The 42506-nt window shown below is 73.1% G+C and carries 37 protein-coding genes (1 of these 37 only partly in view); 16 read left to right on the top strand and 21 right to left on the bottom strand.

The features are described from left to right. A protein-coding gene (locus H9641_RS15010) for a glycoside hydrolase family 6 protein (protein ID WP_191805162.1) crosses the window boundary here: on the top strand, positions 1 to 1041 show its 3' portion. It extends 318 nt beyond the left edge of the window; only the last 1041 of its 1359 coding nucleotides appear in the window; its start codon lies beyond the left edge, outside the window; the stop codon is at positions 1039 to 1041. Between the two features lie 114 nt (positions 1042 to 1155). On the opposite strand, the gene H9641_RS15015 is transcribed toward H9641_RS15010, so the two are convergent. Both H9641_RS15015 and H9641_RS15020 read right to left on the bottom strand, forming a co-directional pair. Beyond that, positions 1156 to 2265 (bottom strand): hypothetical protein, encoded by a 1110-nt coding sequence (locus tag H9641_RS15015; protein WP_191805163.1) that lies wholly within the window; start codon positions 2263 to 2265, stop codon positions 1156 to 1158. After that, positions 2262 to 2660 carry a PadR family transcriptional regulator gene (locus H9641_RS15020; RefSeq protein ID WP_191805165.1) on the bottom strand — a complete coding sequence of 133 codons (399 nt, stop codon included), beginning with the start codon at positions 2658 to 2660 and terminating at the stop codon, positions 2262 to 2264. The genes H9641_RS15015 and H9641_RS15020 overlap by 4 nt, the downstream gene beginning before the upstream one ends. Positions 2661 to 2884: 224 nt before the next feature. Between H9641_RS15020 and H9641_RS15025 the strand changes: the two genes are divergently transcribed. From H9641_RS15025 to H9641_RS15035, 3 genes are all read left to right on the top strand, one after another. Further along, positions 2885 to 4588 (top strand): glycoside hydrolase family 10 protein, encoded by a 1704-nt coding sequence (locus H9641_RS15025; protein WP_225220547.1) that lies wholly within the window; start codon positions 2885 to 2887, stop codon positions 4586 to 4588. 185 nt (positions 4589 to 4773) lie between these two features. Next, complete coding sequence (locus tag H9641_RS15030; protein ID WP_191805167.1) at positions 4774 to 6573, top strand: hypothetical protein; 1800 nt, start codon at positions 4774 to 4776, stop codon at positions 6571 to 6573. A 107-nt stretch (positions 6574 to 6680) separates the two neighbouring features. Further along, a complete protein-coding gene (locus H9641_RS15035; protein ID WP_191805169.1) occupies positions 6681 to 8495 on the top strand; it encodes a hypothetical protein in 1815 nt (604 codons plus the stop codon). A gap of 111 nt (positions 8496 to 8606) precedes the next feature. Here H9641_RS15035 and H9641_RS15040 read toward each other — a convergent pair whose 3' ends face one another. Further along, complete coding sequence (locus tag H9641_RS15040; RefSeq protein ID WP_191805171.1) at positions 8607 to 9974, bottom strand: FAD-binding oxidoreductase; 1368 nt, start codon at positions 9972 to 9974, stop codon at positions 8607 to 8609. A gap of 205 nt (positions 9975 to 10179) precedes the next feature. On the opposite strand from H9641_RS15040, the gene H9641_RS15045 reads away from it, so the two are divergent. Next, on the top strand, positions 10180 to 11619 hold the full coding sequence (locus H9641_RS15045; RefSeq protein WP_191805173.1) for a DUF2252 domain-containing protein: 1440 nt from the start codon (positions 10180 to 10182) through the stop codon (positions 11617 to 11619). Between the two features lie 172 nt (positions 11620 to 11791). Here H9641_RS15045 and H9641_RS15050 read toward each other — a convergent pair whose 3' ends face one another. From H9641_RS15050 to H9641_RS15065, 4 genes are all read right to left on the bottom strand, one after another. Then, positions 11792 to 12715, bottom strand: a complete 924-nt coding sequence (locus tag H9641_RS15050; RefSeq protein WP_191805175.1) for a Ppx/GppA phosphatase family protein — start codon at positions 12713 to 12715, stop codon at positions 11792 to 11794. A gap of 118 nt (positions 12716 to 12833) precedes the next feature. Next, positions 12834 to 13109, bottom strand: coding sequence for a hypothetical protein (locus tag H9641_RS15055; RefSeq protein ID WP_191805177.1), 276 nt, complete (start codon positions 13107 to 13109; stop codon positions 12834 to 12836). Then, positions 13109 to 14389: a TFIIB-type zinc ribbon-containing protein gene (locus tag H9641_RS15060; protein ID WP_191805179.1), complete on the bottom strand. Its 1281-nt coding sequence runs from the start codon at positions 14387 to 14389 to the stop codon at positions 13109 to 13111. Before H9641_RS15060 ends, H9641_RS15055 begins: the two co-directional genes overlap by 1 nt. A gap of 10 nt (positions 14390 to 14399) precedes the next feature. Further along, positions 14400 to 15620, bottom strand: a complete 1221-nt coding sequence (locus H9641_RS15065; RefSeq protein ID WP_191805181.1) for an SHOCT domain-containing protein — start codon at positions 15618 to 15620, stop codon at positions 14400 to 14402. Positions 15621 to 15833: 213 nt separating this feature from the next. On the opposite strand from H9641_RS15065, the gene H9641_RS15070 reads away from it, so the two are divergent. Beyond that, on the top strand, positions 15834 to 16262 hold the full coding sequence (locus H9641_RS15070) for an NUDIX hydrolase (protein ID WP_191805183.1): 429 nt from the start codon (positions 15834 to 15836) through the stop codon (positions 16260 to 16262). Positions 16263 to 16374: 112 nt separating this feature from the next. Here H9641_RS15070 and H9641_RS15075 read toward each other — a convergent pair whose 3' ends face one another. Next, on the bottom strand, positions 16375 to 17841 hold the full coding sequence (locus H9641_RS15075; RefSeq protein ID WP_191805185.1) for a glutamyl-tRNA reductase: 1467 nt from the start codon (positions 17839 to 17841) through the stop codon (positions 16375 to 16377). Between the two features lie 49 nt (positions 17842 to 17890). Here H9641_RS15075 and hemE point away from each other — a divergent pair, with 49 nt between their 5' ends. The 6 genes from hemE to hemL all read left to right on the top strand — a co-directional run bounded on the left by hemE (position 17891) and on the right by hemL (position 25294). Further along, positions 17891 to 19000 carry a uroporphyrinogen decarboxylase gene (gene hemE, locus H9641_RS15080; RefSeq protein ID WP_191805187.1) on the top strand — a complete coding sequence of 370 codons (1110 nt, stop codon included), beginning with the start codon at positions 17891 to 17893 and terminating at the stop codon, positions 18998 to 19000. Between the two features lie 54 nt (positions 19001 to 19054). Then, positions 19055 to 20551, top strand: coding sequence for a protoporphyrinogen/coproporphyrinogen oxidase (locus tag H9641_RS15085; protein WP_191805189.1), 1497 nt, complete (start codon positions 19055 to 19057; stop codon positions 20549 to 20551). A gap of 183 nt (positions 20552 to 20734) precedes the next feature. Next, positions 20735 to 21910 carry a hydroxymethylbilane synthase gene (gene hemC, locus H9641_RS15090; protein WP_191805190.1) on the top strand — a complete coding sequence of 392 codons (1176 nt, stop codon included), beginning with the start codon at positions 20735 to 20737 and terminating at the stop codon, positions 21908 to 21910. Continuing rightward, positions 21910 to 22923: a uroporphyrinogen-III synthase gene (locus tag H9641_RS15095; protein WP_191805192.1), complete on the top strand. Its 1014-nt coding sequence runs from the start codon at positions 21910 to 21912 to the stop codon at positions 22921 to 22923. The genes hemC and H9641_RS15095 overlap by 1 nt, the downstream gene beginning before the upstream one ends. A gap of 32 nt (positions 22924 to 22955) precedes the next feature. After that, entirely contained in the window at positions 22956 to 23918 is a 963-nt protein-coding gene (gene hemB / locus H9641_RS15100; protein WP_404821955.1) for a porphobilinogen synthase, read from the top strand. A 5-nt stretch (positions 23919 to 23923) separates the two neighbouring features. Further along, a complete protein-coding gene (hemL, locus tag H9641_RS15105; RefSeq protein ID WP_191805244.1) occupies positions 23924 to 25294 on the top strand; it encodes a glutamate-1-semialdehyde 2,1-aminomutase in 1371 nt (456 codons plus the stop codon). Positions 25295 to 25389: 95 nt separating this feature from the next. On the opposite strand, the gene H9641_RS15110 is transcribed toward hemL, so the two are convergent. Next, positions 25390 to 25977 carry an HdeD family acid-resistance protein gene (locus H9641_RS15110; protein WP_191805196.1) on the bottom strand — a complete coding sequence of 196 codons (588 nt, stop codon included), beginning with the start codon at positions 25975 to 25977 and terminating at the stop codon, positions 25390 to 25392. Positions 25978 to 26247: 270 nt separating this feature from the next. Between H9641_RS15110 and H9641_RS15115 the strand changes: the two genes are divergently transcribed. From H9641_RS15115 to H9641_RS15125, 3 genes are all read left to right on the top strand, one after another. Next, positions 26248 to 26589, top strand: a complete 342-nt coding sequence (locus H9641_RS15115) for a metal-sensitive transcriptional regulator (protein WP_191805198.1) — start codon at positions 26248 to 26250, stop codon at positions 26587 to 26589. A 26-nt stretch (positions 26590 to 26615) separates the two neighbouring features. Further along, positions 26616 to 26984, top strand: a complete 369-nt coding sequence (locus tag H9641_RS15120; RefSeq protein ID WP_191805200.1) for a heavy-metal-associated domain-containing protein — start codon at positions 26616 to 26618, stop codon at positions 26982 to 26984. Between the two features lie 256 nt (positions 26985 to 27240). Next, positions 27241 to 30045: a heavy metal translocating P-type ATPase gene (locus H9641_RS15125; protein WP_191805202.1), complete on the top strand. Its 2805-nt coding sequence runs from the start codon at positions 27241 to 27243 to the stop codon at positions 30043 to 30045. Positions 30046 to 30283: 238 nt separating this feature from the next. Here the strand turns inward: H9641_RS15125 and H9641_RS15130 are convergent, their stop codons facing one another. The 9 genes from H9641_RS15130 to H9641_RS15170 all read right to left on the bottom strand — a co-directional run bounded on the left by H9641_RS15130 (position 30284) and on the right by H9641_RS15170 (position 37329). Next, complete coding sequence (locus tag H9641_RS15130; RefSeq protein WP_191805204.1) at positions 30284 to 30823, bottom strand: hypothetical protein; 540 nt, start codon at positions 30821 to 30823, stop codon at positions 30284 to 30286. Positions 30824 to 31377: 554 nt separating this feature from the next. Further along, entirely contained in the window at positions 31378 to 31782 is a 405-nt protein-coding gene (locus H9641_RS20265; protein ID WP_225220551.1) for a hypothetical protein, read from the bottom strand. After that, positions 31779 to 32729 (bottom strand): SPFH domain-containing protein, encoded by a 951-nt coding sequence (locus H9641_RS15140; protein WP_191805206.1) that lies wholly within the window; start codon positions 32727 to 32729, stop codon positions 31779 to 31781. The genes H9641_RS20265 and H9641_RS15140 overlap by 4 nt, the downstream gene beginning before the upstream one ends. Before the next feature lie 221 nt (positions 32730 to 32950). Continuing rightward, on the bottom strand, positions 32951 to 33754 hold the full coding sequence (locus tag H9641_RS15145) for an ABC transporter permease (protein WP_191805208.1): 804 nt from the start codon (positions 33752 to 33754) through the stop codon (positions 32951 to 32953). After that, positions 33751 to 34974, bottom strand: a complete 1224-nt coding sequence (locus H9641_RS15150) for an ABC transporter ATP-binding protein (RefSeq protein ID WP_404821954.1) — start codon at positions 34972 to 34974, stop codon at positions 33751 to 33753. Before H9641_RS15150 ends, H9641_RS15145 begins: the two co-directional genes overlap by 4 nt. Further along, positions 34971 to 35276 (bottom strand): transcriptional regulator, encoded by a 306-nt coding sequence (locus tag H9641_RS15155; protein WP_191805210.1) that lies wholly within the window; start codon positions 35274 to 35276, stop codon positions 34971 to 34973. The genes H9641_RS15150 and H9641_RS15155 overlap by 4 nt, the downstream gene beginning before the upstream one ends. Beyond that, positions 35269 to 35433, bottom strand: a complete 165-nt coding sequence (locus H9641_RS15160; protein WP_191805212.1) for a hypothetical protein — start codon at positions 35431 to 35433, stop codon at positions 35269 to 35271. Before H9641_RS15160 ends, H9641_RS15155 begins: the two co-directional genes overlap by 8 nt. 2 nt (positions 35434 to 35435) lie before the next feature. Beyond that, the gene (locus H9641_RS15165; RefSeq protein ID WP_191805214.1) at positions 35436 to 36002 is read right to left on the bottom strand and encodes a hypothetical protein; all 567 of its coding nucleotides are present in this window, start codon (positions 36000 to 36002) and stop codon (positions 35436 to 35438) included. A 169-nt stretch (positions 36003 to 36171) separates the two neighbouring features. Continuing rightward, positions 36172 to 37329 carry a hypothetical protein gene (locus tag H9641_RS15170; protein WP_191805216.1) on the bottom strand — a complete coding sequence of 386 codons (1158 nt, stop codon included), beginning with the start codon at positions 37327 to 37329 and terminating at the stop codon, positions 36172 to 36174. Between the two features lie 116 nt (positions 37330 to 37445). Here H9641_RS15170 and H9641_RS15175 point away from each other — a divergent pair, with 116 nt between their 5' ends. After that, positions 37446 to 38372 carry a CPBP family intramembrane glutamic endopeptidase gene (locus H9641_RS15175; RefSeq protein ID WP_318244621.1) on the top strand — a complete coding sequence of 309 codons (927 nt, stop codon included), beginning with the start codon at positions 37446 to 37448 and terminating at the stop codon, positions 38370 to 38372. A 76-nt stretch (positions 38373 to 38448) separates the two neighbouring features. On the opposite strand, the gene H9641_RS15180 is transcribed toward H9641_RS15175, so the two are convergent. From H9641_RS15180 to H9641_RS15190, 3 genes are read right to left on the bottom strand one after another with little or no spacing between them, the layout of a single operon-like run. Continuing rightward, on the bottom strand, positions 38449 to 40179 hold the full coding sequence (locus tag H9641_RS15180; protein WP_191805218.1) for a dipeptide ABC transporter ATP-binding protein: 1731 nt from the start codon (positions 40177 to 40179) through the stop codon (positions 38449 to 38451). Next, the gene (locus H9641_RS15185; RefSeq protein WP_191805220.1) at positions 40176 to 41225 is read right to left on the bottom strand and encodes an ABC transporter permease; all 1050 of its coding nucleotides are present in this window, start codon (positions 41223 to 41225) and stop codon (positions 40176 to 40178) included. Before H9641_RS15185 ends, H9641_RS15180 begins: the two co-directional genes overlap by 4 nt. A gap of 1 nt (position 41226) precedes the next feature. Next, entirely contained in the window at positions 41227 to 42339 is a 1113-nt protein-coding gene (locus H9641_RS15190; protein ID WP_191805222.1) for an ABC transporter permease, read from the bottom strand. Positions 42340 to 42506 lie beyond the last annotated feature (167 nt).

Here is a 42506-nt window from a genome sequence, read left to right on the forward strand (position 1 = left end):
GCGACCGGGGCCAGCGCGTCGTTCGGCTTCATCGGGTCATGGCACGGCGCCAACTCGGTCCCGGTGTCGTTCTCGCTCGGGGGCACGGTGTGCACGGGGAAGGTCACGCCGACGACGGAACCGACGCAGGAGCCCACGCCCACCCCGACGCCCACGCCGACGCCGACGCCGACCGATGAGCCCACGTCCGGGCCGTCGACGCCGTCCGCCCTCTATGTCGACACCACGACCCAGGCGTACACCGCCTGGAGCACGTCCTCCGGCACCACGCGGACCCTGCTGGAGAAGATCGCCCTGACCCCTCAGTCGTACTGGGTGGGGAACTGGGACGACGCCGCGCACGCCCGCGACGAGGTCGCGGACTACACGGGTCGCGCCGTGGCTGCGGGCCGCACACCCCTGCTGACGGTCTACGCGATCCCCGGACGCGACTGCGGCAACCACTCCGCAGGGGGTGTGGGCACGAGCGAGTACGCGCGCTGGATCGACACCGTCGCGGCGGGGATCCAGGGCGAGCCCTGGGTGGTCCTCGAGCCCGACGCCCTCGCTCAGCTCGGCGACTGCTCCGGGCAGGGAGACAGGGTCGGCTACCTGCGCTATGCGGCGCAGGCGCTCAGCGAGGCCGGCGCGCACGTCTACATCGATGCCGGGCACTCAGCCTGGTTGAGTGCCGGCGAGGTGGCTTCCCGGCTCCAGCAGGTCGGCTTCGATCATGCCGAGGGGTTCGCGCTCAACACCTCGAACTACCGGACCACGGCCGAGTCGCGCGCCTACGGCGAGCAGGTGTCGGCGCTGGTCGGTGGCAAGCCGTTCGTGATCGACACGTCGCGCAACGGCAACGGGTCGAACGGCGAGTGGTGCAACCCGCGTGGCCGTGCCCTCGGCGAGCGACCACGACTCGTCGACGACGGCACGCACCTGGCCGCGCTCCTGTGGGTCAAGCTGCCCGGCGAGAGCGACGGTGCCTGCAACGGCGGCCCCGCCGCCGGGGCGTGGTGGCAGGACGTGGCGCTGGAGCTCGCGGCCAACGCGCAGTGGTGACGATCGGCGCAACCGAGAAGTGAGTAGATGCCCCTGATTCGATCGGATCAGGGGCATCTACTCACTTCTCGGCACGACGTGGGCAATCCGACACGACTCAGACGCGGGGACGCTTCAGGACGGTGTCAGGTCGCCGCGTGCCCCAGAGACCCCGGTCGTGGCGCCCAGGAGCTCGTGGTGCGCCGCCCGCGCCCCGGCGAGCTCGTCGAGTCGGTTCGCGAACCATCGAGCAGCGATCATCGCAGCGAGAGAGCATGCGAGGAGCGCAAGGATGTTGCCGAGGTCCTCCGTCCCGATGTTCCGGTTCCCTGACCAGAAGATGTCCGACCGTCCAAGCCCGACACCGACTGCGACCCCCAGGAGCACAGGCATCGACTGCCGGGTGCGCGACCACAGAGCCCCAACCCCCAGCACGACGGCGACGGCCAGGGCGACAGTCGCATCGCCCAACGTGCTCGGCCCCGCGCTGGACCACCAGGGGGTCCCGAACCTCATGTCCCCGGACATCACCGTGACGTAGCCACCGAGGGCGAGCGCCATGCACCAAGCCGTGCCGACGGCGCGGCGCCAGCCGTGCCCAGGGGTCCGACAACGGGCGTGCTCCGCGACGACCACCACGTGCGCGACCAGTCCGAGCACCCATCCGAGCTCGAGGTAGGCGGTGTGCTCGCTGCCGGCCAAGACGAGCGCTGAGACCGTGGCGATCCCCGCCAGGGCCGCGGCCCCGACCAGGACGCGACCCGTGCGAGCCAGCCCGCCGAGCAAGGCGACCATGCCTGCGCACCAGATCACCCACATCGCCACGGTCGGGACGGACGACAAGGTGTACGCGAGCAACGTGTCCTCGTCACCCACGACGGCGCCGCCACCGAGGAGCAACGACGCATAGGCGATCGCCCTGGCCGCGGGGATCACGAGAACTGCAGGAAGCAGCACGAACAGCAAGCCTGTCGCAGCGCGCCGTTCCCGAGCCGTCGCGCCCAGCGGGGCGAGCAGCCACTCCCTCGCCGCAGCGCGCAGCAGGTCGCGACGCTCGGCCGACGTCGGGCGAGACTGCCCCGGGCGGGCTCCGTCGAGCAGGTGGCCGAGCATCTCGGCCTCGTGCTCGCGCCGGTACGTGAAGGGGAAGAGGCGCACGAGCCGCCGGTAGTCGCGGACGAGCACGGGCGCGACAGGCAGCGGCTCGTCGGCGTGGCCCGCGGTGTCGGGGGCGGCGGCGCTCACGCGGGCACCGGCCCGGCGCCCAGGCCCGACGGCGCAGCTCCCGTCGCGCGTCCGGGTGCGCTCGCTCGGGACTTCCCGCGGGCGCCCAGCCGTTCCAGGGCACGGCGCGCCTGGGCCTCGGCTCGGAGCGCCTCGGCCTCGAGCCGTGCCCCGCCCTCGGCCGTGAGCCGGTAGTACCGGCGCAGCCGCGAGTCGACGACCTCCTCGTGGTCGACCTCGACGAGCCCGGCCGCGGCGAGCCGGTCGATCGCGCCGTAGAGCGTCCCGACGCGCAGCGTGATGCGGCCGTCCGAGCTGGCCTCGACGTCCTTGGCGATGCCGTAGCCGTGCAGCGGTCCCGCGGCGAGCGCGGACAGGATGAGGAACGCGGGTTCCTGGAGCGGTCTGGATGCCATGTCGAGGAACATACTCTCGTCACGAATACATAGAGCGGCGACACTCCGGCGGCGGACTCCTCGATCGCCAGCAGGCACGGGCGGCCTCGAGAACGAGGTTGCGGTCGCTCTCGGTCCCCTGGTGACCGCAACCTCGTTCTCGGCCGAGCAGATGCCGCCGCGCGACACGTCTCCACGGATGGCGTAATCCTTCACAATCAATAAGAACTGTGAAATTCTCTTCCATGCATCTGACCCGTACCAACGGAGGCATGGACATGACGCACCACCCGAGCGACCCCACGGCGGTCGCCCCCGCTCCCACCACCCCCTCGACCGAGGACACCGGCCTCGGGCGCCGCGGCTTCCTCACGCTCGCGACCGCGGGCATCGCGGCCAGCACGCTGAGCGTGACGATCGGCTCCTTCTCCCCCGCCGCGGCCGCGGCCGCACCGGACCCGACGACGGGAGCGGCGCCGTCGGGCCCGGTGCCGCGCAAGCGTGAGCTGCGCGCCATGTGGATCTCGAGCGTCGTCAACATCGACTGGCCCTCGGCCGCGGGCCTGAGCGCGGAACAGCAGAAGGCCGAGTACCTGCACTGGCTCGACGTCGCCGAGCAGTACCGGCTCAACGCCGTGTTCGTGCAGGTCAGGCCCACGGCCGACGCGTTCTGGCCCAGCCCCTACGAGCCGTGGTCGCAGTACCTGACGGGGACCCAGGGCAAGGACCCCGGCTACGACCCGCTCGCGTTCGTCGTCGAGGAGTCGCACAAGCGCAACATCGAGATCCACGCCTGGTACAACCCGTACCGCGTCTCGATGCAGGCCGACCCCGCCCAGCTCGTCCCCGAGCACCCTGCCCGCCAGCACCCCGAGTGGGTGTGGGCCTACGGCGGCAAGCTCTACTTCGACCCGGGCCTGCCCGAGGCCCAGGAGCACATCCAGCGCGCGATCCTGCACTCGGTCGAGAACTACGACCTCGACGGCGTGCACTTCGACGACTACTTCTACCCCTACGCGGTCGCGGGGCAGACCATCCCCGACGCCCAGACCTACGCGACGCACGGCGCGGGCTTCGCGACCGTCGAGGACTGGCGCCGCCACAACGTCGACACGTTCGTGCAGTCGATCTCGCAGCGCATCAAGGCGACCAAGCCGTGGGTCAAGTTCGGGATCAGCCCGTTCGGGATCTGGCGGAACGTCTCGACCGACCCTCGCGGCTCGGCCACGAGCGGCTCGCAGTCCTACGACATGCAGTTCGCCGACACGCGCAGATGGGTCACCGAGGGCTGGCTCGACTACATCAACCCGCAGATCTACTGGCAGATCGGGCTCGCCGTCGCGGACTACGCGCAGCTCGTGCCGTGGTGGGCCGAGGTCGCGGCGCAGTCCGGCACGCAGCTCTTCGTGGGCGAGGCGCTCTACAAGGTCACGTCGGGCGTCTTCACCGACCCGGCCGAGATGTCGAACCACCTGACCTTCACGCAGCAGGTCGACGCCGAGGTCGCGCCCGTGCTGGGCAACGTCTACTTCTCGGCCAAGCACGTCCCCGCCGACCCGCAGGGCTCCATGACCCGGGTGCTCGAGGAGCACTACCGTCACCCCGCGCTCGTGCCCGCGATGCCCCGGCTCGGGGTCTCACCGCTGCGCGTCCCGGTCCTCGCCAACGCCCGGCGGGTCCCCGAGGGCGTCCGGCTGCACTGGAACGACACCGGGCCGCAGCGGACCCGGGCCACGGCCTTCGCGATCTACCGGGTCGAGGGCGAGGCCCGCCGCATCGACATCGAGGACGCGGCCAACCTCGTCGCGACCGTCCGCACCTCCGGGCACGTCGTGCAGGACTGGGTGGACGAGACCGCGCTCACCGGACGCCGCTACACCTACGTGGTCACCGCGCTCGACCGGCTCTGGAACGAGTCGCGGCCGAGCCAGGTCCGCCGGGTCGTCTGACCTGACGCTCAGGGCTCAGGCCCGCCGAGAAGTGAGTAGATGCCCCCGATCCCGCCGGATCAGGGGCATCTACTCACTTCTCGGCACGGCACCGGTCGCGAGGCAGTGCTCCCGGGGCAGCGATGCCCGGGCCCCTAGGATGATGCCCGCTGCGCGGTGCAGCGATCTCGACCAGGGGGAAGATCTTGACGTTCTACGGCGCAGATGTCGCTGCACTCCGTGACCTAGCCACCACGTTCGACGCCGGAGCCGAGGAGCTCGACGGTTCGAGGACGGGCATCCGCGGCAAGCTGGGGTCGGTCCCGTGGCACGGCCCTGGGGCCGAGCGGTACCGGGCCGACTGGCAGCACCAGCTCGAACCCGCCCTCACCAGGACCTCGGCCTCGCTCCGCGAGGCAGCGCGGCGCCTGCGCGCCAACGCCGCCGACCAGGAGCGCACGAGCAGCGCCGACGGCGGTGGCACCTCGAGCGGGTCCCCGCGTCCCGGGCCCTCGACCACCCCGCCGACCGGGCCCGCGCAGGGGCCCGCGCAAGGGGCTACGCCGAGCCGGCCCGGCTTCTCGTTCTCCTTGGAGGGCGAGAACACGCAGGACGACGCCGTCCGCAACCCCGACGGCTCGATCAGGACTCCGGCCACGATCACCAACACCACGAGCGGCTCGTTCGACGCGTCGCACGACCCCGAGACTGGCACGACGACCGTCGGCGCCGGGGGCGGTCTCTCGTCGGCCCTCGCGGTCAAGGGGGCGACCCTCGAGTTCGGCGCGTCAGGCGCCGCCGAGATCACCCGCACCACGCACTCCGAGGACGGCTTCACGACCTACGCGGGCTCCCAGAAGGGGTCGCTCACGGTCTCCGGCGGGGCCGAGATCAAGGAGGTCGGCGCCTCGGTCGCGTACGGGAACGGCTACGAGATGGCGTTCGAGACCACGGTCCCCGACGCCGTCGCCGGCGATCCCACGTTCGATCCGCGCGGCATCTCACCGACCGACCCCCGGAGCATCCCGGTCGGCGGCAGCGTGACGCTCGACAGCAAGAACTTCAAGAGCTCGGACTTCGCCGGCTCGTTCGAGATCTTCGCCTACGAGGAGTCGATCGGGACGTCGGAGGGCATGAGCAAGGCGGTCGAGCGGCTCGACGAGAACCACGTCCGCGTCACGACGGGCCCGACGAGCAGCCTCGACCGCTCGGGAGCCGTGGGCCTCGACCTCGACGTCATCAAGGCCATGGTGGGCACCACCGGCTCCCACGAGACCGGCGCGATGCAGACCGCGGTGCTCGACGTCTCGACGCCCGAGGGGTCCGCTGCCTACGCGCGCTACCTCGCGGGCGGGGAGCTGCCGTCGCAGGACGGTCCGGGCGTCTCCGAGTCGGCACTGGTCTCGCGCTGGAGCGGGACGAGCGGGTCGAGCGCGGACCTCACCCTGTTCGGTCACGAGATGTCGAAGGAGCACGTCGCGTCGGTCGGCGACAGCGTCGCGGTGACCCGACCCGACGGTTCCGTCTCGTGGTCCGGGCAGGTGGCGTTCGACGACGACTCACGACGCATGGAGTACGAGCGCGCGATGGACGCGAACGGGGTCGAGGACCCGTCGGCCTCACGCCTCACCGTCTCGATCGACCTCGACAAGAACACCGCGGGGATCATCAACAACGGCTACCTCGACGCCGCGGGAGGCCGTGCGGAAGCGGGCCAGACGCTGCAGATCACGCTCGACGGTCACGACGAACGCGCCCTGGCCGACCAGGCGTTCGGCAAGCTCATGACGGGCTTCAACGGTGCCACCGAGGTCGTCGACATGAACGACCCGCTCGCCTCGATCGTCATGGACGGGGACTTCGGCCAGGACCCGACCCGCAAGCCCTACGACTCCGTGGTCGGCGGTCTCCTGGGGCAGACGACCGACAACAGCGTGGTCCTCGACCACCTGGCACGGATCAGCGACGACGGGAAGCTCCCCGGGACCGTGCGCGTCGTCGGCTGACCTGCGCCGCGAGCTCCACCTGGGGACTCCTCCCCATGTCGCGATCCGGCACCGTCACGTAGCGTGTCCTCGTCCAGGACTCCCTGCCGGTTGAAAGAGGTTCGCCCGTGGTCATGTACGGCGCCGACGTCGCAGCACTGCGCGACCTCGCCACGAGCCTCGACGGCGGGGCCGGCGTCCTCGACCAGGCGCGCTCGAAGGTCCGGGGGTCGTTCCACTCGGTGCCCTGGTACGGGCCCGACGCGGACCAGGAACGCGGACAGTGGGACGGCCGGCTGGAGCCGCTCCTGACGCAGACCGCCCAGTCCTTGCGGGACGCGGCGACGACCCTGCGGCGCAACGCCGACGACCAGGAGAGCACGAGCGCCGCGGACACCGGGTCGTCGGGCGCGGCAGGCGGCGCCGGCGGTTCCGGCGGCCCAGGGGGTTCCGGCGGCGGAGCCGGATCCGGTGGACCCGGCGGCGGTTCCGGCGGGGGCGCAGGCTCCTCCTCAGGGGTCGACGACGCCGAGTCCCCCGGTGGCCCGACCGTGACCGTCAAGGGGACCCAGGAGTCGGGCACGGACAACGGCTCGCTCGGGTCGCCCGCGACCGAGGGCAGCGGCGGGTCCGTCTCGGGGGGCGTGACGTACGACCCGACCACGGGCGAGACCACGGTCTCCGGCTCGGGCACGCTCGAGAACTGGTTCCAGACCACCAACGGCTCCAAGGTCACGTTCGGCCTGACCGGCGGTGCCGAGCTCACGTCGGGCGAGAAGAGCGAGGACGGGTTCACCACCTGGACGACCAAGTCCGACGTCTCGGTGGGCGTCGAGGGCGGGTTCGACAAGGGTGGCAACGGCGTGAGCGGCAGCTACACCACGGGCGTGACCTCCGAGTACGCGGTCAAGGTGCCCGACGGCGCCAAGATCACCGACCCGGGTGCCGTCAACCCGTTCGACCCCTCGACCATGCCGACCGGCTCGACCGTCACCATGGACAGCGGGAGCTACACGGGCACCGAGCTCGAGGCCTCGTTCCGCCACATCGCCATGAAGTCGGGCATCGAGGAGTCGGCCGGGGTGAGCAGCGTGATCGAGAAGACGGGCGACGACACCGTGCGCATCACGTCCGGTCCCACGGACGCACTGAGCAACTACGGCGGGCTCGGCGTCGACTTCGAGGCCGTCAAGGTCCTGCTCGGCAACACGACCTCGCTCGACGGCGCGTCGCTGCGCAGCGCCGAGCTGGACCTCTCGACGCCCGAGGGCAAGGCCGCGTACGACACCTACCTCCTCACGGGCGAGATCCCGCAGGACGCGTCGACGGGCATCTCGGGGCTCACGACGATCGAGAAGATCGACTACAAGTCCACGACGTCGCTCGACGTCGAGACGCCCGTGGGCGGCGCGTCGTGGGACCTCGGCGAGAACTCGGGCTCGGCCGTCGTCACGACCTACCCGGACGGGTCGGCGGACCAGCAGACCAAGCTCAGCTACGGGGGGCGCAGCGACACGTTCTTCTCGCAGGCCTTCAACCCGGACGGGACCGAGAACACCGCGGGCCGCACCTACACGTACACCGTCGAGGCCGACCAGATGTCGACCCAGCTCTTCAACCAGAGCGAGTTCTCGGGTCTCGACGCGGGCGGCACGGTCAAGGAGGGGGACGTGCTCCGGCTCACGCTCACCGAGCGTCAGATGGCGACGCTCCACGCCAACGCGGTCGAGTACAGCAAGGACAGCATCGGGGTCAACCAGGTCTCGGCCCTGGCGCTCGACTACGACGGCAAGCCGGTGAGCACGTTCGACTACGCCGCGAGCCTGGCCCGTGGTCCGCGCAGCGACGGTTCGCTCGTCGAGATGCTGTTCTCCATCAACCAGGGCTCTGCCGGCGGCGGGGACCTCAAGCAGTTCCCCGGGACCATCACGCCGGCCAAGTAGGCACGAGGCACCGCAGGAGGGCCCGTCGTGGCCGGGCATCACGGCCCGACGGCGCCGCGTCCTCTCCCGTCGTCCCGCCGGGGAGGCGGGGCGGACGGGAGCACCGGCCGCTCACCGCGGCATGACGAACCGGCCCTCGGGGTCGAGGTCGCGGCGCACCGTCGCGAGGTGCGCCTGGTCGGCGGGCGACCACAGGTCGATCATGGCGGCCTCGCTCACCGCCCCGGCGAAGTTCGCCTGGGTCCGTCCGAGGGACCACGGCTGCACGGCCTCGAGGAGCCCGTTGATCGCGGCCGGCACGGCCGTCTCGAAGAGCTCGGGGACCGGGAGGCCGATCACGAAGAGCGAGAACGCCGCGTCGCGGCCCGTCACGGAGTCCGGCCCGTGCTCGCCGTCGCCGAGCGCCCCACCGAGGTGACGGATCTCGGCCATCATGAGGGGCGCGGTCGACTGCGGCCCGGCGATGCCCAGCAGCACCTCGGCGGTCTGCGGCTCGAACGTGTGCAGCAGGGTCGAACCGTCGAGCACGGGCATGGGGTCGGTCGGGTCCTGGTGGACCGCTCCGATCGCGGCGTAGGGCATCTCGCCGATCGAGTCCAGGATGATCGGGGCGGCCTCGCGCAGCGGTGCGATGGCCTCGGCCACCTCGGCGAGCGGACGGGTCGAGGCGACCCGGACGTTCGCGACGTACTGGCCCCGCAGGGGCTCGGGCAGGAACTCGAGCGGCGGCAGGCGCAGCAGCGCGACGGAGGTCGTGATGTCCGAGGGGGCGGTCGCGACCCAGTCGGCGTAGGCGCGGAACATGGTCGCCGCGTCGTCGCCGACCGCGAAGAAGCTCCCTCCGGTGATGGTCGCGAGGGGCAGGAGCCTGATCGTCACCGACGTGACGACCCCCAGGCCCCACTTCCCGCCACGCAGCGCGCGCAGCACCTCGGGGTGGTGGTCGGCGTCGACGTGCAGCAGGTCGCCGTCGCCCGTCACGACGTCTGCCGCGAGCAGGTAGTTCGACCCGAAGCCCACCTCGCGGGCCAGCGGGCTCATGCCGCCGCCCAGGAGGAAGCCGACGACCCCCACGTCGGGCGACGACCCGGTGACCGCGGCGAGCCCCAGGGGCGTGACGGCGTCGAGCACGTCTCTCCAGCGCGAGCCCGCGGCCACGCGCGCCGTGCGGGCGGGCTCGTCGACCTCGACGCCCGTCAGGCCCGCGGTCGTGAGTGCGATGCCGCCGTCGATCCCGCGCGCGAAGCCGTGGCCCGTGCTGAAGACCGCGACGGGCAGACCGAACCGCTTGGCGACCCGCACGGTCGCCTGGACGTCGGCCGGGGACGTGGCGTCGACGACGTAGTCGGGACGGTGCTCGACGGCGATGTTCATGCCCGAGAGCCGGGCCTCGGCAGCGTTGCCGGGAAGGACGCGTCCGGTCACGGCCTGCGTGAGCGCGTCGAGGACGACATCCTGCGTGATCTCGTGGGTGGTCATGGGTGTTCCCTCTCAAAAGGTGGTGGCGCCGGACAGCGCAGAGCGGCGCTACCCCAGAAAGAGAGCTGCGGGCGCTTCCGGTGACAGGTCGGCACGAGGTGCCGGGAATGTCCGCCGAGGGGGACGCCCCGCCGCGCCCACGACGACCGCGCGCGCCATGATGAGCGTGGGCGCGCCCTCACGCCCACGGACCCGAGGAGCGACGATGCCTCACACCGCCACGGACCAGCACCCCGACCGCGCACCGTTGCGCGGGACCCCCTCGCCCGAGCACCGCAAGGAGCAGGGGCGCGCCGCACGCTCGCTCCTCCCCCGTCGTTCGACCGCCGCCTGGACACCGCCGACCGACCGCCGCGACCCCGTCGCGATCCTCCAGGCCCAGAACGCGAGCCGCGTGCCCGAGCTCGTCCCGCTGCGCATGGGACGCATGGCCGCGACGCCCTTCTCGTTCTACCGGGGGGCGGCGGCCGTCATGGCGGCAGACCTCGGCACGGGGCCGCGCACCGACCTGACCGTCCAGCTGTGCGGCGACGCGCACCTCGCGAACTTCGGCGGGTTCGCATCCCCCGAGCGTTCGCTGGTGTTCGACATCAACGACTTCGACGAGACGCACCGCGGCCCGTTCGAGTGGGACCTCCAGCGCCTCGTCGCGAGCCTCGAGATCGCAGGCCGCCACCGCGGCATGGCGCCCCAGGAGCGCGAGCGGGTCGCCCTCGCGGCGGCGAGGGGGTACCGCCAGACGCTCCGCACGTTCGCCGACCTGGGCCACCTCGACCTGTGGCACGTGCAGCTCCGCGGCGACGAGATCGTCGACCGGTGGCGTGGGTCGGTCCCGCCCGTCGTCATGGAGAACCTCCGCAAGGCGCTGCGCAAGGCGCGGACCAAGGACCGGCAGAAGGCCCGCCGCCGGCTCACGGCGCTCCATGACGACGGCGAGCTGCGGTTCGTGAGCGACCCGCCCCTGCTCGTGCCGGTGCGCGACCTGTACGACGCGGACGAGCAGGCCCGTTACCTCGGCGTCGTGGCTGCGGCGCTCGCGACGTACGGCGACTCGCTCACGGGGGCGCGCCGCATCCTGCTCGAGCGCTACCGGCTGGTCGACCTGGCCCGGCGCGTGGTCGGGGTCGGGAGCGTCGGGACGCGCTGCTGGGTCGCGCTGCTCGTGGGCCGGGACAACGACGACCCGTTGTTCCTGCAGGTCAAGGAGGCCGAGCCGTCCGTCCTGGAGCCCTACACGTCGGCCAGTCCGTACCCGGAGAACGGGCGGCGCGTGGTCGAGGGGCAACGCCTCCTGCAGGCCACGAGCGACGCGCTGCTCGGCTGGAACACCGTGCACGGCGCCGACGACCGACGCCACGACTACTACTTCCGCCAGCTCTGGGACTGGAAGGTCTCGGCGGACCTCGAGACCATGCTCCCGGTCGCGATGGCCGCGTACGCGCAGATGTGCGCGTGGGTCCTCGCGCGAGGGCACGCCCGCTCGGGCGACGCCCTCGCGATCAGCGCGTACCTCGGCAAGGGCGACGTCGCCGACCACTCGTTCACCGAGTTCGCCCGCCGCTACGCCGACCAGAACGCCCTGGACCACCAGGCGCTCCTCGACGCGATCGCCGCGGGCGACGTGGAGGCGGTCCAGGGCGTCTGACGCCGGGGCAGGCGCGGCGTCGGCCCCGTGCCGGTGCGGGCGTCACAGTGCCCGACGGCGCAGCCCACCTCGCGCGGACGCGTCCCGTCGGGTCGCGTCCGTGGCGGGGCGGGCCAGGACTGCTCAGGCCTCGGCGGTCCGGTCCAGGGTGACGTGCCCCCGGCTCAGGCCGTCAGATCTGGTCGAGACGACGCAGGATCGCACCCTCGCGCAAGGCCCACGGGCAGATCTCGACCTCCGCGACGCGCAGAGCCTTCATGGTCTCCTCCGCGACAACCCCGCCCGCGACGATCTGGTACGTCCGCTCGGCCGTGATCCCCGGCAGCTCGGTCCGACCCGTGGCGGGGATGCGCGCGAGGCGCGGCACCCAGTCGGACAGCTGCGAGCGCTCCATGCGCCAGCGCTCCTCCGGGCCCACGACCGCGACCTTCATGCCTGCGAGCCGGGCGAGCGACCGGAACGTCTTGGAGGTCGCGACCACGTGGTCGGGGCGTGGCAACGCCTTGATCTCACCGAGCGCCTCGGCGAGCACCCCGCGCACGTGAGTGCGCAGCGCCGCGACCTGGTGCGCCGTGGGCGGGTCGTCCGGGAGGTGCTCGATCGTCATCCGGCCGGCCCCCAGAGGGACCGAGACCGCGACGTCGGGCTCCTCGTCCAGACCCGACGCGATCTCGAGCGAGCCGCCACCGATGTCCAGGACCATGAGGCGGCCCGACGCCCACCCGTGCCAGCGCCTCGCCGCGAGGAACGTCAGCCGCGCCTCCTCGGGGCCCGAGAGGACCTCGATCGGGACCCCGACGCGCTCCTCGATCGCCGCGAGCACCTCGGGGCCGTTGGTCGCCTCGCGCAGCGCGGACGTCGCGAGCGCGAGCGACTCGTCGACCTCGTACTCGCGGGCCAGGGCCGCCGCCTTGTCCGCCGCCTCGAGCAGGGCCTCGACGCCCTCGGCCGAGATCGAGCCGTCGGGCTGGAGGTAGCGCATGAGACGGACGACCGAGCGGCCCGACGCCGCCGGGTCCGGGCGGGCGCCGCGCACCGCGTCCACGACGAGCATGTGGACGGTGTTGGAACCGATGTCGAGCACTCCGAGTCGCATCTGCCCACGGTAGCGGGAGGCGCCGAGGCTGCCCCCGACGGCCCGCCGGAGGCGGCCTGCTGAGGCCGTCGGGGGTGAGGTGCTCGGGGCGTCGACGCCGTGCGCGGCGCCGGCGGCCCTACGACCGGTGGTTCGCGCCCGACATCCTGCTGTTCGTCCGGCCGATCAGCCGACGCACGTGGACGTCCGACGCGCGCACGTCGCGCACCTCGGACCGGGTGTCCCTCCGGTGGTCGTGACGCTCGCCGGCGTTGCGGTACCGACGCCAGGTCAGCCAGTAGAAGAGCGGCCCGGCGAGCAGCAGCAGACCGACGACGACGAGCTTCAGCGCCCCCTCCTCACCGGACGAGGACTCGGCGGCCACGGTGAGCGCGTCCAGGGCGAGCACGTGCATCAGGTCCCGATCATGACGAGGAGGGCCGCCACGGCCGCGACGGCCTCGACGACGAGCGACACCGCGAACAGGCGTCGGCGGTTGACCGGGACGGATCCCATGGTCTCGCCCGTCCGCCCGTTGACCGCGACGTAGTGCAGGAGCGAGCTCCCGTTCTTGCGGACCTCGTGGTACGAGTACAGCCACACCGGCAGGTAGGCGGCGACCCAGCGCTGGCCCACGACCTCGAGCTGCTGGTGGTCCCAGCGAAGCCCACGGTCGTAGGCCCCGATCATGTCGAGCGCCCGGAACCGGGCGATCTCCTTGGCCTGCGCGAACGCGGGCTCGCGCACGTCGTCGATGTCGGTGTCGCGCCGCTCCGCGGTGAATCCCGAGAGGTAGTTGGAGTCGTAGCGCACCGCGTTCTCGACGTCGAACGGGAGGATCGTGTTGATGATGTTGTTCGTCCGAGCGCTCGCCCCGTGGTCGCGCCGGTCCGCCGAGGACTCGATCGTCAGGTCGTCGACGTGCAGGTCGAACTCGCGCACGACGTCGTAGACGTCCGCGTCGTAGCGCCGCTCGTCGCGCTCCTCGCCGTCCGCGCCCCTGACCTTGACGGTGTAGGACCGCACGAGGCGCTCACCCTGGCCCGACAACCGGGCCTTCGTGTTGAGGTCCGCGACGAGGTACGGCATGTAGACCCCGACGACGCTCTCCGGGACGAACTCGGCCCGGAACGTCGGGTGGGCGTAGAAGCGACGCTTGCCGACGAACTCCCGGATGCGCGTGATCGCCTCGTCCTTGGGCAGGCGGAACGGCAGCACGACGTCGGGCACCGCACCGTTGGGCACCTGCTGGTTGACCGACAACGTGTTGCGGCACCAGTGGCAGCGCGCCTGGGTGCCGTGCGCGGTGTCGACGACGACGTCCGCGCCGCACGCCGAGCACCGGAACGTGAGGACCTCGTCGGTCCCCGGGACGATCGCGGCGGTGCCGGACCCGACGACGACCCCACGCAGCGCGCCGATGTCGCCGTCGAGGCCGAGGTCGGCGATGGTCCCCGCGCTCGCCCACTCGTAGCGGCAGAACCCGCACCGCAGGTTCCCCGTCGCGACGTTGAGCGAGATCTCGGTCGCCCCGCACCGCGAGCACTTGACCAGGCCGTCGCTGGCGCCGGCGTCCGTACGGACGACCGCCGGCCCGTCCGGCCGGGGGCCGGCGGACGGCTGAGCCTCGGTAGGTAGGACGGCAGGCTGCGGGGCCGACGGCGGAACGGCCGCCTCGGGCTCGTGGACGGTCATCGCCGGTCCCTCAGAACCCGAGGACCTTGGCCTTGGCGGCGTCGTAGTCCGCCTGCGTGATGAGCCCCTGGTCGAGCATGGCCTTGAGCTGCGTGAGCTTCGCGACCGGGTCCTCGGCCGCCGGCGCGGCGACGGGCGCAGCGGTGGCGACCGGCGCAGCCTGCGCGGGAACCTGCTGGAGCGGGACGACGGGCTGCTGGAGCCCGGCCATCGCGCCGCCCGCAGCGTTCATCCCCATGCCGAGGATCGCCATGTTCGCACCGCCCCCCGCACCGCCCGGGTTCTCCCCTGCGGCCTGGATGCCGCGCGCGGCAGCCTGCTGGAGGAACGAGTTGCCCCGAGCGCCGGCGAGCGCGTCGGCCTTCTTGACGTCGCTCAGCAGCGCCCTGGTGTCCTCGTCGTACTCGATCGCGGCGAGCGCGACCTTGACGATCGACAGGCCGCGGTAGGACGTCCACTGGTAGCCCTCCTCGACCGCGCCCGCCAACGACTGCGCGAACCCGACCGAGTCGCTCTGGATCCGGGTGATCCGGTTCCCCTTGTCCGCGTCGTTGGTGTAGCTCGAGAAGGCGGCCGCGAGCGATCCGACGACCTCGGTGAAGAGCTGGCTCGCGGCGTCGTTGTCGAGGTCGGAGAAGTCGAAGACCTTCGCGCTCGCACCGAGGTAGGTCAGCGGCACGAACTGCTTGACGAACAGGATGGGGTCGACGATGCGCAGCGTGTAGGTGCCGCGAGTCACGGCCCCGACCTGGGCGCCGAGGTAGGCGTCGTCCCAGTAGATCTCCGACTGGGTGCCGAACCGGTTGTTCGGCAGCTCCTTGAGGTTCACGTAGAAGCCGAGCTGCTGGGACCCGGGCTGACCGCCGAACTTGAACCGCTCCCACGTGGTCTTGACCAACGGGCTCAGGAAGCCGTTGTCGGCGAAGATCGACTGGGAGTTCTGGTCGTCGGACGTGAACAGGTACCCGCCCGGCTCGGCTACGAAACCCGTGAGCGCGCCGTCCTGGAACGTGAGGAGCCCGTACCCCTCGGGGACGACGAACCGGCTCCCGTTGGTGATGATGTTCGCCGAGCCCTTGGTGTTGGAGCCACGACCAGCGTTCTGTCCCTGCGCGACCGCCGGGAAGAGCGCTGCGGTCGGCGCGAGGTTCGTGGGTGGCGCGAGGAAGTCCTTCCACTGGTCCGCGAGCGTGCCTCCGAGGGCACCAGCAAAGGCCTTGATGAATCCCATCGAGCTCTCCGTCCGATCGGGCGGGCGGTGCCGCGCGTGACCTGTCGTCGTCGCGGGCGGGCACCGTGGGGCCCGTCCGCGATCGGCACAGTATCGACTTTCGTTCTGAAACGGAACTATCGGCGGGTTCCCGGCGACCTGGGTCTCGGCCTCCGGACGACGGCGTCGCGACCGGCCGCCGACGGCGACGCACCGGGTGGAAGGATGTCGACCGTGACCTCCCTCGACACCCCCACGACCCCCCTGAAGACCGTCGGCTGGATCCACGTCCGCGACGGGCGGCTGCTGGTCGTCCGCAGCCGCGACAACGAGCTGTTCTTCATGCCGGGCGGCAAGCTCGATCCCGGCGAGAGCGACACCGAGGCGCTGGTCCGCGAGATCGAGGAGGAGCTCGGCGTCCTGCTCGACCCGGCGACGGTCCGCTCGGGACTCGTCGCCGAGGCGCCCGGTCACGGGCTCGACGGGCGGCTCGTGCGGATGCACTGCTTCTACGCCGAACCGCTGCCGGGGTCGCCCGAGCCTGCCCCGCGCGCCGAGGTCGGTGAGCTCACGTGGGTCACGGGGAGCGAGGCCCACCGCGTCCCGCCCGCGGGCCGGATCGTCCTGGAGCACCTGGTCGACGCGGGCGTGCTCGCGGCCTGACGGGGCACTTCCCTCGGTCGAGCACGGGGTTGCGATCAGTCGAGCACGGGGTTGCGGTCGAGAACCGCCCGAGAACGACCGCAACCTCGTGCTCGGCACACCGAGTAGGGGCTCAGCGCCCCGCGCACACCTCGACGTCGGACCCGCTCGTCCCGGCGCCGCGCAGAGCCGCCTCGGCATCGGCCACCACGGCCTCGGCCTCGGCCTGAGCCACCGCGAGCGCCGACGCCCGAGCCGCCACGATCGCGTCGTGCAGGTCGGCGTGCACACGACGACGGACCGAGCGGGTGAGCGCCTCGGCCTCGGCCTCGTCGACCTCGGTCCCCGCGGCCCGGCGTCCGGCCACGCGCTCGGCGACCTCGGCGGCGATCCGTCGGTCGGCGTCGTCGAGCAGCTCGACGACGGCCGTGTCGGCCGCCCGCCCCAGGCGCGTCTCCTCGAAGTCCTGCGTCGCACGGTCCACGATCCGCCGCGCCTGACCGACGACGAGGGACCCCAGCGCGGGTGAGTGCGCCTTGAGGGAGGCCAGGTCGTAGAGCAGGACACCGTCGAGGTCCGCGACGCGCGGGTCGACGTCACGGTGCAGCGCCAGGTCGAGGACCACCATGGGCCGGTGCGGGGCCTCGTCGCCCGCGGCCTCCGCGGCGCGCGACCGGGCGCGGACGACGGCCGCGGCGTCGAGCACGTGGCCCAGCGCGTCGCCGCCGCCCAGGAGCGCGTCACGGTCGGCAGGGAGCTCGTCCCCCTCGGCGGGCACCTGGTCTCCTCCGGCACCCGGCTCGGTCACCCTCGGAGCGCCACCGGCCAGCACCCGCCCCCGTGCCCCGCTGCACGAGACCACGAGGTCCGCGTCCTCGAGAGCCGTCACGAGGTCCGTCACGGCGACCGCGCCGCGGTCGGCCGCGAACTGCTCGGCACGCCCCGACCCCGAGTACACGCGCACGTCCTCGCAGCCCCGCGCCCGCAGCGCTGCGAGCGACGCACCGGCGTACGAGCCCGTGCCGATGAGCACGGTCCGGACCTGGCGCCACGGCGGGAGCTCGGCGCTCGCGAGGTCGAGCCCCAGGGACACGACCGACCGGCCGTTGCCACCGAGCGTCGTCTCGTTGCTGATCCGCTTGGAGGTCCGGGACGCGGTCTGGAACAGGAGCTCGAGCGTGGACGACGTCGCGCCGCCCTCGCGTGCTTCCTCGAGCGCGCGCTTGACCTGACCGGCGATCTCGCGCTCGCCCACGACCATGGAGTCCAGGCCCGCGGCGACCTCGAAGAGGTGAGCGGCGACGTCGGGCCCGGTACGGGTCGAGAACGCACCCACGGCGACGTCCTCGGAGACTCCCGACGCTGCGGCGACGAGCCGCGCGACCTCGTGCGACGCGTGCTGCACGCCCCGCCCGTCCACGGGCGAGTCGACGTCCAGGTACACCTCGAACCGGTTGCACGTCGCGACGACGACGGCACCGGTGATCGCTTCGCAGGTCTCGACGGCTGCCCGTCCGACCGACGCGGCTCCGGTGGAGAGGAGCTCGAGGGTGGACATGTCCAGCTCGTGGTGACTTGCAGTCATCGACAGGAGAACCACAGTGCTCCGATTGAATCATTCCTCTGCGCGCACGGCAGAATCGGTTCTTGTGACGTTCACCGCGCTTTCAGACAACCACCCTCTCGTCGACGGCCGGACGACGAATTCGCCCCTCGTGCGCGCTTTGCGCGGCGACCGCCCGGAAACCACACCCGTGTGGTTCATGCGGCAGGCCGGCCGGTCCCTGCCCGAGTACCGCGAGCTGCGCCAGGGCGTCGGGATGCTCGACTCGTGCCTGCGCCCGGACCTGGCGAGCGAGATCACGCTCCAGCCGGTCCGCCGCCACGGCGTGGACGCGGGCATCTTCTTCTCGGACATCGTCATCCCGCTCAAGCTCGCGGGGGTCGACGTGGACATCGTGCCGGGCGTCGGCCCGGTCATGGGGCAGGCGTACCGGACGCCCGACGACGTCGCTCGCCTCGTCGAGCACGAGCTCACCCCGGAGTCGCTCGCGCCCGTGACGGAGGCCGTCGCGCTCACGGTCGCGGCACTCGGGTCGACGCCCCTCATCGGCTTCGCGGGGGCGCCGTTCACGCTCGCGGCGTACCTGGTCGAGGGGCGCCCGTCGCGCGACCACCTCGCGGCGCGCACGCTCATGCACGCGGACCCCGAGTCGTGGGCCCGCCTGACGGCGTGGACCGCGCAGATCACGGGCGCGTTCCTGCGCGCACAGGTCCTGGCCGGGGCCAGCGCGGCCCAGCTGTTCGACTCGTGGGCCGGCAGCCTGTCGCTCGAGGACTACCTCGCGGGCGCCAAGCCGGGCAGCACGGTCGCCCTGTCGCAGGTCAGCGACCTGGGCGTCCCGGCGATCCACTTCGGGACGGGCACCGGGCACCTGCTGGGGGCCATGCGCGACTCGCTCACCGAGGCGGGAGTGACGCACCCGACCGTGGGCGTGGACTACCGCACGCCGCTCGACGAGGCCGCGGCGACCCTCGGGGGGTACGTGCCGGTCCAGGGCAACATCGACCCGGCCCTGCTGGCCGCGCCGTGGCCCGTGCTCGAGGCGCACGTCCTCGACGTCCTGCGCCGTGGGAGCGCTGCGCCGGGCCACGTGGTGAACCTCGGGCACGGCGTGCCGCCCGAGACCGACCCGACGGTCCTGACCCGGGTCGTCGAGCTCGTCCATTCCGTCCGGAACGTGTCGGACCAGGCGTGACCCCGGTGCGACGCCTGGTCTGACACACCCTCGCGGCGGGGGCACACTGGACGTGTGCACCCCGCTGCTGATGGATCGACCGGCAACTCCCCCACCACGTTCGACGCTGTCGTCGTCGGCGCCGGCGTGGCCGGCCTGACCGCCGCGCGCACGCTGCGCCGCCGAGGCCTGCGGGTCCTCGTCCTGGAGGCGGCCGACCGCCCGGGCGGGCCGGTGCACGGCGACAAGCTGGGCTCGACGGGACTGTCGGTCGACGTGGGCGCCGAGTCCTTCGCGGCGCGCGGGTCGGCCGTGGGCGACCTGGTGTCCGCCCTGGGCCTGACGGTCGTCGAGCCTGCCCCGATCAGCGCGTGGGGCTACGCCGCGAGCCGTGCGTTCCCGCTGCCGAAGGCGGGGATCATGGGCATCCCGGCCCACCCGTTCGCAGCCGACGTGCGCCGCGCGGTCGGCTGGCCGGGCGCGCTGCGCGCGGGCATGGACCGCATCAAGCCGCGGCGATGGGTCGACGAGGAGAACCTCGAGACGTTCACCCGTTCGCGCGTGGGCCGGCGCGTCGCGGAGCGCCTCGTCGCCCCGGTCGCCGCGGGCGTCCACTCGGCACCGCTCGAACGGCTCGACGTCGACGCCGTGGCCCCGGGCCTGCGCGAGGCCTACGCCCGCGAGGGCTCGCTGACCCGTGCGGTCGCGGCTCTGCGCGCCCAGGCGCCGGCGGGCTCGGCGGTCCGCGGCATCGAGGGCGGCATGCACCGCCTCGTCGAGGAGCTCACGCTCGCGGTCACGGACGACGCGCCCGACGCCGCTTCTCCCGCCGGGAGCGCGGGCCCGGCCGGGGTGCTGCTCGTGCGCCACGAGGTGGTCGGGCTGGACCGCGACGGCGACCAGGGGTGGAGCGTCCAGGCCGAGGGCCCCGGCGGCCCCACGACCTTCCGGGCCCCGCGGCTCCTGGTCACGACCCCCGCGGTCGTGGACCTGGTGTCCCCGCTCGCGGGCCGCACGGCCGACCCGGTGCCGGACCCCGAGCCCGGTGCCGACATCCGTCTCGTGACGCTCCTGGTCGAGGCCCCCGAGCTCGACGCCGCCCCGCGGGGCAGCGGCCTGCTGGTCGCGCCGAAGCCCCGCACGTGGTCGACGCGCGACGAGAACCACCGGGCAGGCGCGCACGACCCGGTCCAGGCCAAGGCCCTGACCCACTCGACCGCGAAGTGGCCGTGGCTGGCTGCCCGGGTGGCGGGCGCCGTCGGGCCGGGGAACCACGTGGTGCGACTGAGCTACGGGCGCATCGGCGAGACGGTCGAACCGACCGTGAACCAGGTCGTGCGCGACGCCTCGGTGCTGCTCGGGGTCGACCTCGACGGCAAGGTGCGCGAGCACCTGTCGACGCGCTGGAACGGGTCCCTCCCCCCGCCCACGCCCGTGTACCGGCGCGAGGTCGCGGCGTTCGTCGAGCGGGTCTCGCACGTCGACGGGCTCGGGGTCACGGGTGGCTGGATCGCGGGCACGGGGCTCGCGGCGATCGTCGGGCACGCGCAGGACTGCGCCGAGCAGCTCTGATCTCCGGGAATTGCACGGCACGTGATGCCGACTGCATTCCTTCGCCGAACGTCCTGACAATTCGTCTTCTCGTTCTGACCTCCTGTCAGGTCGATGTCACTCGCGCCGCCTTTCCGCAGAATGTCGCGCCGAACGCATTCGCACGCATTTCGACAATGCCGCCGCGCAGAGGAGACTAGGAGCGTGAGCATTCGTGTCGGAACCCGTGGCAGCGCCCTCGCGACGACCCAGACGGGACTCGTCGCACGACGCATCGAGCAGCTGACCGGGCACCCGGTCGAGATCGTGCGCATCCGCACCGAGGGCGACGTCCGCTCGGGATCGCTCGCCTCCATGGGCGGCACCGGGGTGTTCGTGACCGCGCTGCGCGAGGCGCTGCTCGACGGCCGCTGCGACGTCGCCGTCCACTCCCTCAAGGACCTGCCGACCGGCGCTGCCGAGGGGCTGACCCTCGTGACCCCCGAGCGCGAGAACCCGCGCGACGTCCTGTGCGCCCGGAACGGCTGGACGCTCGAGACCCTGCCGCGCGGCGCCAGGGTCGGCACCGGGTCGCCGCGACGGGCGGCCCAGCTCCTCGCGGTCCGCCCCGACCTCGACGTGCTCGACATCCGCGGCAACGTCGACACGCGCCTCGCGCGCGCCCTCGGCCCCGACGCGGACCTCGACGCGGTCGTCCTCGCGTACGCGGGGCTCTCGCGCCTGGGCCGCCTCGACGCGGTCTCCGAGGTCATCGACGTGCGCGTCATGGCCCCGGCGCCCGGGCAGGGCGCACTGGGCGTCGAGGTCCGCACCGCCGACCTCTCGCCCCTGTCCTCGTTCGACCTCCTGCCCGACGGCGGCACACGCCAGCCCCTCGACCTCGCCGAGGTCGTCGCGGGCCTCGACCACCTCCCGACCCGCCTCGCGGTCCTCGCCGAGCGTGCGCTGCTCGCCCGGCTCGAGGCCGGGTGCGCGGCCCCCGTCGGCGCTCACGCGGTGGTCGAGGACGACCAGCTCCGCCTCTCCGCGGTCGTGGCCCGGCTCGACGGCGGGCAGGTCCTCACGCACTCGGCCCGGGTCGCGCTGCCCGCGGTCGTCGGCGGCGGCCACACCGCCGGCGGGGCCGGTGCTCCCCGGACGGCCGGCGCCGACGACGCGTCGGACGCGCTCGCCCGCGCCCTGGGCGTCGAGGTCGCGGACGCCCTGCTGGCCGGAGGGGCCGCCGAGCTCGCGCCCCTGCGTGCGACCGGTCCCGGCGGCGGCTCGCTCCCCGGTGCCGAGGCGTCGGCGCTCTGGGCCCCCGGCACCGCACCCACCGACGCTGCCGACGAGCTCACGGTCGGCGGCACCGACGCCCCCGTGAACCCGGAGCAGCGCTGATGCCAGGCAGGCTGCGCGACCCCCAGCGCGGGCGCGAGCTGCCGCCGGTGCAGTCGTCGCCGCAGCACTCCGGCGCCGCCGGACCGCTGACGGGGACCACCGTCCTGGTGCCGCGCTCGCCCGAGCGGGCCGAGCCCCTCGCGGTGCGGCTGCGCACGCAGGGCGCGACCGTGCTCGTGAGCCCCGCGATCGAACGCGCACCCATCGAGGACACCGCGGCCATGGACGCCGCCGTCGCGGACCTCGCGCGCGGGGCCTTCGCCTGGGTCGTGGTGACGAGCGTCAACGCGATCGACGAGCTGACCGCGAGCGCCGCGCGCCGCGGACGGTCCCTCGCCGAGGTGTCGGGTCGTGACGGGGCCGCCGGCACCGCCGGCACCGCGGGACCTGGCACGCGGTGGGCTGCGGTCGGGCCCGCGACACGACGCGCGCTCGAGGCCGCGGGGGTCCAGGTGGACCTCGAGGCGACCGTGAACTCGGCGCGCGGTCTGCTCGCGGCGTTCGACCGGCTGCCGGACGCACGCGGGGCGGACGTCCGGTCCGCCTCGGACGAGGGGCCCACCGGTGCGAGGGGCCGCGTGCTCGTGCCGCAGGGCGACCTCGCGAAGCCCACCATGGCCGACGGCCTGCGCGAGCGCGCCTGGGACGTCCAGGTCGTGACCGCCTACCGGACGGTGTCGCACGCGCTCTCTCCTGAGGTCGTCGAGGCGTGGCGGGCGGGTGCGGTCGACGTGGTCGTGCTGACGTCGGGCAGCGTGGCGCGCGAGGTCGCGGCCCAACTCGGCGCGGACCCGCGCGTCGCGGGCGTCGCGATCGGGGAGCCGACGGCGGAGGCCGCGCACGCGGTCGGGCTGCGGGTCGACGCCGTGGCCGACAGGGCGACCGACGAGGCGCTGGCCGCAGCGGTGCTCCGCGTCGCTGCCGACCCGTCCGCACGGCCCCGCGACACTCCCCCCGCTCCCCTGCTCGACTCCGACTCCCCCTCCCCCACAGAAGGCAGGAACCTCCCGTGATCCGTCCCCGCCGCCTGCGCTCGACCCCGCAGATGCGCCGGCTCGTCGCCGAGACCCGGCTGCACGCCGCCGACCTCGTGCTCCCCCTGTTCATCAAGGAGGGCCTGACCGAGCCCAAGCCCCTCGGCTCCATGCCGGGGATCGTGCAGCACACCGAGGCGAGCCTCGCCGAGGCCGTCGCCCAGGCCGCCGCGGCCGGGGTCGGCGGCGTCATGCTGTTCGGCATCCCCGAGCACCGCGACGCGACAGGCTCGCAGGCCGACGCCCCCGACGGGATCCTCAACCGGGCGATCCGCATCGCGCGCGACGCGGCCCGGGACGCCACCGCGGGCACAGGCCGGCCGGGCCCCGTCGTCATGGCCGACCTGTGCCTCGACGAGTTCACCGACCACGGCCACTGCGGGGTCCTGACGGCCGGCCCGGACGGCGACCTGGTCGTCGACAACGACGAGACCCTGGTCCGCTACGCCTCGATGGCCCTGACCCAGGCCGAGGCCGGCGCGGAGGTCGTGGCGCCGTCGGGCATGATGGACGGCCAGGTGGCCGTGATCCGCGAGGCCCTCGACGACGCCGGGCACACGGACGTGAGCATCCTGGCGTACAGCGCCAAGTACGCGAGCGCGTTCTACGGGCCGTTCCGCGAGGCCGTCGACTCGACGCTCCAGGGCGACCGCCGCACCTACCAGATGGACTCCGCGAACTTCCGCGAGGGCCTGCGCGAGGCCGACCTCGACCTGGCCGAGGGCGCCGACATGGTCATGGTCAAGCCCGCAGGCTCGTACCTCGACGTGCTCGCGGCCGTGGCCGAACGCAGCGACGTCCCCGTCGCCGCCTACCAGGTCTCGGGCGAGTACGCGATGATCGAGGCGGCGGCCGCGAACGGCTGGATCGACCGGCGCGGCGCCGTCCTGGAGTCCGTGCTCGGCATCAAGCGGGCGGGCGCCGACATCATCCTGACCTACTGGGCCCTCGAGATCGCAGAATGGATTCGGTGACACCGATGACGATCCACCCGGCCGGCTCTCCGGCGCACGCGACCACCCTCCACGACAACCACGAGGCGTTCGTGCGCGCCCAGGGCGCGATCCCCGGCGGCGTGAACTCGCCCGTGCGGGCCTACGGCTCGGTCGGCGGCGACCCGCGCTTCATCGCGAGCGCGCGCGGCGCGTACGTCACGGACGTCGCGGGCCGCGAGTACGTCGACCTCGTGTGCTCGTGGGGCCCCGCGCTCCTGGGCCACGCGCACCCCGCGGTCGTCGCGGCCGTGCAGGACGCCGCGGCACGCGGCCTGTCGTTCGGCGCCCCGACGCTGGGCGAGGTCGACCTCGCGGAGGAGGTCCGCCGCCGGGTGCCCGCCGCCGAGCGCGTGCGCCTGGTCTCGACGGGCACCGAGGCGACCATGACCGCGGTGCGCCTCGCGCGCGGCTTCACGGGCCGCAACCTGGTCGTCAAGTTCGCAGGCTGCTACCACGGGCACGTCGACTCGTTGCTCGCCGAGGCCGGCTCGGGCGTCGCGACGCTCGCGCTGCCCGGCTCGGCCGGCGTGACCGAGGCCAGCGCGGCCGAGACCCTCGTGCTGCCCTACAACGACCTCGAGGCCGTCGAGCGCGCGTTCACCGAGCGCGGCTCGGAGATCGCCGCAGTCATCACGGAGGCCGCTCCGGCGAACATGGGGATCGTGCCTCCCGCGCCCGGTTTCAACGAGGGACTGCGCCGCATCACGTCCGCGCACGGCGCGCTGCTGATCCTCGACGAGGTCCTCACGGGCTTCCGGGTGGGCCCGAGCGGCTGGTGGGGCCTGGAATCGGGCGCGGCCTCGGGCGCCGTCCCCGAGTACACGCCCGACCTCTTCACGTTCGGCAAGGTCGTCGGCGGCGGCATGCCCGTCGCCGCGCTGGGCGGACCGGCGTCGATCATGGACCAGCTCGCGCCGCTCGGCCCGGTCTACCAGGCGGGCACGCTCTCGGGGAACCCGGTCGCGGTCGCGGCGGGCCTCGCGACGCTGCGCCTGGCCGACGACGCCGTCTACGCGCGCGTCGACCACGTCGCCCAGGTCGTGGGTGACGCCGCGAGCGCGGCGCTGGCCGCCGAGGGCGTCGCGCACCGCCTGCAGCGCTCGGGCAACCTGTTCTCGATCATGTTCGGCGACTTCGCGGCCTCGGCCGGGGTCCGCAACTACGCCCAGGCGCAGGCGCAGGAGGCGTTCCGCTACAAGGCGTTCTTCCACGCGATGCTCGACGCCGGGGTCAACCTGCCGCCGTCGGTCTTCGAGGCGTGGTTCGTGTCGTCGGCGCACGACGACGCCGCGGTCGAGCGCATCCTCGCAGCGCTCCCGGACGGAGCGAAGGCCGCGGCGCGAGCCACGGCCTGAGCCCTGCACGCCCTGCCCGGGCGCGGGGTGAGGTGTCCTGGCGGGTGAGCGGCGCCGTCGGGCACCTTCCTCCGTGCCCGACCGACGGGGGCCGGTCAGTAGCTGATCTGGCCGGCCTTCTTCCCGAGGCTGCGGATCTGGAAGCCGAACGCGATGAGCGAGACGCCCCACACGAGGGCCACGATCGCGAGGATCCAGACGATCGACACGACGCCCGCGCCGACGTTGAAGAGCACGAGCAGACCGAACACGAGCGACAGCAGGCCCGCGAAGACTCCCCAGCCCCAGCCGCTGCCGGGGACCTTGCGCAGCTCGATGCTCGCGATCGCCTGGAAGATCCCGAGGACCACGGCCCACAGACCGACGATCCACACCAGGACCTCGGCGGTCTTGCCGGGCCACACGAGCAGCACGACGCCGACCGCGACGCTCACGAGCCCCACCGTGACGAGCGCGGCGGTGCCGCCGGTCCCCCGGCGCCGGATGCCCTCGACGATCTCGAACAGCCCGTCGACGAGCGTGAAGATGGCGACGATCCAGATGAAGACGACGGCCGTGATCTCCGGCCACGCGAGCGCGACGATGCCGAAGAGGATCGCGATCACGCCGCGGATCACGGGCCAGTACCAGACCTGCTTGGCGGCGGAGGAGAAGGCGGTGAGGATCGGGTCCTGCGTTGTCATGGTGGGCTCCTGACGTCGGGTCGAGTCCCGCCAGGAACGCTGGAGCACCGTCCGTGCGGGCTGTTCGGTTCTCATCGAACACCCGAAACGGCCCCGTGTCGTGGCGAACGGCGCATTCGTCGCAGCGAGCGGGCCGGGCGAGCGGGGAGAGAGGCGGGTCCGTGGCCCGGAGGGACCTTCGACCCCTTGACAACCTGATACCCCTCAGGGGTATCTTTGAAGAGCGGTACCCCACAGGGGTATCCGAGCGAGCGATCACGGAGGCCCAGCATGAGCGACACGACCACCCAGCACCCGGTCGAGCCGGGCGCTGCCCCTGCCCACACCGGCCCGCACGGGTACGCCTCCGACAAGGAGGCCTACCTCAAGCGCATGCGCCGCATCGAGGGGCAGGTCCGCGGGATCGCCCGCATGATCGACGAGGACGTCTACTGCATCGACATCCTCACCCAGGTCTCCGCAGTGACCAAGGCCCTCCAGGCGGTGTCCATCGGACTCGTCGAGGACCACCTCGGCCACTGCGTCGTCGACGCCGCCCGGTCCTCCGAGGCCGAGGGCGCCGCCAAGGTCCGCGAGGCGTCCGAGGCCATCGCACGCCTCGTCCGCAGCTGACAACCCACCCCTCCCAAGGAGCACCCATGAGCACCGTCACCACCCTCGGCGTCACCGGCATGACCTGTGGCAACTGCGTCTCGCACGTCACCAAGGACGTCGGCGCGGTCGCCGGCGTCGAGAACATCAGCGTCGACCTGAACGTCGGCGGGGCCTCCGAGGTCACCGTGTTCTCCGACGAGCCGCTCGACGAGGCCGCGCTGCGCGAGGCCGTGGACGAGGCCGGCTACGAGGTCGCCAGCTACGAGGTCCAGCTGAACGCCCAGGCCGCGCAGTCGGCCGAGCAGGCGGCGGACCGCAAGGCGCACAACTGCGGCTGCGGCTGCGGCACGGACTCCGCGGCGGACGCCACCCCGGCCGAGAAGACGTACGACCTCCAGGTCCCGAAGGCCTGACGCCTCCGACGACCCGTCCGACGACGGAGCACCGGCCGGACTCCCGGCCCACGCTCCGTCGTCGGGCACCGCTCCACCCGCAGGCCGCTTGCCGACACCTCAGCCGCGCCCCTCCCGCCGCTGACCCAGGCCGCCCGCGCCGCGCACCCCCACCCCGGCGTGCGCCCACCGCCCCCGCCCGCGCACAGCGGACCGCTGCGGAGACCCCACCCGGCGCAACCCGCCGGACGCACCACCGGACTCTCGAGGAGCACCCATGACCACCCCCACCGGCCTGACCGCCGGCCCCACGTTCGTCGAGGTCGACCTCGCGATCGAGGGCATGACGTGCGCGTCGTGCGTCGCACGCGTCGAGAAGCGGCTCAACCGCGTCGACGGCGTCGAGGCCACCGTGAACCTGCCGCTCGAGAGCGCGCACGTCGTGCTGCCCGACGGCGTGACCGACGCCGAGCTCGTCGCGGCCGTCGAGAAGGCCGGCTACCAGGCGCGGGTCACGGGCCGCCGGGCGGCCGCGCCCGCGGTCGCCGCGAAGGCGGCGGCCGCGTCGCCCGTCGCGGCGCCGGTCACGGCGACGGTCACAGCGCCCGCCGCGGTGAGCGGCGCGGTGAGCGGCGCGGTGAGCGGCGCGGTGAGCGGCGCGACGTCGACGGCCGTCGGCACCTCGGGGACCGCTCCCGCCGGCGGGACCCCGACGACGACCACGGCCGCGCCCCGGACGGTGACCCCGGCCCCCACGACGCCCCCGTCGACCGACACCTCGGCCCCCACGCGCGACCGTGGCGCCGACCTCGGCCGCCGCCTCAAGGTCGCCGCGGTCCTCACGCTCCCGGTCGTCGCGCTGTCGATGATCCCGGCGCTCCAGTTCCCGGGGTGGCAGTGGGTCGTCACGGCGCTGGCCCTGCCGGTCGTGACGTGGGGCGCGTGGCCCTTCCACACCGCGGCCTTCCGCGCGGCCCGCCACGGCGCGTCGACCATGGACACGCTCGTGTCGATCGGCGTGATCGCCGCGACCCTGTGGTCGCTGTGGGCGCTCCTGCTCGGCGGTGCGGGCGAGATCGGCATGCGCATGTCGGTCTCGCTGCTGCCCTCGCGCGAGCACGCAGCGATGCCCGAGCTCTACTTCGAGGTCGCCGCCGTCGTCACGACGTTCCTCCTCGCGGGCCGCTGGTCCGAGCACCGCTCGCGCCGCAAGGCCGGCGACGCGCTGCGCTCGCTCCTCGCGATGGGCGCCAAGGACGCCGAGCGCGTCACGACCGGCCCCGACGGCCGGCGCGTGACCGAGCGCGTGCCCGTCTCGGCCCTGCGCGAGGGCGACCTGTTCACGGTCCGCCCGGGCGAGAAGGTCGCGACCGACGGCGTCGTGGTCGAGGGCAGCTCCGCCGTCGACACCTCGCTCCTGACGGGCGAGCCCGTGCCCGTCGACGTGACGCCGGGCGACGACGTCACGGGCGCGACCGTCAACACCTCGGGCCACCTGCTCGTCCGCGCGACGCGCGTGGGCGAGGAGACGACGCTCGCCCAGATCGGGCGCCTCGTGAGCCAGGCGCAGACGGGCAAGGCTCCCGTGCAGCGCCTCGCGGACCGCATCTCGGCCGTGTTCGTGCCGATCGTGCTGGTCCTGGCCGTGCTCACCCTCGGCGGGTGGCTGCTCGCGGGGGCGAGCACGCAGTTCGCCTTCACGGCGGCCGTGGCCGTGCTGATCATCGCGTGCCCGTGCGCGCTGGGGCTCGCGACGCCGACCGCCCTGCTCGTCGGGACGGGCCGGGGCGCGCAGCTCGGCATCCTCATCAAGGGACCCGAGGTCCTCGAGTCCACGCGCCGCGTCGACACGATCGTGCTCGACAAGACCGGCACCGTGACGCAGGGCCGCATGGCGCTCGAGCGCGTGGTCACGCGCGAGGGCTCGCTCGACCTGGGGTCGGAGGCGGCGCGGGCTGCTGCCGGCTCACCGAGCGAGGGGCCCGACGGCGCCGCTCACCACGCCCTGCGCCTCGCCGGCGCGGTGGAAGGGCTGAGCGAGCACCCGATCGCGCAGGCCGTCGCGGCCGCTGCGGCGCAGGTCGCGGGAGCCGGGTCGGCTGCTGCTCGTGAGGTGCCGGCAGGTGCTGGCGGTACCGGTGCGGGCCAGGCCGGAACAGCGGCTCTCGCGGCTTCCCCCGACCGGTCGTCGTCCGCGGCCGCTGGCGGTACCGGCGCCGACGGAGTCGTGATCGGCTCCGCGCAGGTCTTCGACTTCGTGAGCTCGCCCGGTGGCGGGGTCAGCGGCCTGGTCCGCACCGCGCACTCGGGCCTGTCCCCCGCCGGGGCGCTCAACGCGCAGCGGGTCATGGTGGGTCGCCCGTCGTGGCTCGCCGAGCAGGGCATCGCGTTCGAGGCGGCGGAGCCGGCGAACCCCGGGGACGACGCTCGCCCCGACGCCGCAGGGACCGACCTGCGCCGGGCGTTCGACGAGGCCGAGTCCACGGGCGCGACCGCCGTCGTCGTCGCCTGGAACGGCACGGCCCAGGGCGTCCTCGTCCTGCGCGACCCCGTCAAGGAGACCTCGGCCCAGGCCGTGGCCGAGCTCCGCGAGCTGGGCCTGCGGCCGATCCTCCTCACGGGCGACAACGCCGGCGCGGCGCGGGTCGCCGCGCGGCAGGTCGGCATCGCGGAGGAGGACGTGATCGCGCAGGTCCTGCCGCAGGACAAGGTCGACGTCGTCGCGCGGCTGCGCGCCGAGGGCCGGGTCGTCGCGATGGTCGGGGACGGCGTGAACGACGCCGCAGCCCTCGCCGGGGCGGACCTGGGCCTGGCCATGGGCACGGGCACCGACGTCGCGATCGAGGCGAGCGACATCACGCTCGTCCGGGGCGACCTGCGCTCGACCGCGACGGCGATCCGGCTCTCGCGCCGGACCCTGCGCATCATCAAGCAGAACCTGTTCTGGGCGTTCGCCTACAACGTGGCGGCGATCCCGCTCGCGGCGGCCGGCCTGCTCAACCCGATGATCGCGGGCGCGGCGATGGCCATGAGCTCGGTGCTCGTCGTCGGGAACTCGCTGCGGCTGCGCTCGGCGGGCTGAGCGCGGGGCCCTGCGCGGGGGCGGGGTTCTGCTGGGGTGCTCGTGCTGAGGTCTACGGGGCGTCGGGCGTCTGCCGGGTGCCGGGTGCCGGGTGCCGGGTGCCGAGCACGAGGTTCCGCGCCCCGGTCGGTGCCGAGCACGAGGTTCCGCGCAGTCGAGAACGGGGTTGCGGTCGTTATCCACCGGATAGCGACCGCAACCTCGTTCTCGGCACCGGGAGAGAGCTCGGGCGTGCCGGTCAGGACCGCGAGGCCCAGCCCGCCACGATCGTCGCGACCGCTCCCACCATGAAGACCGCGGTGCAGGAGCCTCCGACGATCCGGGCGACGCGCATCGCCGGGGGCGTCGGACCCTCCCCGGGGTCCAGGAGGCCCAGCCGCGCCGGCCCTGCGAACGAGGGGCGGACGGGGACGTGGAACTGGCGGACGTCGTCGTCGGTCAGGGCCGGCACCGACTCGTGCGCGAGCGCCGCCGCGGTGCGCCGGTCACGCAGCCGACCGACCTGCAGCGCGTAGAACGCCAGGACCCCGTACTGGCTCAGGTAGAACAGCCCGAGCGCCAGCACCGTCACGCCGAGACAGACCGTCACGGCCGACTGCGAGGACCAGAGGACGGCGCCGCCCACGACCGTGATCGCGGTCCCGAGCAGCAGCCACAGCGGCAGGCTCCCCCAGCTGCGGGAATGGTCGGTCGTGTAGCGCGAGGCCGACCTCGTCGGTCTGCTCGAGTCCGCGAGCTGGTCGGCCAGGCTCGGCTTCTCGTCCTCCCACCACGCCACGGGTCCACCTCTCGTCGTGGTGGTCCGACGACCACCGCCTCGGAACAGTAACGGCCGGGGACCCCCGGCTCAACGGGGAGGACTGCCCATCGGTCGGCACCGGAGCGTGCCTGCTCGGGCGAGCCGAACAGTGTGATCGGGTGGAGCGTGACGGCGCTCGGAGGACCGAGACACGACAGCACTCGGTGGACGGGCGCTCGCCGGACGGAGGAGGTTCGGGCCCCGCCCGGTCGGGGTCGCTCGTCCTGTCGAGCTCGAGGTTCCGCGCAGTCGAGAACGAGGTTCCGCGCAGTCGAGAACGAGGTTCCGCGCAGTCGAGAACGAGGTTGCAGTCGTCAACCTGTGGATAGACGACCGCAACCTCGTGCTCGGCACAGAGGGGCGACCTGCTCAGCCCCCGACGTCGAGTCTCACGACTCCGGACCCCGAACGCCCCGACTCACCCGCCGAGCATGCGGTTGTCGTTCGATCCCGGCCGATTCTCGACAGCAACCGCATGCTCGTCGGACGACAACCGCATGCTCGGCACCTCGGGGCGTCGCAGCACGAGTCGGTCACTCTGCGGGCGGCCGCCCCGGACGGCGTGGCGGGCGCACGTCGCGCGGCATCCGCCCCTCGGCGTCGAGGGCCCGCCTCAGCACCATGTCGATCTGTGCGTTGACGCTCCGCAGCTCGTCCGACGCCCAGCGCGCGAGCGCGTCGTGGACCGCCGGGTCGAGGCGCAGCAGGACCTGCTTCCGCTCGGCCCGGGGCCTCCGTGGCGCCCCCTCACGCCCGACGTCCGCTCCGCCGTCGGGCACCCCCGCACCCGGCGCACCCTCATGCCCGACGTCCGCTCCGCCGTCGGGCACCCCCGCACCCGGCGCACCCTCATACCCGGCGCCTGCTCCGCCGTCGGGCCCCGGCTCTCCCGCCCCCGGCGACCCGCCGGGAGCGGGCGCCGGGACCTCCGGCGTCACGAGTAGAGCGACCCGGCGTTGACGACGGGGGTCGCGCGGCTGTCGCTGCACAGCACGACGAGGAGGTTCGACACCATGGCGGCGCGGCGCTCGTCGTCGAGCGTGACGATCGACTCGGCCTCGAGGCGCTGGAGCGCGTCCTCGACCATCGACACGGCCCCCTCGACGATCCTCGACCGGGCCGCGATGATCGCGCCGGCCTGCTGGCGCTGGAGCATGGCCTGCGCGATCTCCGGGGCGTACGCGAGGTTGGAGATGCGGGCCTCGACGACCTCGATGCCCGCGATGACGACACGCGCCGCGACCTCCTGCGCGATCTCGGCCGACACGAGCTCGGTCGCGCCGCGCAGGCTCTCCTCGCCCTCGTCGGCCTGGTCGTACGGGTGGGACATCGCGACGTGGCGCAGCGCGGACTCGGACTGGACGCGGACGAAGTCCTCGTAGTCCTGGACGGCGAACGTGGCCTTCGCGGTGTCGGCGACCTGCCAGACGACGATCGCGGCGATGTTGATGGGGTTGCCGTCGGCGTCGTTGACCTTGAGCTCGCTCGTCTCGAAGTTGCGCACGCGCACCGAGACCCGCTTGTGGGTCGTGAGGGGGACCGTGAAGACGAGGCCCGTGCGGCGGATCGTGCCGAGGTAACGACCGAAGAGCTGGACCACGAGCGTCTGGCCGGGGTTGACGACCCCGAGCCCGGTCAGGAGCAGGATCGCGACCACCGACACCACCACGCCGCCGAGGACCGCGGGCCCCTCCCCCTGGGCGAACAGCACGACAGCGCCGACCGCGAGCAGGGCGAACACGATCAGGGCGACCAGGGCGCCGCCCGCGCCGGTCGACCAGGCGGGGCGCTCGGTCACGTCGACGCGCGTGCCGTCGTGCCCGACGGGTCGGCCGCTCGGCTCGCCGCCCACGGACTCCTGCGGTGGGGCCGTCGTCTCGGTCATGGCTGTTCCTCTCGTCGGGCTACGGCGCCTCGCGCTCCGCATCTATCAAAGTGATATCACATTAATCGCCGCGGACGGAAGCGGGACGGGCGGGCGTGCCCGCCGAGCACGAGGTTCCGCGCTGCCGAGAACGAGGTTGTGGTCGCTTTCCAGCAGGAAGCGACAGCGACCACAACCTCGTTCTCGGCACGACGTCGGCACCATGTCGGCACCAAGGAGCCCTACTTGAACCGGCGCCCCTCGTCCCGCCGGTACGCCCACACCGCCAGGACCGCGAACACCACGGTCCACCCCAGCAGCACGACCCACGCGAGCGCATACGCCGGCTCGCCCGTGAGCGCCTGGACCAGCAGGTCGCGACCGGCACGCGTCGGCGTCGCCATCGAGATCGCGTCGAGCCACGGCGGGAACAGGAACGGCGGCAGGAACAGACCGCCCGCGAACGCGAGCGGGAACAGGATGACCTGCACCACGGGCAGCGCAGCCTTGGCCGAGAGCGAGTACCCGATCGCGATGCCCAGCAGCACGAACGGCACCGACACGAGCAGCACGGTCCCCACGCCCGCGAGCAGCTGCGACCACGTCACGGAGGCCGCGGTCAGGAGCCACCCGATGAGGATGAGCGGCACGAGCCCGAACAGCGAAAAGATCCCGCCGTTGAGGATGCGCGCGATCATGCGCGGCGCGGGGCCCGCGGGCAGCGAGCGCAGGAACGGGTCGAACGGCAGCGCCCGGTCCTCCGCGACGCCCAGCCCGTAGGTGAACAGGCTCGCGGAGCAGATCGCGAACAGCCCGAGCGACGCGACGGCCGTGGTCGCCGCGACGGGGTCGCCCGCGACCTCCTTCTGCGGCACGACGAAGAAGAACATCGCGAGCGCCGGGAACAGGAGGTTCCCGAGGACCGCGATGGGCACGCGCACGGTCTCGAGGAACTGGTACTTGAGGTGGATCCAGGTGAGGGTCGCGGCGCCGGGCGGGCGTCCGCTCACGCCGGGGGTCGTGGTGACTGCATCGGGGGTGCTCATCGCGCGCTCTCCTCCTCGGAGGTCTGCTGGTCGGCAGCGCCCGACGGCGCCACGTCCGTCGGGGTTCGGGCGCCACCACGGGAGGTCGTCGCGTCGGCACCGTCGGACCCGCTGCCCGTCGGGCGCGACCCGCCCGGCGGCCGGTCGGCCCCGGGGCCGCCGCCCGGAGACGCGGTCCCCGCGGGACCGCTCGCGACCATCTGCTCGAACGCCTCCTCGAGGCTCGCGCCCCGGATCTCGAGCCCGTGGAACGGCAGGCCCGAGGTCACGAGCGTGCGGACCAGCTCGTCGGCGTCGGCCGTGTAGAGCTCGTAGCGCCAGCCCGCGGCGGTCCGGGGCCCGGACTCGACCCCGCTCCCGTCGGTCTGACCGGCCCCACCGAGCCCCCCGGCCCCACCGTCAGCGGTCCGCTCCGAGCGCACCACGCCCGGCAGGTCGGTCCCCAGGTCCGCGGTGCTGCGCACGACGACACGACGCAGCCCGACACGACGCAGGATCGCGTCGAGCGTGTCGTCGGCCTTGACCACGCCCTGGTCGATCACGACGACGCGCTGCGCGAGCGCCTGCACCTCCTCGAGGTAGTGGCTCGTGAGCAGCACGGTCCCGCCGGCCGCGTGGTACTCGCGGATCGCGGCCCACAGCGCCTGGCGCGCTCCGACGTCGAGACCCGTGGTGGGCTCGTCGAGCAGCACGACGCGAGGCCGCCCGACGAGCGACAACGCGACCGCGAGCCGCCGCTTCTGCCCGCCGGACATGGCCCCTGTCTGGCGTCCCGCGAGCTCCGACAGCCCGAACTGCTCGAGCAGCTGGCCCGTGGGCACGGGGTTCGCGTAGTGCTTGCCGACGAAGTCGACGACCTCGCGCACCTTGAGCGTCGCGGGCAGCCCGGTCTCCTGCGGCGTCAGGCCCAGCCCCTGCCGGGACGAGGCGTCGCGCGGGTTGCCGCCGAACAGGCGCACGACGCCCGAGTCCGGCTTGCGCTGCCCGCTCACGAGCGAGAGCAGAGTCGACTTCCCGGCGCCGTTGGGGCCCAGGAGGCCCACGAGCTCACCGGCCCCGACCTCGAGGGTCACGTCGTCGAGCGCGACGACCTCGCCGAAGCGGCGGGTCACGTGCTGCGCGGAGACGAGGGAGCCGTCGGGCGCGGGGCCTCCACGTGCTGCGGTACGGACGGTGGCCGACGGGGCCTCCCGTCCGGTCGATGGGTGCTCGGTGGTCACGATCCGGCTCCTCTCAGGAGCGTGCTCAGGGACTCGGTGTAGACCTCGAAGGCGCGGCGCCCGCGAGGGGTCAGGCAGATGTAGGTGGTCGGCGTGCGACCTTCGTGGGTCTTGGTGACGGTCACGTACTCGGCGTCCTCGAGCTTGCGCAGGTGCGTCGAGAGGTTGCCCGCGGTCATGTCGAGGAGCTTCTGGAGCTTGGGGAACGCGATCTGGTCGCCGGTACCGAGCGTCGCGAGCGTCGCGACGACGCGCAGCCGCGACTGGGCGTGGATGACCGGGTCGAGCTCGACGTCAGGCACGGGCGCCTCCCGCGATCCGGCGGCGGGTCCGCACGCGCAGGACCTGCTCGACGAGCGTCATGAGCAGGAACCCGCCTCCCCCAGCGGTGGCCATGACGAGGTAGAGGCCCGGGAGGCCCACGATCGTCGCGGCTCCGGCGACGACCAGGATCCACACGCCTAGGACGTACAGACGGCTCTCCTGCCACATGGCCCCGCCCGCGAGGTACATGATCCCGACGACCAGGCACGACAGGGAGTTGCTCGCGAGCGCCATGACCTCGGGGGTCGCGCCCGGCCGAGGCCGCCGAGGACCATGCTCATGGCCGCGAACGAGATGAACCAGGCCCAGCCGTAGAGCGCGCCCGAGCGGGCGCTCGTGCCGCGCAGGCCGCTCGTGCGGGTCATGATGTGCACGATCGTGATCGCCACCGCCGAGACGATGAGGAAGGTGAAGGCGAGGAACGCCCAGGGCTCGGGCTGCCCGACGGCGCCACCCGCCCCGGTCGCTCCGGTCGCCGTCGCTGCGGCGTCGGCCGTGCGCAGCGAGCTCGCGTAGAGCGTCGTGTAGCCCAGCAGCCAGGCCAGCCCCCAGACGCCGTAGAGGACGCGGCCGTCGGGCTCGACGTCCTTGGCCCTCTCCTGCTGGGCCGCGATGAGGCGCAGGCTCTCGGCAGGGTCGAGCGGCAGGTCGTCGTCGGGTCCCTGGGCGGGTCCGGCGGTCTGGTCGGGCGTCTGGGCGGGCACGGCGGCTCCTCCTGAGGTTTGTACTGCAAACTACTTTGTAGCCTGCCAGGAGGTGCGGGGTGCGCGCAAGGGGTCGACCGGGATCGATCTCGGACGCCGAGAAGTGAGTAGATGCCCCTGATCCGCGTGGATCAGGGGCATCTACTCACTTCTCGGCAGCGGAGAGCCGTCAGGACGTCGCGGAACCCGAGGCGCCCGCGCCCGGGACGCCCTCCGCGCCTGTGCCGCTCCCCGCACCGCTACCGGTTCCCGTGCCGGGCAGCTGTTCGAGGTCGGTACCTCCCGAGCCGGAGCCCGCGCCCGAGCCGCCGGTGTCCCCGCCCGTCCCCGGGGTCGGGTCCGGGGCCGGCGTGACCGGCGTCGTCGGCTCGGGGTCCGGGACCGTCGTCGGAGGATCGGTCGGCGTGGGCGTCGACGTGGTCTCGCTCGGCGCCGGGCTGGGCGTGGTGCCCGAGCTCGGCACGTCGGTCGTGGTGTCGGTCGTGCCGCCCGTCGTCCCGTCTGTTGCTGCAGGCTCGCGCGAGACGACGTGGCTGATGGTCGTCCCCGAGCCCTCCTCGCCGCGCAGGATCTCGCTCAGGGGCCGCCCGGCGATCACCTCGACCAGGGTCACGCCCACGAGGAGCACGACGAACACCGCGACGGTCGACAGGATCAGGGTCCGTCGGCTCGGCCGGCTCGAGCCTGCCGCGTCGTCGTCGGTCCCGTCGCCCGCTCCCCCGTCCTCCGAGGCGTCACCGTCCTCGGAAAGGTCCGTGGCGCCGTCGGGCCCGTCGACTGCCTGCCCGGCCGCCGTGCGCAGGTCGCCGAGGTCCGTCCCGTCGAGGTCGGCCGGGTCCAGGACCGCGGTGTCCGCGACCCTCCCCGTGCCGCCGACCGCAGGAAGCACCGCGGTGCCGCTCCTGGTCGCGTCCTCGTCCTCAGCCGACCCGCCGTCGGAACCGTCGGAACCGTCCGACCCACCCGCGCCCTGCCCGTGCGACCCCGCGAGCGTCGGCAGCAGGACCTTGCGCCCGTTCTTGCCGACCGGCAGGACGACGCCCGCCTGGAGGGCCGCCTTCATCTGGCGCCGCGTCTTGAGGATCGAGCGCGTGTAGAGGTTGTTCCCGACGATCGTCAGGACCGAGGCGATGCCCGCACCGATGATCGTCCCGGCGACCCCCAGGTACGACAGCAGGACCGTCGAGCTCACGGCAGCGAGCGCACTCGCGACGACCTGGGTGACGGAGAGGCCTGGCGGCTTCTCGTCGAGGTCGTCGTCGGTGGCGCCCTGCGCAGGGGCGTCTCGGGCGGTCGGGCTGAGGGAGGGGGGTCTGTTCGAAGTCACGGTCCTCCCAGCGTAGGAAACCGGTCTGCACGCCCTCCGGACGCCTGTTGACCAACCCACGAGGATTGTGTGAAGACCGCTCGGCGCGCCTTCGCACGGGGTGCTATAACGACCAGGTGACCACTCCCCCCGGCACTCCCCCCGGCTCTGGCGCCGAGCCAGCAGCACCGCCCAGCATGCCGCGCGAGCCCGGACCGGCGGGGGTCGACGTAGCGCCCGCGGGCGAGGCCGGAGGCGGGAAGCGGTCCCGCTGGGCACCGACGACGGCCGACCGGCCCGAGACCCGCCGCCGCATCGGGGCCGAGATCTGGATCCTGCTGGGACTGAGCCTCGGCCGGTCGGGCGTCTACGCGGTCGTCAACATCATCGCGCGCCTCACCGAGGGCACCCCGCTCGCCCAGCAGAGCGCGAGCCTCAACAACAGCCAGTCGCCCCGCCCGTACCTCGACCTGACCTATCAGATCCTCAGCATCGGGTTCGCGCTCATCCCGGTCGCGCTCGCGCTCTACCTGCTCTCGGCGCGCGGCCGTTCGGTCACCCGGGCGATCGGGCTCGACGGCAGCCGGCCGTGGCGCGACACGGGCTGGGGCGTCGCGCTCGCCGCGGTCATCGGCATCCCGGGCCTGGGTCTGTACGTCGCCGGGCGCGCCCTGGGGATCACGGTCGAGATCAACCCGGCCAACCTCGCCGACTACTGGTGGACCGTCCCGATCCTGATCCTCGCGGCTCTCCAGAACGGACTGCTCGAGGAGGTCATCGCGGTCGCGTACCTGTTCGAGCGCACCAAGGACCTGGGTTGGGGGCGCGTGAAGTTCGTCGTGTGGAGCTCGCTGCTGCGCGGCTCGTACCACCTGTACCAGGGCATCGGGCCGTTCATCGGGAACGTCGTCATGGGCGTCGTGTTCTCGTGGTTCTACACGAGCAGGTGGGGGCGCCACCGCGTGATCCCGCTCGTGATCGCCCACACGATCCTCGACGTGGTCGCGTTCGTGGGCTATGCCCTGCTGCCGCGCGAGTGGCTCGAGGCGCTGGGGGTCGGGTAGTGGCACATCGCTGAGTGCGGAGTTCTTGCGCGACACGCCCGGCGAGTCGCGCAAGAACTCCGCACTCAGCGGACCGTCAGACCCGCAGCGCCGCCAGCTCGTGCCGGCGCTCGGCCTGGAGCACCGGGTCCGGCACGGGCAGCGAGGCCAGGAGCTGCTTGGTGTAGGTGTGCTGCGGAGCGCCCAGCACCTCGGCCGACGTCCCCTCCTCGACGAGCCTGCCGCGGTAGAGCACCGCGATCCGGTCGGCGAGCAGGTCCACGACCGCGAGGTCGTGGCTGATGAACAGGCACGCGAACCCCAGCTCGCGCTGGAGCTCGGCGAACAGCTCGAGCACGCGAGCCTGGACCGAGACGTCGAGCGCCGACGTCGGCTCGTCCGCGACGAGCAGCTCGGGATCGAGCGCGAGGGCCCTGGCCAGGCTCGCGCGCTGGCGCTGGCCGCCGCTCAGCTCGTGCGGGTAGCGGTCGCCGTACGCACGTGGGAGCTGGACCGACTCGAGGAGCTCGTCGACGCGGCCACGGGCGTCCCCCGCGTCGGCGGCCCGCCCGTGCACCACGAGCGGCTCGGCCACGCACTCGGCGATCGTGAGCAACGGGTTGAAGCTCGACGCCGGGTCCTGGAACACGAACCCGATGCGCGGGCGCACGGGCCGCACGTCGCGCTCGCGCGCGCCCCGCATCTCGACGCCCAGCACCGACAGCGACCCGCCCGTCACGGGCGTGAGGCCTCCGATCGCCCGGCCGATGGTCGTCTTGCCCGAGCCCGACTCGCCCACGAGCCCCAGCACCTCGCCAGGACGGATCGACAGGTCCACCCCGTCGACCGCGACGAACGCGGGCTTGCGGAACCGGCCCGGGTACTCGATCCGCAGCCCTTGGGCCACGACCACGGGAGCCCCCTCGGCCCAGCCGTCGGCACGCGCCTCGACCCGGGCCGCCGCGTTGACCACGCCCCCGCCGACGCGCGGGACCGCGTCCAGGAGCGCACGCGTGTACTCGGCCTGCGGGTCCTCGAACAGCGACCGCACGTCGGCCTGCTCGACGACCTTGCCCTGGTACATCACGGCCACGCGGTCCGCGAGGTCCGCGACCACGCCCATGTTGTGCGTGATGAGCACGATCGCGGTCCCGAACTCGTCGCGGCAGCGCCGCAGCAGGTCGAGGATCTCGGCCTGGACGGTCACGTCGAGCGCGGTCGTCGGCTCGTCCGCGACGATGAGCCCGGGGTCGAGCACGAGCGCCATCGCGATGACGATGCGCTGCTTCTGACCGCCCGAGAACTGGTGCGGGTACTTGTCGACCGCCGTCTCGGGGTCGGGGATCCCGACGCGGCGCAGCACGTCGACCGCCTGCCGGCGCCCTTCGGCGCGGCGTACGCGCCGGTGGGCGCGCAGCCCCTCGACGATCTGCCACCCCACGGTGAAGACGGGGTTGAGCGCGGCCGACGGCTCCTGGAAGACCATCGCGACGTCCGTGCCGCGCACGGCCCGCAGCTGGGAGCGGCTGAGGGAGACCACGTCGGACTCGCTCGTCCCCGCCTTGTTCGAGAGCACGACGGCGCCACGCGCGGTCGCGGTCTCCGGCAGCAGACCGAGGATCGTCTTGGCCGTCACGGTCTTGCCGCTGCCGCTCTCGCCGACGACCGCGAGGACCTCGCCCGGGGCGACCTCGAGGTCGACCCCGTCGACCGCGAGGATGGGTCCTGCGTCGGTCGCGAACGAGACCGTGAGGTCCCGGATGGTGACGACCGCGCCCTGCTCGCGCGACGTCGTCGGGCCTTCGCCTGCTGACTGCTGCGCGCTCACGGGCGCACCTCGATTCCCTCGTCACCCAACGTCCCCGAACCTTCCAGACCGCCCAGCCCCGCCGGGCCGGCCGTGAGCGACCCTCCCGGCACGACCGACGTCTCCGCGACCTCGCCCGCACCGACCGCTGCCGCCCGGCGGCTGCGCAGGCGCGGGTCGGCCAGGTCGTTGAGGCTCTCGCCCACGAGCGTGATGCCCAGGACCGCGAGCACGATCGCGAGGCCCGGGAAGAGCGCGGTCCACCAGATGCCGCTCGTCACGTCGGACAGCGACTTGTTGAGGTCGTAGCCCCACTCGGCCGCGGCCGTCGGCTCGATCCCGAAGCCCAGGAACCCGAGCCCCGCGAGCGTGAGGATCGCCTCGGACGCGTTGAGCGTCACGATGAGCGGGAGCGTGCGCGTCGCGTTGCGCAGCACGTGGCGACCCATGATGCGGCGGTGCGGCGTGCCGATCACGCGCGCCGAGTCGATGTAGGCCTCGGCCTTGATCCGGACCGTCTCCGCACGGATCACCCGGAAGTACTGCGGGATGAAGACCACCGTGATCGAGAGCGCGGCCGCGAGGATGCCGCCCCACAGCTTGGACTGGCCCCCGCTGATGACGATCGCGAGCAGGATCGCGAGGAGCAGCGACGGGAACGCGTAGATCGCGTCGCACACGACCACGAGCACGCGGTCGAGCCACCCGCCGAAGTACCCCGAGACCAGGCCCAGCAGGATGCCGATCACGATCGACGCCGCGATCGCGACCACGATCACCAGGGCCGCGGTCTGCGCGCCCCAGATCACGCGCGACAGGACGTCGTAGCCGCCCACGGTCGTGCCGAGCAGGTGCTCGGCCGACGGCGGCTGCTGCGCGCCGAACGCCCCGTCCGCGTTGCGGAGCTGGCTGTACCCGTAGGGCGCGAGCAGCGGCGCGGTCAGGGCCGTGAGGAGGAAGAGCCCCGTGATGATCAGGCCCGCGACGAGCATGCCGCGCTGGAGCCCGACGCTCTGACGGAGCTGGTGGACCACGGGCAGGCGGCCCCAGGAGAGTCGTCGTGCCATGTCAGTACCTCACCCTCGGGTCGATGAGCGCCGCGATGACGTCCACGAGGAAGTTCGTGACCGCGACGATCACGGCCAGCAGGACGACGATCCCCTGGACCGCGACGAAGTCACGGGCCTGGAGGTACTGCGAGAGCATGAAGCCGAGGCCCTTCCACTCGAAGGTCGTCTCGGTCAGGACCGCCCCGGCCAGGAGCATCGCGATCTGCATGCCCATGACGGTGATGATCGGGATGAGCGCGGGGCGCCACGCGTGCGTGCGGACGAGGCGACGCTCCGAGACGCCGCGCGAGCGGGCCGCGTCGACGTAGTCGGTCGCGAGCGTCCCGATCACGTTGGTCCGCACGAGGCGCAGGAACACCCCGGCGGTCAGGAGCCCCAGGGCGACCCCGGGCAGGACCGCGTGCATCAGGACGTCGCCCAGGACGGCGGGGTCGCCCGTACGGATCGCGTCCACGACGTAGAAGCCCGACGGGTCGGGCAGCGAGAGCATCTGCAGCTCGGCCCCGGTCGAGGCACGGCCCGCGACGGGGAACCAGCCGAGGCCGACCGAGAAGATCAGCTTGAGCAGGAGGCCCGCGAAGAACACGGGGGTCGCGTAGCAGAGGATCGCGAAGACGCGCAGGAACGCGTCGGGGACCCGGTCGCGGTGGTGGGCTGCGAGCAGCCCGAGCGGGATGCCGACCAGGAACGCGATGATCAGCGCGTAGACCGCGAGCTCGAGCGTCGCCGCACCGTAGGTCGTGAGGATCTCGGAGACCGGCCGGTTGTCGCTGATCGTGGTGCCGAAGTCGCCGCGCAGGATCCCGCCCAGGTACTCGAGGTACTGGACGATGATCGGGCGGTCGTAGCCGGCCGCGTGGATGCGCTCGGCGAGCTGGTCGGCGCGGAGCCGGCCGCCGAGCGCCGCGGTGATGGGGTCGCCCGTCGCGCGCATGACGAAGAAGACGGTCGTCACGAGGATGAAGACGGTCGGGATGATGAGGAGGAACCGGACCAGGACGTACCGCCCCAGCCCACCTCCTCCGGACGTCCTGGGCCGCGGGGTGGTCGAGCGTGGGGTCCGGGCGCCTGGCGGGTCCGCCGTGGTCACCTGGTCGGTCGTCGTGGTCATGTCGTCCGTTCGTCGTGGTCCGAGCCACGCTGCTCGGTTGCCTGCGGTGCTGCGCCGCGGCGGCGCCGCGCGCCCGGCCGCGGGGGCCGCGGCGCGACGGCAGGGGTTGCTGCGCGACTGAGCCCGGGACCGTCTCCGAGCCAACCCTGCTAGACTATGGGCGCCGT

The organism is Oerskovia merdavium, assembly GCF_014836755.1.
Classification (GTDB): domain Bacteria; phylum Actinomycetota; class Actinomycetes; order Actinomycetales; family Cellulomonadaceae; genus Oerskovia; species Oerskovia merdavium.

Bases quoted from the DNA above. Each gene is read 5' to 3' on its own strand.
- H9641_RS15020 (WP_191805165.1), bottom strand. From the start codon at position 2,660: ATGGCATCCAGACCGCTCCAGGAACCCGCGTTCCTCATCCTGTCCGCG.
- H9641_RS15025 (WP_225220547.1), top strand. From the start codon at position 2,885: ATGCATCTGACCCGTACCAACGGAGGCATGGACATGACGCACCACCCG.
- H9641_RS15040 (WP_191805171.1), bottom strand. From the start codon at position 9,974: ATGACCACCCACGAGATCACGCAGGATGTCGTCCTCGACGCGCTCACG.
- H9641_RS15045 (WP_191805173.1), top strand. From the start codon at position 10,180: ATGCCTCACACCGCCACGGACCAGCACCCCGACCGCGCACCGTTGCGC.
- H9641_RS15050 (WP_191805175.1), bottom strand. From the start codon at position 12,715: ATGCGACTCGGAGTGCTCGACATCGGTTCCAACACCGTCCACATGCTC.
- H9641_RS15055 (WP_191805177.1), bottom strand. From the start codon at position 13,109: ATGCACGTGCTCGCCCTGGACGCGCTCACCGTGGCCGCCGAGTCCTCG.
- H9641_RS15060 (WP_191805179.1), bottom strand. From the start codon at position 14,389: ATGACCGTCCACGAGCCCGAGGCGGCCGTTCCGCCGTCGGCCCCGCAG.
- H9641_RS15065 (WP_191805181.1), bottom strand. From the start codon at position 15,620: ATGGGATTCATCAAGGCCTTTGCTGGTGCCCTCGGAGGCACGCTCGCG.
- H9641_RS15095 (WP_191805192.1), top strand. From the start codon at position 21,910: ATGCCAGGCAGGCTGCGCGACCCCCAGCGCGGGCGCGAGCTGCCGCCG.
- hemB (WP_404821955.1), top strand. From the start codon at position 22,956: ATGCGCCGGCTCGTCGCCGAGACCCGGCTGCACGCCGCCGACCTCGTG.
- hemL (WP_191805244.1), top strand. From the start codon at position 23,924: ATGACGATCCACCCGGCCGGCTCTCCGGCGCACGCGACCACCCTCCAC.
- H9641_RS15110 (WP_191805196.1), bottom strand. From the start codon at position 25,977: ATGACAACGCAGGACCCGATCCTCACCGCCTTCTCCTCCGCCGCCAAG.
- H9641_RS15115 (WP_191805198.1), top strand. From the start codon at position 26,248: ATGAGCGACACGACCACCCAGCACCCGGTCGAGCCGGGCGCTGCCCCT.
- H9641_RS15120 (WP_191805200.1), top strand. From the start codon at position 26,616: ATGAGCACCGTCACCACCCTCGGCGTCACCGGCATGACCTGTGGCAAC.
- H9641_RS15125 (WP_191805202.1), top strand. From the start codon at position 27,241: ATGACCACCCCCACCGGCCTGACCGCCGGCCCCACGTTCGTCGAGGTC.
- H9641_RS15140 (WP_191805206.1), bottom strand. From the start codon at position 32,729: ATGACCGAGACGACGGCCCCACCGCAGGAGTCCGTGGGCGGCGAGCCG.
- H9641_RS15145 (WP_191805208.1), bottom strand. From the start codon at position 33,754: ATGAGCACCCCCGATGCAGTCACCACGACCCCCGGCGTGAGCGGACGC.
- H9641_RS15185 (WP_191805220.1), bottom strand. From the start codon at position 41,225: ATGGCACGACGACTCTCCTGGGGCCGCCTGCCCGTGGTCCACCAGCTC.
- H9641_RS15190 (WP_191805222.1), bottom strand. From the start codon at position 42,339: ATGACCACGACGACCGACCAGGTGACCACGGCGGACCCGCCAGGCGCC.